The 56,101-nt window shown below is 72.5% G+C and carries 53 protein-coding genes and 1 pseudogene (1 of these 54 running past the window's edge); 27 read left to right on the top strand and 27 right to left on the bottom strand.

Going from position 1 to position 56,101, the window contains the following annotated elements; genetic code table 11:
* The 6 genes from OHB00_RS47440 to OHB00_RS47415 all read right to left on the bottom strand — a co-directional run.
* Positions 1-156 carry the 5' end (the start) of a tetratricopeptide repeat protein gene (locus OHB00_RS47440; protein WP_406444766.1) on the bottom strand. Its footprint begins 2,079 nt before the window's first position, so 156 of the gene's 2,235 nt are visible here — the first part of the coding sequence; the start codon lies at positions 154-156; the stop codon falls past the left edge of the window.
* A 105-nt stretch (positions 157-261) separates the two neighbouring features.
* On the bottom strand, positions 262-1,107 hold the full coding sequence (locus tag OHB00_RS47435) for an oxygenase MpaB family protein (protein ID WP_406444765.1): 846 nt from the start codon (positions 1,105-1,107) through the stop codon (positions 262-264).
* Positions 1,108-1,116: 9 nt separating this feature from the next.
* A complete protein-coding gene (locus OHB00_RS47430; protein ID WP_406444763.1) occupies positions 1,117-2,295 on the bottom strand; it encodes an acyl-CoA dehydrogenase family protein in 1,179 nt (392 codons plus the stop codon).
* Positions 2,296-2,390: 95 nt separating this feature from the next.
* The gene (locus OHB00_RS47425; RefSeq protein WP_406444761.1) at positions 2,391-2,915 is read right to left on the bottom strand and encodes a cupin domain-containing protein; all 525 of its coding nucleotides are present in this window, start codon (positions 2,913-2,915) and stop codon (positions 2,391-2,393) included.
* A 158-nt stretch (positions 2,916-3,073) separates the two neighbouring features.
* Entirely contained in the window at positions 3,074-3,448 is a 375-nt protein-coding gene (locus OHB00_RS47420; RefSeq protein ID WP_406444759.1) for a ferredoxin, read from the bottom strand.
* Between the two features lie 60 nt (positions 3,449-3,508).
* The gene (locus OHB00_RS47415; RefSeq protein ID WP_406444757.1) at positions 3,509-3,952 is read right to left on the bottom strand and encodes a universal stress protein; all 444 of its coding nucleotides are present in this window, start codon (positions 3,950-3,952) and stop codon (positions 3,509-3,511) included.
* A gap of 315 nt (positions 3,953-4,267) precedes the next feature.
* Between OHB00_RS47415 and OHB00_RS47410 the strand changes: the two genes are divergently transcribed.
* Both OHB00_RS47410 and OHB00_RS47405 read left to right on the top strand, forming a co-directional pair.
* Positions 4,268-4,864 (top strand): CBS domain-containing protein, encoded by a 597-nt coding sequence (locus tag OHB00_RS47410; RefSeq protein WP_406444755.1) that lies wholly within the window; start codon positions 4,268-4,270, stop codon positions 4,862-4,864.
* Between the two features lie 90 nt (positions 4,865-4,954).
* Complete coding sequence (locus OHB00_RS47405) at positions 4,955-5,320, top strand: DUF6479 family protein (protein WP_406444753.1); 366 nt, start codon at positions 4,955-4,957, stop codon at positions 5,318-5,320.
* A 13-nt stretch (positions 5,321-5,333) separates the two neighbouring features.
* Here OHB00_RS47405 and OHB00_RS47400 read toward each other — a convergent pair whose 3' ends face one another.
* Both OHB00_RS47400 and OHB00_RS47395 read right to left on the bottom strand, forming a co-directional pair.
* Complete coding sequence (locus OHB00_RS47400) at positions 5,334-5,789, bottom strand: RpiB/LacA/LacB family sugar-phosphate isomerase (RefSeq protein WP_406444751.1); 456 nt, start codon at positions 5,787-5,789, stop codon at positions 5,334-5,336.
* A complete protein-coding gene (locus OHB00_RS47395; protein ID WP_406446307.1) occupies positions 5,786-6,235 on the bottom strand; it encodes an NAD-binding protein in 450 nt (149 codons plus the stop codon). Before OHB00_RS47395 ends, OHB00_RS47400 begins: the two co-directional genes overlap by 4 nt.
* Here OHB00_RS47395 and OHB00_RS47390 point away from each other — a divergent pair.
* Positions 6,156-6,341: pseudogene (locus tag OHB00_RS47390) on the top strand (alpha/beta hydrolase); the annotation flags it as partial. The gene OHB00_RS47395 and the pseudogene OHB00_RS47390 overlap by 80 nt on opposite strands.
* A gap of 588 nt (positions 6,342-6,929) precedes the next feature.
* Entirely contained in the window at positions 6,930-7,751 is an 822-nt protein-coding gene (locus OHB00_RS47385) for a class I SAM-dependent methyltransferase (protein ID WP_406444750.1), read from the top strand.
* Between the two features lie 15 nt (positions 7,752-7,766).
* Here OHB00_RS47385 and OHB00_RS47380 read toward each other — a convergent pair whose 3' ends face one another.
* Positions 7,767-9,140, bottom strand: coding sequence for a Fic family protein (locus OHB00_RS47380; RefSeq protein ID WP_406444748.1), 1,374 nt, complete (start codon positions 9,138-9,140; stop codon positions 7,767-7,769).
* Positions 9,141-9,458: 318 nt separating this feature from the next.
* Between OHB00_RS47380 and OHB00_RS47375 the strand changes: the two genes are divergently transcribed.
* On the top strand, positions 9,459-9,833 hold the full coding sequence (locus OHB00_RS47375) for a PaaI family thioesterase (protein WP_406446306.1): 375 nt from the start codon (positions 9,459-9,461) through the stop codon (positions 9,831-9,833).
* A 157-nt stretch (positions 9,834-9,990) separates the two neighbouring features.
* On the opposite strand, the gene OHB00_RS47370 is transcribed toward OHB00_RS47375, so the two are convergent.
* The 3 genes from OHB00_RS47370 to OHB00_RS47360 all read right to left on the bottom strand — a co-directional run bounded on the left by OHB00_RS47370 (position 9,991) and on the right by OHB00_RS47360 (position 14,234).
* A complete protein-coding gene (locus tag OHB00_RS47370; protein ID WP_406444747.1) occupies positions 9,991-10,674 on the bottom strand; it encodes a response regulator in 684 nt (227 codons plus the stop codon).
* A complete protein-coding gene (locus OHB00_RS47365; protein WP_406444745.1) occupies positions 10,671-11,873 on the bottom strand; it encodes a sensor histidine kinase in 1,203 nt (400 codons plus the stop codon). The genes OHB00_RS47370 and OHB00_RS47365 overlap by 4 nt, the downstream gene beginning before the upstream one ends.
* A 114-nt stretch (positions 11,874-11,987) precedes the next feature.
* Positions 11,988-14,234, bottom strand: coding sequence for an MMPL family transporter (locus OHB00_RS47360; RefSeq protein WP_406444743.1), 2,247 nt, complete (start codon positions 14,232-14,234; stop codon positions 11,988-11,990).
* A gap of 961 nt (positions 14,235-15,195) precedes the next feature.
* On the opposite strand from OHB00_RS47360, the gene OHB00_RS47355 reads away from it, so the two are divergent.
* The 7 genes from OHB00_RS47355 to OHB00_RS47325 all read left to right on the top strand — a co-directional run bounded on the left by OHB00_RS47355 (position 15,196) and on the right by OHB00_RS47325 (position 24,728).
* Positions 15,196-16,278: a LacI family DNA-binding transcriptional regulator gene (locus OHB00_RS47355; protein WP_406444742.1), complete on the top strand. Its 1,083-nt coding sequence runs from the start codon at positions 15,196-15,198 to the stop codon at positions 16,276-16,278.
* 314 nt (positions 16,279-16,592) lie between these two features.
* Positions 16,593-17,948, top strand: coding sequence for an ABC transporter substrate-binding protein (locus tag OHB00_RS47350; protein WP_406444740.1), 1,356 nt, complete (start codon positions 16,593-16,595; stop codon positions 17,946-17,948).
* 1 nt (position 17,949) lies between these two features.
* Positions 17,950-18,828, top strand: coding sequence for a carbohydrate ABC transporter permease (locus tag OHB00_RS47345; RefSeq protein WP_406444739.1), 879 nt, complete (start codon positions 17,950-17,952; stop codon positions 18,826-18,828).
* The gene (locus OHB00_RS47340; protein WP_406444737.1) at positions 18,825-19,754 is read left to right on the top strand and encodes a carbohydrate ABC transporter permease; all 930 of its coding nucleotides are present in this window, start codon (positions 18,825-18,827) and stop codon (positions 19,752-19,754) included. The genes OHB00_RS47345 and OHB00_RS47340 overlap by 4 nt, the downstream gene beginning before the upstream one ends.
* Positions 19,755-19,784: 30 nt before the next feature.
* Positions 19,785-21,923, top strand: a complete 2,139-nt coding sequence (locus OHB00_RS47335) for a beta-galactosidase (RefSeq protein ID WP_406444735.1) — start codon at positions 19,785-19,787, stop codon at positions 21,921-21,923.
* 16 nt (positions 21,924-21,939) lie between these two features.
* Positions 21,940-23,745, top strand: coding sequence for an RICIN domain-containing protein (locus OHB00_RS47330; RefSeq protein WP_406444734.1), 1,806 nt, complete (start codon positions 21,940-21,942; stop codon positions 23,743-23,745).
* Positions 23,746-23,927: 182 nt separating this feature from the next.
* Positions 23,928-24,728: a hypothetical protein gene (locus OHB00_RS47325; protein WP_406444733.1), complete on the top strand. Its 801-nt coding sequence runs from the start codon at positions 23,928-23,930 to the stop codon at positions 24,726-24,728.
* Between the two features lie 43 nt (positions 24,729-24,771).
* On the opposite strand, the gene OHB00_RS47320 is transcribed toward OHB00_RS47325, so the two are convergent.
* Positions 24,772-25,854, bottom strand: a complete 1,083-nt coding sequence (locus OHB00_RS47320) for an enoyl-CoA hydratase/isomerase family protein (RefSeq protein WP_406444731.1) — start codon at positions 25,852-25,854, stop codon at positions 24,772-24,774.
* Between the two features lie 22 nt (positions 25,855-25,876).
* Between OHB00_RS47320 and OHB00_RS47315 the strand changes: the two genes are divergently transcribed.
* Together OHB00_RS47315 and OHB00_RS47310 are read left to right on the top strand one after the other, a co-directional pair.
* Positions 25,877-27,220 (top strand): CoA transferase, encoded by a 1,344-nt coding sequence (locus OHB00_RS47315; protein WP_406444729.1) that lies wholly within the window; start codon positions 25,877-25,879, stop codon positions 27,218-27,220.
* A complete protein-coding gene (locus tag OHB00_RS47310; protein ID WP_406444728.1) occupies positions 27,217-28,617 on the top strand; it encodes an amidohydrolase family protein in 1,401 nt (466 codons plus the stop codon). Before OHB00_RS47315 ends, OHB00_RS47310 begins: the two co-directional genes overlap by 4 nt.
* Here OHB00_RS47310 and OHB00_RS47305 read toward each other — a convergent pair.
* The 8 genes from OHB00_RS47305 to OHB00_RS47270 form a co-directional block, all read right to left on the bottom strand.
* Positions 28,602-29,459: an NAD(P)-dependent oxidoreductase gene (locus OHB00_RS47305; protein WP_406444726.1), complete on the bottom strand. Its 858-nt coding sequence runs from the start codon at positions 29,457-29,459 to the stop codon at positions 28,602-28,604. The genes OHB00_RS47310 and OHB00_RS47305 overlap by 16 nt on opposite strands.
* Positions 29,459-29,998, bottom strand: coding sequence for a DoxX family protein (locus OHB00_RS47300; protein WP_406444724.1), 540 nt, complete (start codon positions 29,996-29,998; stop codon positions 29,459-29,461). Before OHB00_RS47300 ends, OHB00_RS47305 begins: the two co-directional genes overlap by 1 nt.
* The gene (locus tag OHB00_RS47295; protein ID WP_406444722.1) at positions 29,995-30,912 is read right to left on the bottom strand and encodes an alpha/beta fold hydrolase; all 918 of its coding nucleotides are present in this window, start codon (positions 30,910-30,912) and stop codon (positions 29,995-29,997) included. The genes OHB00_RS47300 and OHB00_RS47295 overlap by 4 nt, the downstream gene beginning before the upstream one ends.
* The gene (locus OHB00_RS47290; RefSeq protein WP_406444720.1) at positions 30,909-32,597 is read right to left on the bottom strand and encodes a thiolase C-terminal domain-containing protein; all 1,689 of its coding nucleotides are present in this window, start codon (positions 32,595-32,597) and stop codon (positions 30,909-30,911) included. Before OHB00_RS47290 ends, OHB00_RS47295 begins: the two co-directional genes overlap by 4 nt.
* Positions 32,598-32,611: 14 nt before the next feature.
* On the bottom strand, positions 32,612-33,976 hold the full coding sequence (locus OHB00_RS47285; protein WP_406444718.1) for a cytochrome P450: 1,365 nt from the start codon (positions 33,974-33,976) through the stop codon (positions 32,612-32,614).
* Positions 33,977-34,010: 34 nt separating this feature from the next.
* On the bottom strand, positions 34,011-34,202 hold the full coding sequence (locus tag OHB00_RS47280) for a ferredoxin (RefSeq protein ID WP_406444716.1): 192 nt from the start codon (positions 34,200-34,202) through the stop codon (positions 34,011-34,013).
* A gap of 68 nt (positions 34,203-34,270) precedes the next feature.
* Positions 34,271-35,131, bottom strand: coding sequence for a mycofactocin-coupled SDR family oxidoreductase (locus tag OHB00_RS47275; protein ID WP_406444714.1), 861 nt, complete (start codon positions 35,129-35,131; stop codon positions 34,271-34,273).
* A 101-nt stretch (positions 35,132-35,232) separates the two neighbouring features.
* Positions 35,233-36,048, bottom strand: coding sequence for an NAD(P)-dependent oxidoreductase (locus OHB00_RS47270; RefSeq protein ID WP_406444712.1), 816 nt, complete (start codon positions 36,046-36,048; stop codon positions 35,233-35,235).
* A gap of 187 nt (positions 36,049-36,235) precedes the next feature.
* On the opposite strand from OHB00_RS47270, the gene OHB00_RS47265 reads away from it, so the two are divergent.
* The 4 genes from OHB00_RS47265 (at position 36,236) to OHB00_RS47250 (ending at position 40,632) form a co-directional block, all read left to right on the top strand.
* Positions 36,236-37,711: an aldehyde dehydrogenase family protein gene (locus OHB00_RS47265; RefSeq protein WP_406444710.1), complete on the top strand. Its 1,476-nt coding sequence runs from the start codon at positions 36,236-36,238 to the stop codon at positions 37,709-37,711.
* Complete coding sequence (locus OHB00_RS47260; RefSeq protein ID WP_406444708.1) at positions 37,708-38,922, top strand: CaiB/BaiF CoA transferase family protein; 1,215 nt, start codon at positions 37,708-37,710, stop codon at positions 38,920-38,922. Before OHB00_RS47265 ends, OHB00_RS47260 begins: the two co-directional genes overlap by 4 nt.
* Positions 38,923-39,040: 118 nt before the next feature.
* Positions 39,041-39,877, top strand: coding sequence for a TauD/TfdA dioxygenase family protein (locus OHB00_RS47255; protein ID WP_406444706.1), 837 nt, complete (start codon positions 39,041-39,043; stop codon positions 39,875-39,877).
* Complete coding sequence (locus tag OHB00_RS47250; RefSeq protein ID WP_406444704.1) at positions 39,874-40,632, top strand: SDR family NAD(P)-dependent oxidoreductase; 759 nt, start codon at positions 39,874-39,876, stop codon at positions 40,630-40,632. The genes OHB00_RS47255 and OHB00_RS47250 overlap by 4 nt, the downstream gene beginning before the upstream one ends.
* A gap of 174 nt (positions 40,633-40,806) precedes the next feature.
* Here OHB00_RS47250 and OHB00_RS47245 read toward each other — a convergent pair whose 3' ends face one another.
* On the bottom strand, positions 40,807-41,526 hold the full coding sequence (locus OHB00_RS47245; protein WP_406444702.1) for an enoyl-CoA hydratase/isomerase family protein: 720 nt from the start codon (positions 41,524-41,526) through the stop codon (positions 40,807-40,809).
* A 115-nt stretch (positions 41,527-41,641) separates the two neighbouring features.
* Here OHB00_RS47245 and OHB00_RS47240 point away from each other — a divergent pair, with 115 nt between their 5' ends.
* Genes OHB00_RS47240 through OHB00_RS47225 form a run of 4 tightly spaced genes read left to right on the top strand, consistent with a single transcriptional unit; the run spans position 41,642 to position 46,185 of the window.
* Complete coding sequence (locus OHB00_RS47240; protein WP_406444701.1) at positions 41,642-43,204, top strand: AMP-binding protein; 1,563 nt, start codon at positions 41,642-41,644, stop codon at positions 43,202-43,204.
* A gap of 38 nt (positions 43,205-43,242) precedes the next feature.
* A complete protein-coding gene (locus tag OHB00_RS47235) occupies positions 43,243-44,421 on the top strand; it encodes an amidohydrolase family protein (protein ID WP_406444700.1) in 1,179 nt (392 codons plus the stop codon).
* Position 44,422: 1 nt separating this feature from the next.
* The gene (locus OHB00_RS47230) at positions 44,423-45,868 is read left to right on the top strand and encodes a FadD3 family acyl-CoA ligase (protein WP_406444698.1); all 1,446 of its coding nucleotides are present in this window, start codon (positions 44,423-44,425) and stop codon (positions 45,866-45,868) included.
* Between the two features lie 50 nt (positions 45,869-45,918).
* Positions 45,919-46,185 carry a hypothetical protein gene (locus tag OHB00_RS47225; RefSeq protein WP_406444696.1) on the top strand — a complete coding sequence of 89 codons (267 nt, stop codon included), beginning with the start codon at positions 45,919-45,921 and terminating at the stop codon, positions 46,183-46,185.
* A gap of 260 nt (positions 46,186-46,445) precedes the next feature.
* Here the strand turns inward: OHB00_RS47225 and OHB00_RS47220 are convergent, their stop codons facing one another.
* A complete protein-coding gene (locus tag OHB00_RS47220; protein WP_406444695.1) occupies positions 46,446-47,612 on the bottom strand; it encodes an acyl-CoA dehydrogenase family protein in 1,167 nt (388 codons plus the stop codon).
* Between the two features lie 119 nt (positions 47,613-47,731).
* Here OHB00_RS47220 and OHB00_RS47215 point away from each other — a divergent pair, with 119 nt between their 5' ends.
* On the top strand, positions 47,732-49,222 hold the full coding sequence (locus tag OHB00_RS47215; RefSeq protein WP_406444693.1) for a class I adenylate-forming enzyme family protein: 1,491 nt from the start codon (positions 47,732-47,734) through the stop codon (positions 49,220-49,222).
* 5 nt (positions 49,223-49,227) lie between these two features.
* A complete protein-coding gene (locus OHB00_RS47210) occupies positions 49,228-49,992 on the top strand; it encodes an SDR family NAD(P)-dependent oxidoreductase (protein ID WP_406444691.1) in 765 nt (254 codons plus the stop codon).
* Positions 49,993-50,066: 74 nt separating this feature from the next.
* Here the strand turns inward: OHB00_RS47210 and OHB00_RS47205 are convergent, their stop codons facing one another.
* The 4 genes from OHB00_RS47205 to OHB00_RS47190 form a co-directional block, all read right to left on the bottom strand.
* Complete coding sequence (locus tag OHB00_RS47205) at positions 50,067-51,329, bottom strand: amidohydrolase family protein (protein ID WP_406444689.1); 1,263 nt, start codon at positions 51,327-51,329, stop codon at positions 50,067-50,069.
* A 37-nt stretch (positions 51,330-51,366) separates the two neighbouring features.
* Positions 51,367-51,696 carry a hypothetical protein gene (locus tag OHB00_RS47200; RefSeq protein WP_406444687.1) on the bottom strand — a complete coding sequence of 110 codons (330 nt, stop codon included), beginning with the start codon at positions 51,694-51,696 and terminating at the stop codon, positions 51,367-51,369.
* Positions 51,697-51,713: 17 nt separating this feature from the next.
* Positions 51,714-53,000 carry an aromatic ring-hydroxylating dioxygenase subunit alpha gene (locus OHB00_RS47195; protein WP_406444685.1) on the bottom strand — a complete coding sequence of 429 codons (1,287 nt, stop codon included), beginning with the start codon at positions 52,998-53,000 and terminating at the stop codon, positions 51,714-51,716.
* Between the two features lie 196 nt (positions 53,001-53,196).
* Positions 53,197-54,123: an NAD(P)-dependent oxidoreductase gene (locus tag OHB00_RS47190; RefSeq protein ID WP_406444684.1), complete on the bottom strand. Its 927-nt coding sequence runs from the start codon at positions 54,121-54,123 to the stop codon at positions 53,197-53,199.
* A gap of 125 nt (positions 54,124-54,248) precedes the next feature.
* On the opposite strand from OHB00_RS47190, the gene OHB00_RS47185 reads away from it, so the two are divergent.
* From OHB00_RS47185 to OHB00_RS47175, 3 genes are read left to right on the top strand one after another with little or no spacing between them, the layout of a single operon-like run.
* Positions 54,249-55,529 carry a cytochrome P450 gene (locus OHB00_RS47185; RefSeq protein WP_406444682.1) on the top strand — a complete coding sequence of 427 codons (1,281 nt, stop codon included), beginning with the start codon at positions 54,249-54,251 and terminating at the stop codon, positions 55,527-55,529.
* A complete protein-coding gene (locus OHB00_RS47180) occupies positions 55,526-55,714 on the top strand; it encodes a ferredoxin (RefSeq protein WP_406444680.1) in 189 nt (62 codons plus the stop codon). The genes OHB00_RS47185 and OHB00_RS47180 overlap by 4 nt, the downstream gene beginning before the upstream one ends.
* A gap of 14 nt (positions 55,715-55,728) precedes the next feature.
* Positions 55,729-56,043, top strand: a complete 315-nt coding sequence (locus tag OHB00_RS47175) for a DUF1330 domain-containing protein (RefSeq protein WP_406444678.1) — start codon at positions 55,729-55,731, stop codon at positions 56,041-56,043.
* Positions 56,044-56,101 lie beyond the last annotated feature (58 nt).

Here is a 56,101-nt window from a genome sequence, read left to right as displayed (position 1 = left end):
CGCCTGGTCGTGGTGCGGGCCGAGCGGTTTGAGGCACTTCACGGCGACCTGCCGGCCGAGGGACTCGTCACGGGCCCGCCACACCTCGCCCATCCCGCCCCGCCCGATCAGGTCGAGCAGCCGGTACCGCCCCTGGACCAGCCTGTTGTCAGCCATCGCGCGCCGTCGCCCCCCGTCGCCTCCAGCCCCGCCCACCCCGGGAGGCGCCCGTCCAGGCCTGGTCGCGCCGTGACGCACCCCCAACTCGTCCAGTATGGCGACCTATCGCCCGACTTTGTACGGTGCCGGGCGCGTGTCCGGGCCGAGCCTCGCCATGGCGCGCAGGATGTGTTTGGGCGGGAGTTGCCAGCGCAGACGTGCGGGAACACAGCGCAGCAGGGTGCCGGTGGCGCGCAGCCGACGGGTGACGACGGCGGGTTCGGGCGCGGGTCTGCCGTACAACTCATGGGCGTACGGCGGCAGGGAGGCGTACGCCAGACGCGCCACGCGCCGCCACAGCACCTCGCGCGCCGGTATCAGGAGGGGGTGCGTCGGCGGGCGGAGCAGGAAGTCGTCCACCACGTGTGCGTCGGCCCCGGCGACGAGCCGCGGCCGTGTCTTCTCGAAGTAGGCGGCCATCTCCCCGCGGTCGCCCGGTACGACGGCGGGGTCGAGGCCCACCAGCCGGGCGCTGACCCGGTGTTCGGCGAGGTAGCGGTCGGCCTGGGCGTCGGTGAGCGGGAAGCCGGAGCGGCGGACGACATGCAGATACGAGTCGATCTCGGCGCAGTGCACCCACAACAGCAGCTCGGGCTCGTCCACGCCGTAGCGTTCGCCGGTGTCCGGGTCCGTCGCGCCGAGCATGCTGTGGATCTTCCGGATCCGGGCTCCGGCCCGCTCGGCGGCCTCACTGGTGCCGTAGGTCGTCGTGCCGACGAAGTCGGCGGTGCGCATCAGCCGGCCCCAGGCGTCGCGCCGGAAGTCGGAGTTCGCCATCACGCCGCGCACCGCGCGCGGGTGCAGCGCCTGCAGGTAGAGGGCGCGGATGCCGGCGACCCACATCATCGGGTCGCCGTGCATCTGCCAGGTCACGGAGTCGGGGGTGAAGAGCCCGGCGTCACCGTCCATACCGGCAGGCTAACGCCGTACCCGTGGCATCCCCAGTCCGATCCAGGAGATGATCTCCCGCTGGATCTCGTTGTTGCCGCCGCCGAAGGTGAAGATGACCGCCGAACGGTAGCCGCGTTCCAGGTCGCCGTGGAGGACCGCGCCCGCCGAGCCCTCCTTCAGAGGCCCTGCCGCGCCGGCGACCTCCATCAGCCAGGCGTAGGCGTCGCGGCGCGCCTCGGAGCCGTAGACCTTGACGGCGGAGGCGTCCTGGGGGGTGAGGGTGCCCTCCTGGACGGCGCTCACCATCTGCCAGTTGAGGAGCTTCATGGCGTCGAGGCGGGTGTGGGTCCGGGCCAGGTGGCGGCGCACCCAGGGCAGGTCGATGACGCGGCGGCCGTCGGCGAGCTTGGTCTCCATGGCCCAGCGCTGCACGTCATGCAGGGCGCGGATGGCCATGGTGCCGTGGGCGGCGAGGGTGACGCGCTCGTGGTTGAGCTGGTTGGTGATGAGCCGCCAGCCGTGGTTCTCCTCGCCCACCCGGCGGGAGACGGGGACGCGGATGTCCTCGTAGTAGCTGGCCGTGGTGTCGTGCGAGGCGAGGGTGTTGATGACGGTGCAGGAGTAGCCGGGGTCGCCGGTCGGCACCAGGAGCATGGTGATGCCCTTGTGGGGTGGGGCCTCGGGGTCGGTGCGGGTGGCGAGCCAGACCCAGTCGGCGGTGTCGCCGTTCGTGGTCCAGATCTTCTGCCCGTTGACGACGTACTCGTCGCCGTCGCGCACGGCCCGGGTCTTCAGGGCGGCCAGGTCGGTGCCCGCGCCGGGCTCGCTGTAGCCGATGGCGAAGTCGATCTCGCCGGAGAGGATCCGGGGCAGGAAGTACGACTTCTGCTCGTCGGTGCCGTACCGCATGATCGTCGGGCCGACGGTGTTCAGCGCCATCAGCGGAAGCGGTACGCCGGCCTGGGCGGCCTCGTCGAAGAAGATGAACTGTTCCATCGCGGTCAGGCCGCGGCCGCCGTACTCCTTCGGCCATCCGACGCCGAGCCAGCCGTCGGTGCCCAGCCGGCGGACGGTCTCCCGGTAGAAGCGTTTCTGCGCGGCCGGGTCGGCGTAACGGGCGTAGGCGTTGTCCGGCACCAGGCCGGCGAAGTAGGCGCGCAGTTCGGTGCGCAGCCGCTGCTGCTCGGGCGTGTGGTCGAGGTGCACGGCGCCTCCAGGCTCCCCAAGGGCGGTCCTGACGGCGCACACCGTAGAACGTGTTACAGAAATTGGGAATGGCGGCGGCTCACCGCTCCCGGGTGTCAGGACTGCCCGGGCCCCAGCGGACTGCCGTGCAGGGAACCGAGCACCTCGGGGCCCAGCACCTTCAGCAGCGGCTCGGTGAAGACGCCGTCCACGAGGACGAACGCCATCCGGGCGGCCGAGTCCGTGCGGTTCTCCCAGCGGTGGTCGGTGCCGCGCTGGATCACCACGTCCCCGGCGCGCAGCACCCGCTCGGAGTCGTCGAGGACGAGGACGACCTCGCCGTCCAGGACGATCCCGTAGTCCACGGTCTGGGTCCGGTGCGTCGGGGAGACACAGCCGGGCGGAAACTCGTTGACGCGGATCTTGGTGCCGCCGGGGGCCGGCGGGACGGTCAGGTCGCGCTCCGTGGGCTCGGCCTCGTCCGCCGCGACGGGTGCCGGCACGGAGTCGGTGTTCCACATCTCGTAGAAGGCGGCTCCGTCCGGGGCGGTGCGGATGACGGGCGGCGCACCGTCGGAGAGGAACACGGAGGTACCCGTCTCGTCGTGACCGGTGACGATCCGGCGGGGCGGCTGGCTCATGGGGGCGCTCCTCTTCTGTGCCGCGGGGCGTGGGTCGCGGACACGGGGGCCGGCGCGGCACAGTGGTCACGCTAGGCAGCCCGGCGCCACGGCGGAAACGCGCATCGGCGATGCCAGCCATCGGGTCGGCGGTTCCTCGACGGTGGCCGCCCTCGGTGTCAGTCGAGCGCCGCCATGAAGTCCGTGCAGGCCACGGCGCACGCCCGGCAGGCGGCCGCGCTCGGCTCGGCGCCCGGGCGGGTGTCGAAGGCGTGCGCGCAGTCGAGGCAGACCGCACGGCACCACTCCAGCTGGACGCGCAGGGCGGCCGGGTCCCGGTCGGTCTCCTCGGTCAGGGCCCGGCAGGTGGCGTCGCACACTTCGGCGCACATGATGCCGGTGCGGCGCAGCCGTTCCACCTCGGCGCCTCCGGCCGGATCCAGCGCTCCGGCACGCAGCGCGCTCATCCGGGCGCATTCCGTGCACGCCTGCGCGCACGCGAACCGGTCCTCCAGGAACCGGTACCGGTCCTGCAGAGAAGACGTCCAAGTCATGCGGGCCGGGTAACCAGCACCCGGCGCGGGCAAACAAACGCGGTCCGGCACGGACGCGGGTCAGTCCTGTTCGGCGCGGATGATCACCACCGGGCAGGTGGCGTGCTGGGCCACCTGCTGGCTGACGGATCCGAGCAGGGCGCGGGCGAACCCGCCCCGGCCGCGGCTTCCGACGACCAGGGCCTCGGCGCCCTCTGCGGCCCGCAGCAGGACGTCGGTGGCGTTGCCGTGCACCAGGTGGGAACGGACCGAGCCCGCCGTGTCCGCGCCGAGCACGTCGGCCAGCTCCTGCCGCATCCGGTCCCGGGCCTCCTCCGCGTCGAGATCCATGTCCACGGCGGGGCCCGACCATCCGTACAGCCCCGGCAGCTCCCACACGGCGACCGCCTCGACGACACCGCCGACGAGGCCGGCGTACCGCAGGGCCCAGCGCAGCGCCGCATACGAGGCCTGCGACCCGTCGACGCCGACCACGACCCGGCGCTCGGTGACATCCCTGTCCATGCGTTCCACCTCTCCTCGGGCGTTCGGCCGGCCTCCGTCTCCACGCTGCGCGACGGGCGGCCGCACCGCCAGAGAAGGGCGGCCGGCGGCATGACACGGCCGGCCGGCCGCCGCAGGTGCGGTGCACGGCGAATTCCGGTCCGGTCGGCCCTGGTGGCGAGGGCGTTCCCGTGGTGTGCTGGAGGTGACGGGAAGGACCCGCAGTGACGCGGGGAAGCGGCCGGCGGCGGTCGCGCACCGCGCAATCAGGATCCGCGAGAAGTGGATGGCGTCCTTCCCGCCCTCTCGTGATCGGCGGGATCCGAGGAGGCAGCGATGCACGACAGCCCGCACACCGTCGGCGACGTGATGACCCGTACCCCCGTCGCCGTCGGCCCCGACGCCCCGTTCAAGGACGTCGTCACGCTGATGGACCGGTGGAAGGTCAGCGCCCTTCCCGTGCTGGAGGGCGCGGGCAGGGTGATCGGCGTCGTGTCCGAGGCCGATCTGGCCCGGGCCGGCGGGATGACCGCCGGAGAGCTGATGAACGCGCCCGCGGTGACCGTGCACCCCGACGCCACCGTGGCGGAGGCGGCGCGCGTCATGGCCCGGCGCGGCGTCAAGCGGCTGCCCGTCGTCGACGACCTGGGCGTGCTCAAGGGCATCGTGAGCCGGGCGGATCTGCTGAAGGTGTTCCTGCGTGCGGACGAGGAACTGACCGAGGAGGTCCGCCGGGAGGTCGTCGACCGCCTGTTCCCGCTCTCCGCGGACCACATCCGGGTCGACGTCACCGAAGGGATCGTCACCCTGACCGGCTGGATCGACAGCCCGGCTCCGGCGCCGGTCGCCGAACGGCTGGCCCGCGCCGTGGAGGGCGTGGTCGACGTGCGCTGCCACCTCTGTCCGGTCGCCGCGCGGGAGGATCCGCGCTGAGCCGTTGCCGTCCCGGCGGTCGCCCACTGTGCGCGCTCAGCCACCGAGCACGTCCGGTTCGTACCGTTCTGAGTGGGGTATCCCTTTGCTATGAGTACGGAACCGATGCAGCTGGCCGCTCCCAGCGGCCTGATGAGTCTTGCGCTCTTCGTGGTGGCCGTGGCAGTGCTGGCGATGCTCGCCGGAGGCTTCTGGCTGGGCAACCGGGTCAAGTACCGCGAGTCGCTGCGACCGCGTCCCGAGGAGCAGCCGAAGCTGCCACCGGAGGGCGCGGTGCACGAGGTTCGGGAGAACCGCGAGTCGGAGGAGATCCCGCTGATGCCCAAGGGCGGCCGTCCGCTCACCCCGTACGAACTCAGCAACCAGCAGACCAGGCCGAGCGCGTCGAAGGACCGGCCGCGCTGGAGCAAGGGCTCCAGCGGCTCGTTCGGCGGCGGCGGACTCGGCGCCCACTGACCACGGACAGTCCCTAGACCGTCCACCGGCCCGCGTCGAGGTGCCCGACGTGGGCCACGTTCCCGAGATCCTCGGCGTCCTGGCTCGGCGTGGCCGTGAACCAGGCGTCGAGGATCTCCTTGAGCACCGGCTGCGAGGTGAGGCGCAGGCTGAGGGCGAGGACGTTCGCGTCGTTCCAGCGGCGGGCGCCGTCGGCGGTGTAGGCGTCGGCGCACAGGGCGGCACGGATGCCGGGCACCTTGTTGGCGGCGATCGAGGCGCCGGTGCCGGTCCAGCAGCACACCACGGCCTGGTCCGCGGCGCCGGCGGCGACGTCACGGGCGGCCGCCTCCGAGCAGACGGCCCACTGCGGGTCGGCCCCGGGTTCCAGCGCGCCGTAGGTGCGCACCTCGTGGCCGCGACGGCGCAGCTCCTCGACGAGGAGCCGGGCGACGGGCTCGTCCATGTCGGAAGAGACGGAGATCCTCATGGTGCTGTCCCTTCTCCCTCGTTCACAGCGCCAAACCCGCCGCCTCGACCGGTGGTGCCGGTTGTCCTGTCCGTGCGGGCCTCGATCGCGGTGAGGACCGAGGACATGTCCAGGCGGCCGTTGCCCAGCCGGACGCTCTCTGCGTAGAGCTCGCTGCTGAGGTCGAGCAGGGGTGTGGCGATCCCGGCCGCGCGGGCCGCGTCGGCGATGAGGCGGGTGCTGGCGTAGCCGTCGGAGGTGGCGGCCTGCACGGTGAAGTCGTGGGCCGCGAGCATCGGGACCTTGACCCGGGTGATGCCGCTGCCCAGCTGCCCGGAATCGACGACGGTGCGGAAGGTCCGCAGATCCAGGCCCTGCCGCTGGGCGTTGCGCGACGAGGGCGAGGCGTACGCCAACAAGCTCCGCAAGGCCGGTGTGCCCGTCACCGCGGTCCGCTTCCAGGGCATCATCCACGACTTCGTGATGCTCAACGCCCTGCGCGAGACCCACGCCGCCGAAGCCGCGATCACCCTGGCCGTACACACCCTGCACACCGCCCTGCACACCGCCTGACGGCCGGTGCGGGCGCGTCGGGCGCGGTTCTGCCCACCCCGAGGTGCTTCTCCAGCAGGGCGAGCACGTCCTCGGACTACTGCCTTGACCGAGTCGGGCCGCCCGGGGAGCAACCCCACCTCCACGTGCACGAAGGCCGCCGCATCGCCGTGCCGGTCCGCCACCCCGGCCTCGGCGGCCTGCCGGAACAGCGTCTTGCAGGTGTCCGCGAACCGCGGGCAGTAGCCGACGGTGACATGCCGCACGGCGGTCCTGATCCTCTTGACCGGTCGGCTGACTCGACCGTGTTCCGCTGTGACGGTCACCCCCGGCACGACTCGTGTGCTCGTGTGCGGCGAAGCCAGTCGCATCGGCCATCGACCTGCCGAAGGTCCCGTGGAAGGGGCTCGGTCCTTCGGCCGATCGGCCGCTCGCGCGGCGCGCCTCGGCGGTGCGGGCGGGCGCCGGTGGAGGATCGGTGGGGCGGCCCCGGGACGGGCCGCCCGGTACCCCCACCCCATGCGAAGGCCCGGCGATGAAACTCCTCGACGCCCCGCTGTTCCGGCTGTCCGAGTCCGACGGCGCTCCCGGCGTCACCCGGGCGGCGGTGTGACCGCCGCGCCGGGCGGCGGCCGCTACGGCGAGGCCGTCTTCCGTCCCGACCAGGCCGGTGAGGGCCGGCGTATCGACGTCGGCGCCCTCGTCTACGACGACATCACCATGGCGCGGCTGCGGGCGCTCGGCGCCGGGCCGGGATGGCGTTGCCTCGACGTGGGGGCCGGCACGGGCACGGTCTCCCGCCGGCTGCTGGACGAGGCCGGGGTGGAGAGCGTGCTCGCCGTGGACCGCGACGTACGGTTCCTCCCCGAGCGGCCCGGGCTCGACGTGCTGGAGGCCGACATCACCGCCGGCCTCACCGCCCCGGACGTCGTCTCCGGCCGGTTCCGGCTCGTCCACGCGCGCTTCGTGCTGATGCACCTGCCCGAGCACGAGCGCCTGATCACGACGCTGGCCGAGCTCGTCGCGCCCGGCGGTGTGCTGGTGCTCGGCGACGCGGTCGACCTGACGAGCGACCGGACGCCCGACACGCCGTACACCACGGTCATGCGGGCCATGTGGCAGGGGCTGCGGGCCGCCATCGGCACGGACGTCTCCTGGGTGCCGTCGTATCCGCAGTTGCTGCGCGGTGCGGGGCTCGGGTCCGTGGCCGCCGAGATCCATGTGCCGCCGCTGCTGCCGGGCAGTCCCGTCAGCCGCTTCTGGGCGGACACCTGGGAGCGGAGCCGGGCGGCGATGCTCGCCACCGGCCTGGTCGACGACGCGGCCGTGGACGCGGCGATCCGGTACCTGGACTCCGAGGAGTGTGCCGCGCTGTCGGCCGGCATGCTCACCGCCTGGGGCTGGAAGGCCGACGACGTCGCCTCCCCCTGATCGGAGGGGACCCGGTCAGAGGGCCGGGGCGGCGGCTCGGCGCCGGGTCTCCGCGAGGTGGAGGTCGACGTAGTTGGTCAGCGCCAGGGCGTCCCGAGCACTGTCGGCCTGGAAGGTGACGCGGCGGAGCAGGCTGACACCGTCGAGCGTGACGCCTTCCCGGGCGAGGACGAAGACCAGGGCGAGGAAGGCGGAACGGGCGTTCCCGTCGTCGAAGGGGTGGAAGAAGCACACGTCGAGGTAGGCGCGGGCGGCACGGGCGGTCAGCGGGAGCGGTGCGCCGGCGTCCGCGGCGCTCCCGGCCAGGCAGGTGTCGAGGCGGGCCCGGGTGTCCGGGGCGATGCCGTAGCGCTCTCGGCCGCGCTTGGCGAAGGCGGGCAGGGTGCGGAACGCGGGCGGCCGTGCGGTGCCCAGGACGTGCTGCTGCCAGCCCTGGAGCAGTTCGAAGTCGAGCGGCGCGCCGCGCGCCGCGTCGGCCCGGAGCCGTTCGAGCGCGGCGAGCAGTCCCTCGGCGCGGGCGGGGTCCAGGGCGCGGTCGAAGGCGCGGATGTCCTCGGCCGCGCCGTCGCTGGCCGGTGTCACCGGTCCTTCCCCGCCCCGGTTCGAGGCCTCCTGCCAGGCCACGGTCTCCCGTACGGCGAGCCACCGTGCCAGGTGGTCGACGGCCGGCCCCGCGGGCGGCCGCGGTCCGCGGGACGGCGGCAGCGACCGCGCGAGGCGCTCCGCGATGTCGTCGACCAGCACGTTGTCCGGGGTGATCCAGCTGCGGAACCGCCCGCCGACCGCCTCGTCGACGAGGTCGCGCGCGTTGTCCGGTGCGAATCCCCACCGGTCGAGGAACCAGCCGAGCACCTGCTCGCAGTGCCCGTGCCAACCGCTGCCGCAGCCGGTACGGTCGACGACCTGCAGGATCAGGTGCCGGGCGGCGCGTTCCCACAGGATCCGCCGGTCCTCGATGTCCGCCGGATCCAGCGGGTACGCCTCGAACCGCTCGGCGAGGCTCTCCAGCCACGCCCGCCACTCGCACAGCGCCGCGACGACCCGGTCGAGCGTCTCCTCGGGGGTCGTGATCGAGTCCCGCGGGCAGCACCAGCTGCCGACGGGCCCGCCGTCGAGGTCCCCTTCGTCGTGCGCCCAGCGCCAACCCACGGCCCAGCGGCCGTAACGCTCCATCAGGGCGTACGACACGGCAGTCGCCCAGAGATCGCCCTCGCCATGGCTCCAGGCACTCATCGCCGGATCGGCGCGCGACACGTCAGGGGGGCTCGGAACACACCGGGCCGGACCGAGCGAGCGCACCACCCGCGCAGCCGCCGCGTGGTCGAACGGATGACGGGCGGGGTCCGCCTCGTCCCAGGACAGGTCGAACGGCCACAGCACAGACTTCACCGCGCAAGCCTCCACGGCCGTCCTGCGCCGGGCAACCGTATTGAGGTCCGGCGGGCGCGCCGGGCGCCCTCCTTTCCACGGTCCGGTACGGACTTTCCGGTCCACGGCGTCCGCGGAGAAACTCCTTGCCGGTTCGCCGGAGATTCCGGGGTGGATCTGCAAACACCTACCGGCTGATCCGGCCTAACCTTCCTCACACGGCGCAGCATGCGCGGACCCCGGAGGGAGAGCACGTACGTGAACGACCGGACGGAGCAGGAAGAGGCAAGCCCCGTGGTCCGCAAGCGTGTTCAGGACAGCTTCGACGGGCAGGGACTGATGGCCCACCTCGGCGCGCGGATCACGAAGATCGCACCGGGCCGTGTGCACATCGTGCTTCCGGCCCGTCCCGAGGTGACCCAGCAGCACGGCTACATCCACGCCGGCGCCACCAGTGCGGTCGCGGACAGTGCCGGCGGCTACGCGGCGCTCACGCTGTTTCCCGAGGACTGCGACGTCCTCACCGTCGAGTACAAGATCAACCTCCTCGCGCCCGCCGTCGGCGACCACATCGAGGCGATCGGCACGGTGCTGAGGTCCGGCCGGACCCTGACCGTGTGCCGGCTGGAGGTGTACGGCGTCCGTGACGCCGGTGAGCGCACCCTGGTGGCCAACGGCCAGCAGACACTGATCCGCCTGGGCGGCACCGGCTGAGTCCCGCCCGCACGGCCGTCGGGGATCCGGCGCGCCGCCTTCCTCGCCGGCGGGCTGCTGACCGCCGGGGCGGGCGTGGTGCTGCTCGTCGGACGGCGGTGGCTCCGGAAGGAGCCCGTCTCGTAGGGCCCGCGGAACAGGCGGGGCGGCCTCGTGCTCAGATCTGCCGTGGCTCCGGGCGTACGAGGCCGGTCTGGTAGGCGATGACGACGAGTTGGGCGCGGTCGCGGGCGCCCAGCTTCGTCAGGGCGCGCTGGATGTGGCTGCGGACGGTCAGGACGCTCAGGACGAGTTCGCCGGCGATCTCGTCATTGGACCTGCCGCGGGCGGCGAGCGTGGTGACCTCCCGTTCCCGAGGGATCAGGTCTTTCAGTCGCTCCGGGGGCGCCAGGAGGGTGCCGGGAGCGGCCGGGCCGGCCAGGAAGCGGGAGATGAGGGCGCGGGTGGCCCCCGGGGACAACAGCGCCTCGCCGGCGGCGACGGTGCGGATGCCGTCGAGGAGGGTGTCGGTGGTGACGTACTTGCCGAGGAAGCCGCTGGCGCCGACGCGCAGCGCCCGGGCGACGTACTCGTCGGTCTCGTACATGGTGAGGACGAGGACGCGGGTGCCGGCGAGTTCGGGGTCGGCGCAGATGGCGGCGGTGGCGGCGAGGCCGTCCGTGCCGGGCATGCGGATGTCCATCAGGACGATGTCGGGGCGGTGGGTGCGGGCGAGGTCCACCGCCTCCTGTCCGTCGGCGGCCTCGGCGACCACCTCCAGGTCGGGACAGGAGTCGATGAGCAGCCGGAACGTGCCGCGCAGCAGGGCCTGGTCGTCGGCGAGCAGGACACGGACACTCACGCGGCAGCCTCTGGTTCTTCCGGTGCGAGGGAGTGGAGCGGGAGGGCGGTGGTGACTTCGAAGCCGCCGTCGGGGCGGGGCCCGGCCCGCAGGTCGCCGCCGACGGAGTGGGCGCGTTCCCGCATGCCCATCAGGCCGTAGCCGCCGTCGGCGGCCGCCGCGGTGGTGGTGCCGTCGTTGGTGACCGAGATGAGCAGCCGGGTCCGGGCATAGGTGAGCCGGACGTCGGCGCCATGGCCGGCGCCGTGCTTGGTGACGTTGGTGAGGGCTTCCTGGATGATCCGGTACGCCGTCAGGTCCACGCCCGGTGACAGCGGCCGGGGCCGGCCCTCGGTCGTGACGGCGACGTCCAGTCCGGCGCTCGCGTACGTCGAGACCAGGTCGGGCAGCCGGTCCAGGCCGGGGGCGGGCTCCAGGGAGTCGGCGTCCTGGTCACCGGACTGGCGCAGCACCCCGACGGTGGCCCGGAGTTCGATCAGGGCGGAGGACGTGGTGGCCGTCAGTTCGTCGAGCAGCTTCAGCGCCTGGTCGGGCCGGGTGGGCACGAGGTGGCGGGCGGTGCCGGCCTGGGCGTTGGCGACGGCCATGTGGTGGGCGACGACGTCGTGCAGCTCGCGGGCGATCCGCATGCGTTCCTCGGCGACCCGCAACCGGGCCTCCTCCTCCCGGGTGCGCTCGGCGTACGCGGCCCGGGCCTGCACGGACTCCAGGTAGGCCGCGCGCAGCCGGGCACCGCTGCCGCCGACCAGGGGCAGCAGCAGCCACAGGACGGGGCCGACGGTGCGCAGCAGCAGCATGTCGGTCGTGGGCTTGTCGAGCATGGCGGCGATCACCACCACCGCCATGGCCGCCAGCCCGAACACCCGCGTGGTCCGCCGGTCGGTCTGGGCGGCGACCCAGTAGAGGGCGAGCATGAGGGGGGCCAGCATGAGGGGCGTGGGAATGTAGCCGTGGGCGAGGGTGGCCACCGTCCCGGCCATGGCCACGCCGGCGACAAGGCGCGCGTGGTCGCGCGCCCGCAGCAGGGCGAGGCAGGTGACCGCGGCGATGGCCATGGCGGGCCACTGCTCCCGCGGTTGGCTGAGGCCGGGGAAGCGGAGCAGGGCGCCCAGGGCCACGCAGCCGAGCAGCGCCAGGACCGTCGCGACGTCCACGAAACGGCGGTAGCGTCCCGTTCCCCTGTCCAAACTGGTGGTCATGTGTCTCTCCGGGTGAGGGGCTGGGCCCATGGTGACCGACGTCCGCGACGCGACGCCCGGTCGGGCCGCCCGTGACCTGTGTCACGGGCGGCCCGCCCGGACCGGGGAGGGCGGTCAGACACGTGCCTCGACGGGCTCGTCCGGGGTCGGGTCGGATTCCGTGGCCGGCGCGGCGGCGCGGCGGCGGGTGAGGGCCTCGCCCTCGATGTCCACCCGGGGCAGCAGCCGGTCCAGCCGCTTCGGCAGCCGCCAGGCCCGGTCCCCCAGCAGGGCGAGGACCGCGGGCACGATCGCCATCCGGACGACGAAGGCGTCGAGGAGTACGGCGGTGGCCATGCCGAACCCGATCATCTTGATCATGGACTCGCTCTCGCCGATGAACCCGGCGAAGACGGCGATCATGATGAGGGCGGCGGCCACCACGACCCGCGCGCTGTGCCGGAACCCGGAGACCACCGCCTCCTTCGCCGGCTCGCCGTGGACGTAGGACTCCCGCATCCGGGAGACGAGGAAGACCTCGTAGTCCATGGCCAGGCCGAAGATGATGCCCACCAGGAAGATCGGCATCAGGCTCATGATCGGCCCGGTCTGCTCCACCCCGAACAGTCCGGCCCCGTGCCCCTGCTGGAAGACCAGGACGACCGCGCCGAGGGCCGCGAGCACCGAGAGCAGGAAGCCGAGCGCCGCCTTGAGGGGGACGAGCAGGGACCGGAAGACCACCAGAAGCAGCACGACGGCGAGACCGACGACGGTGACGAGGTAGGGCACCAGCGCCGACTGGACCTTGCCCGAGATGTCGATGTTCAGCGCGGTGGTACCGGTGACCTCGAAGGACGCGCCGGACGCCGACTCGATGGCCGGGCGTTCGCCGCGGATCGTCCTGACGAGCGTCTTGGTGTTCTCGTCGACGGGGCTGGTGGCCGGGGTGGCGGTGAACACCGCCGTGTCCGCCGCCTTGTTGAAGCGCGGCTGCGAGACCGATACCACCCCCTTCGTGCCGGCGATCCGCTCGCGGACCGTGTCCACGCCGGCCTTGGCGTCGCCGGTGCCCTTGGCGTCCACGACGATGGTCAGCGGGCCGTTGAAGCCGGGGCCGAAGCCCTCGGCGAGGGCGTCGTAGGCGCGCCGCTCGGTGGTGGACGTGGACTTGGCCTCGTCTCCGGGCATGCCGAGCTGCAGCTGGGTCATCGGGACGGCGAGGGCGCCGAGGCCCACGACGCCCAGCAGCAGCACGGGTACCGGGCGGCGCAGCACGAAGCGGGCCCAGCGGGTGCCCCGGTTGTCGCCCTGGGGCGCGGCCTTCCTGGCGCGGAACAGCCGGCGGCGGCCGCCTTCCGGCCTGCGCGCGGCGCCCGCCAGGACGGCGTTCGGCCAGAATCCGAGCAGGGCCGGGACGACGGTCAGTGCGATGACCACGGCGACGACCACCGCCCCCGCCGCGGTCAGGCCCATCTTGGTCAGCATGGGGATGCCGACGACGGAGAGGCCGGCCAGGGCGATGACCACGGTCAGGCCGGCGAAGACCACCGCCGAGCCCGCCGTGCCGACCGCGAGGCCGGCCGCCTCCTCGGGAGCCCGGCCCTCGGCGCGCTCCTCGCGGTAGCGGGAGACGACGAACAGGGCGTAGTCGATGCCGACGGCGAGGCCCAGCATCATCGCCAGGGTGCCGGTGCTGGTGGACAGCCCCAGGGCGTCGGCCAGCAGGGTGATCGTGAACGTGCTGATGCCGACGCCGAGGACCGCGGTCAGCAGCGGCAGTCCGGCGGCCGCGAGCGAACCGAAGGTGACCAGCAGGACGACGGCCGCGACGGCGATGCCGATGATCTCGGCGACGCCGCCGGGTCCGCCGCCGCTGTCCAGGGCGGAGCCGCCGGTCTCGACGGTGAGCCCCGCGTCGCGTGCCTGATCGGCGGCGTTCTCCAGGGCCGTACGGCTGGTGTCGGTGACGGCGGAGGACTTCACCCTGTAGGTGACGGTCGCGTAGGCCGTGGTGCCGTCCTTGCTGACCGCGTGCGCGGTGAAGGGGTCCGCGACGCCGGCCACCTGGGTGCCGTCGCCCAGCGCGTCCACCGCCTCCTCGATCGCCTTCCTGTGGGCGGTGGCGGTGACCTTCTGCCCGTGCGGGGCGACGAAGACGACCCGCGCGGTGGCGCCGTCGGCGGCGGCGCCGGGGAAGCGCTCCTGCATCAGGTCGAACGCCTTCTGGGACTCGATGCCCGGTGTCGAGAACTCCTCGTCGGCGGCGCCGGGCGCCCGCATCGCGCCCAGTCCTACGGCGGCCAGGACGGCCACCCACAGCAGGGCGACGTACCCACGCCGCCGGAAGGCCAGTCGGCCCAGTCGATAGAGAAAAGTAGCCACGTCAGGGAACTCCGCATCCGATCTCGCTTGGTCACCCAGACTGTCCCGGCGAGGGCCTCCCCGTCGTCGTACGGTTACTGGCACTGCCGGCTACCGAATCCGGAGGACGGGCTACTGAAACCGCAGTAGGCGTCCGGGCCGCCGGCTCATGCCCCGGTACGACACCCGGGCGGGACCCGCTGCGACTCCGGGCCCCTCAGCGTGCCGCCCCGACGGTGCGCAGCACGGCCTCGGCCATGCCGCGCTCGCCGCGTTCGTCGGGGTGCACCCGGGGCGGCCGGTGCCGCCGGGACCAGCGGTTCGGGCAGCCCGTGTCGGCCGGGGATCCGTGGGCCGGCCGTGCAGGAGTCGCCGAGCGCCACGTACGGCCCCTTGGGCGGCGGGGGGCGGCGCGGCACCACCACCGTCCGCGCCTCTTCCGGCGGTCACGGCGGCGGCGAGTGCGACGCACGACGCGACCGCCGCGAGCCCGAACCCGGTACGAGTCCTGATCCCAAGGTCCTGTCTGCTGCTGGGGAGGCGACCGGCGCGGGGGGCCTCCCGGGGCGGCGCGGCGCCGGTCTCCGGCACCGCTTCAGGCTCTCCGGGCGCCGCCCGTCCCGTCGTCGTGCGGCTGTGGGCAATCGCCGGCCTCACCACGCCGTACGCACGGCCGTGCCGGCGTACGGCGGTTGCGGCAGCGGCTACCGCGGTTTCAGCAGACCGCACCCGCAGCGGCGCCACGACGCCCGGACGGCATGCGCTGCGCCGGGAACCCTGTCGTGCTCAGGCGCGGACCGGGGACGCGTTTGGGATCGTCACCGTTGTCTGCCGCAGATGTGTCCGGACTCTTGACGTCCGACGCATGACTGCGTAGACATGACTACGCAGACATGACAGCGCAGTCAGAGCCGACAGCCCGGGCCGTGCATGCCATGATGGGCCTCGATCACCTCGATCGAGCGGTCACCGGGAGACGCCAATGACACCAGAGACGGGACGCGGCAAAAGCACCGCGGCTCCGCGGAGTGTGGACGTGGCCCGGCTGGCCGGCGTCTCGCAGAAGACCGTCTCCAGGGTCTTCAACGACGAGCCCTACGTCTCCGAGGAGGTGCGCCGGCGCGTCCTCGACGCCGCCGAACACCTCGGCTACCGGCGCAACAACGCCGCCCGGGCGCTGGCCTCCGGACGTACCCGCTCGATCGGAGTGGTGACGCTGGGCACCGCCCTGTACGGGCCCGCCTCGCTGCTCATGGGCGTCGAGCGGGTCGTCCGGGACACCGGCTACGCGCTGCGTGTGGTCAACACGGTGGAGGGCGACCCGGCGGGCGTCTCCGGTGCCGTCGACTCGCTCCTCGACCAGGGCGTGGACGGCATCGTCATCTCCGAACCCATCGACGAGCAGGCGGACGGCACAACGGGCACCCTCGGCTCCCTGCGGGTCGGCGTTCCGGTGCTCGTGGTGGGCGCCCCGCCGCCGGTCACCGCACCCGTCGTGCTGACCGCGGGGGACGGTGCCGACCTGATGGCCCGGACCGCCACCGAACACCTGCTGGGCCTCGGCCATGTGACGGTCCATCACCTGGCCGGTCCGCAGCGCTGGTACGCCGCCCGGGACCGTCTGGAGGGTTGGCGGGCCGCTCTCACCGGGCAGCGCAGAGAGGTGCCGCCGGTGGCCGAAGGCGACTGGTCGGCCGCGTCGGGATACGCGGCGGGCCGGACACTCGCCGCCGACGACCGGGTCACGGCCGTCTTCTCCGCCAACGACGACATGGCGATCGGTCTCATCCGCGCGCTGGCCGAAGCCGGCCGGCGCGTGCCGGAGGACGTCAGCGTGGTCGGCTTCGACGACATCCCGGTCGCCGCCTACGTGACTCCCCCGCTCACCACGGTGCGTCAGCCCTTCGACGCCGTGGCGCAGGAAGGGCTCAAGCGCCTGGTCCACGCCATCGAGAACCCGACGGCGGACCCCCTGCCGCCCAGTGCCCCACCGGTCGACCTCATCGTCCGGGCCTCGACCGCGCCCCCGGCACCCGCGAACGGAGGTCAGCCCGCACGTAACTGACACGACGTCACCGTCGGCCGGGACGGCCGACGTTCACCTCCGCGATTCCCGGGACGAGCCGCCGTACCGCTGTCGTTCACGTCGTACCGACGCGGCACCGATCGCTCCCCTCCCCCGCGGGCGCCCTCATGACTCCGGCGCCCGGAGCCGCCCCTGACCCCTGGGGCCCCTGGTCAGGCCTGTGCGCCTGTATCCGTTCCTCTTCTCTCCCCCCACGCTCAGCCCCCGCACGCCCTCGCCAGGCGTGCCGCCACCTTCGCCTCCGGCGGGAGTTCACCATGCCCAGATTCACCCCCGTTTCCAGCGCGTCCCCCATGAGCCGCCGACTGTTCCTCACCACCACCGGTGCCCTGTCGCTCGGCGCCGCCCTCACCGCCTGCGGCGGCGGTGACTCCGGCGGTTCCTCCGCCGCCGCCAAGCCCGTCAGCCAGGCCGACATCGACAAGGCCATGAAGACGCCGACCGAGCTGACGTTCTGGACCTGGGTCCCGAACATCGCCAAGGAGGTCGCGCTCTTCGAGAAGAAGTACCCGGCCGTCAAGGTCAAGGTCGTCAACGCCGGTCAGGGAACACCCCAGTACACCAAGTTGCGCACCGCCCTGAAGGCCGGCAGCGGCGCACCGGACATGGTCCAGATCGAGTACCAGGCCATCCCGACGTTCACCATCACCGACAGCCTGCTGGATCTGCGGCCGTACGGCGCCTCGGCGCTCAAGTCGCACTTCGTGGACTGGACCTGGGGTCAGGTCAGCGGCAGCAACGGGGAGATCTGGGCGATCCCGCAGGACACCGGCCCGATGGGCATGCTCTACCGGCACGACATCTTCGAGCAGCACGGCATCGAAGTCCCGGGCACCTGGGACGAGTTCGCCGCCGCCGCACGCAAGCTGCACAAGGCGGACCCCGACGTCTACCTGACCAACCTCGCCGCCAACCAGGTCGCCGCCTGGCACGGTCTGCTCTGGCAGGCGGGCGCCAAGCCCTATGTCACCTCCGGCAAGAGCGACATCACCATCAGCGTCGACGACGCCGTCTCGCGGAAGCTGGGCGCGTACTGGGGCGGGCTGGCGAAGGAGGGGGTCATCGGCGTCGAGCCCGACTTCACCGACTCCTGGTACGCGGCCCTCAACAAGGGCAAGTACGCCACCTGGATCACCGCCGCCTGGGGCCCGGTGTTCCTGTCCGGCTCGGCCAAGGCCACGGCCGGCAAGTGGCGGGCGGCCCCGCTGCCGCAGTGGGACGCGGCCAAGCCCAGCTCGGGCAACTGGGGCGGCTCCACCACCGCCGTCGTCCGCGCCACGAAGAACCCGATCGCCGCAGCCGTGTTCGCGCAGTTCCTCAACAGCGACCCGGCCAGCGCACGGATGTTCGCAACCGAGCAGTTCTTCTTCCCCGCGACCAAGGCCCTCCTCACGGACGCGTCGTTCACCGGGGACGCCCCGTCCTTCTACGGCGGCCAGAAGGTCAACCAGGTCTTCGCCGACATCAGCGCCACGGTCAACTCCTCCTTCCAGTGGCCGCCGTTCCTCGACCAGGCGGCCACCGACTGGACCGAGACCGTCGGCAAGTCCCTCGCGGACCACACCGACACCGTGCGCGCGCTCGGCGGCTGGCAGTCGCGGCTGACGACGTACGCCAAGAGCCAGGGCTTCACCGTCAAGGGGAGTTGAGATGACCGGCACCCGCCGCCACCGGGCGGCAGGACCGCTGTTCGTCGCCCCGTTCCTGACGCTGTTCCTGCTGCTCTTCCTCACGCCGCTCGGTTACGCCGCCTACCTCAGCCTGTTCCAGAGCCGCCTGATCGGCGGGACCGTGTTCGTCGGCCTCGACAACTACACGCAGGCCCTGGGCGATCCCCAACTCCTGCACGGCCTCGGCCGGGTGGCGCTGTTCTTCGTGATCCAGGTGCCGGTGATGCTGCTCCTCGCGCTGCTGTTCGCCCTCGCGCTGGACAGTGGTCTGCTGCGGCTGGCGCGGGTGATCCGGCTGGGCATCTTCGTGCCGTACGCGGTGCCCAGCGTGGTCGCCGCGCTGATGTGGGGCTATCTGTACGGGCCGGACTTCGGCCCGTTCGCCCAGCTGAGCCGGAAGCTGGACCTGCCCGCCCCGCACTTCCTCAGCGACGGCTGGATGCTCGGCAGCCTGGCGAACATCGTGACCTGGGAGTTCGTCGGCTACAACATGATCATCCTGTACGCGGCCCTGCGCACGATCCCGCACGAACTGTACGAGGCCGCCGCGGTTGACGGGGCCGGTGCCTGGCGCATCGCGTGGTCGATCAAGCTGCCGGCACTGCGGCCGGCGCTCCTGCTCACCCTCCTGTTCTCCGTGATCGGCAGCTTCCAGCTGTTCAACGAACCCAACCTGCTGATGAAGATCGCCCCGGACGTCATCACCAGCTCCTACACCGCCAACCTGTACGCCTACTCCCTCGCCTTCACCGGCCAGCAGGTCAACTACGCGGCCACGGTGTCCTTCCTCCTCGGCCTCGTCATCGTGGTCGCCTCCTACGCCGTTCTGCTCACCGCGAACCGCAGGAGGACCGCATGACGACCACCACCCCACCGGCCACAGCCGTTCCGGCCGCCCCCGAGCCGGCCCGCCCCACCCGCACCCGAAGGCGCCGGGCCCGCCGCAGCACCCCGCTGACGATCGCCATGCTGGCCGCGCTCGCCTACTTCCTGCTTCCTCTGTGCTGGCTGCTCATCGCGTCGACGAAGAGCACCCAGGACCTGTTCAACAGCTTCGGCCTGTGGTTCTCGCACGCTCCGCAGCTCCTGACCAACGTCCGGGCGACGTTCACCCAGGACGACGGCGTCTTCGTGCACTGGCTGCTCAACACGGTGCTGTACGCCGGGGTCAGCGCGGTCGGCGCCGCGCTGCTGGCGGCCGCCGGTGGTTACGGGTTCGCCAAGTTCCGGTTCCGCGGCGACCGGCTGGCCTTCAACCTGGTCCTCGGCGCGGTCATGGTCCCGACCACCGCGCTGGCGATCCCGACCTATCTGCTCTTCGCCAAGGCCGGTCTGGTCAACACCCCCTGGGCGGTCATCCTGCCCTCCCTGGTCAACCCGTTCGGCCTCTATCTGATGCGCATCTACGCCGCCGACGCCGTACCGGACAGCATCCTGGAGGCCGCGCGGATCGACGGTGCCGGGGAGGCCCGGATCTTCTTCCGGATCGCCCTGCGGCTGCTCGGCCCCGGCCTGGTCACCGTCCTGCTGTTCACGCTGGTGGCGACCTGGAACAACTACTTCCTGCCGCTGATCATGCTCAACGACCCGAACCTGTACCCGATCACGGTCGGACTCGCCCGATGGGCCGACCAGGCCCAGAACGGCGGGGCCGGTGCCAGCAGCGACATGCTCGCCCTGGTCGTGACCGGCTCGCTGCTGTCGATCGTCCCGCTCGTCGTGGCCTTCCTGCTGCTCCAGCGGTACTGGCAGAGCGGCCTGGTGGCCGGCGGCGTCAAGCAGTGACTCCCCCACTTTCCTTCGGAGGTCTCCTTCATGGCGGCTCTGCCTGCCCGTGTCCTGTTCGGTGCCGCGTACTACCACGAGTACCAGCCCTACGAGCGTCCCGCCGAACGCCTCAAGACCGACCTCGACCTGATGGCCGACGCCCATGTCACCGTCATCCGGGTCGGCGAGTCGGTCTGGTCGACCTGGGAGCCGGAGAACGGCCGCTTCGATCTGGACTGGCTGCAGCCGGTCCTCGACGGCGCCCACGAGCGTGGCATCTCCGTCGTCCTGGGGACGCCGACGTACGCCGTCCCGCCATGGCTGGCCCGGCAGTATCCGGAGATCACCGGCGAGCGGCGTACCGGTGAGCGGATCGGCTGGGGTGCCCGGCAGGAGGTGGACTTCACCCACCCGGCCTTCCGGTTCCACGCCGAACGGGTCGTCCGCCGTATCACCGCCCGCTACGCCGGGCATCCGGCGGTCATCGGCTTCCAGGTCGACAACGAGCCGGGCAACGAACTCCTGCACAACCGGGGCGTGTTCGAGCGCTTCGTCGACCATCTGCGGCAGAAGTACGGGGACGTCGAGACCCTCAACCGGGAGTGGGGCCTGGTCTACTGGTCGCACCGGCTGTCCACCTGGGCCGACCTGTGGACCCCGGACGGCAACGCCCAGCCGCAGTACGACGTCGCGTGGCGGGAGTTCCAGGCCCGTCAGGTCACCGAGTTCATCGGCTGGCAGGCGGACATCGTCCGTGAGTACGCCGGCCCCGGGCAGTTCGTCACCACCTGCATCTCCTACACCCGTCCCGCGGTCGAGGACGACGAGCTGACCGACCGCCTCGACATCGCCTCCGGCAATCCGTACTACGACATGCAGGACGGACTCCTGCTGCCCGACCCCACCCCCGACGGCCACGAGCAGCAGTGGAAGACCACCGGTGTGTGGTCGCTCTACCAGACCGCCGACTGGATGTTCTCCTCCCGGCAGGCACCGTTCCTGGTCACCGAGACCAACGCCGGCTCGATCGGCTTCCCGTGGGACAACCGGCCCGCCTACGACGGCCAGTGGCGGCAGGCCGCCTGGGCGCTCGTGGGGCGCGGGGCCCGCATGATCGAGTACTGGCACTGGCACACGCTGCACTTCGGCGCGGAGACCTACTGGGGCGGCATCCTGCCCCACACCGGCCGGCCGGGTCGCACTTATGCCGAACTCGCCCGTCTGGGCAAGGAGTTCGAGACCGCGGGCGCCCTCGTCGCCGGTCTGGAGCCGGACGCGGACATCACGCTGGTGTACTCGACGCCCAGCAAGTGGCTGATGCAGAAGTACCCGCCGCTCGCCAAGCCCGACGGCGAACCCGACCCGGCCGCCTACCACCGCCTCTTCGACCCCTTCTACCGGGGCGCCTTCGACGCCGGCCGCCAGGTGCGCATCGTGCACGCCCGGCAGCTGCACGATCCGGCCGGGGAACGGGACGGCCTGTCCCCCGAGGAGGCGGTCCGCAGGCATCCGGTCCTGGTCGTGCCGGGGCTGTACCTCGCCGCCGACGCGACCCTCGACTGGCTCGCGGCCTACGCCCGGGCCGGCGGCCATCTGGTCCTCGGCCCGCGCACCGGCTACGCCGACCAGGAGGCCCGGGCCCGCACCGAACCGGCCCCGGGCCGCCTCACGGACGCGGCGGGTGTGTCGTACGACGAGTTCAGCAATCTGCTGGGAGAGGTGCCCGTGCGGTCGGCGCCCGGCGGTCCGCTCCCGTTGCCGGAGGGTGCCACGGCGACCCGCTGGGCGGACGGCCTGACCGTCACCGACGCCGAGGTCCTCGTCGAGTACGACCACCCGCACTTCGGCCGCTGGCCCGCGGTCACCACCCGCCGCCACGGCGCGGGCCGGATCACCTGCGTCGGCACGGTGCCCGGCCGGGACCTCGCCCGGACGCTGGCCGCATGGCTCGCCCCGGCCCCCGGCCACGCGTGGCGGGACCTGCCCACGCCGGTCACCGCGACGACCGGCACCTCGGCCGACGGGCGCCGCGTCCACATCGTCCACAACTGGAGCTGGGAGCCCACGAGCGTCCTCGCCCCGGTGCACCTCACCGACGTCCTCGACGGTACGACCCTCGCCGCGGGCGCGGCACTGGCCCTCGGCCCGTGGGACGTACGCGTTCTCGTCTCCGCCGACATCGACTGACCGACCGGGAGAGGCCATGCAGAGAAGAAGAGCCGCAAGAGCACTGGGGACGTTCGCCGCGGCGTCCGCGCTGCTGGTGGTCCCGGTGACCGGCGCGCGGGCGTACGACCCGACGGGCGGGATCCTGTACCAGCTCGGCAGCGAGCCCTGCCTGAAGGGGCGCGGCAACTGCGCGATCTACCCCAAGTCGGCGCAGCTGCCGAGCGGGCGCCTGGTCGCGTCGTTCGAGAGGTCCACGGTCGTGCCCGCGTCGGGCAGCGCCGACGGGCAGACCCTCCCGGTGTACAAGAGCGACGACCACGGCACGACCTGGCAGCCGCTGTCGGAGGTCAAGGCCCCCGCCTACCTGTCCGGCGACCCGCGGTACGCCACGTACACGAGCAACTGGACGAACCCGTACCTGTACACGCTCCCGCAGGACGTCGGGAACCTGAGACAGGGCACCCTGCTGCTGGCGAGCGTGGTGTCGGGCGACGACTACTACTACAAGGAGCACAAGGCCGCCGACCCGAACTGGACACCGTCCAGCGACGGGGATCGCAAGGACCTGGCGATCGCCCTGTACGCCAGCACCGACGACGGCGCCACCTGGAAGGTCGTCAACGTCGTCGCGACCGGGGGCTGGCAGGGCGGCAGCGCGGGCGCGATCGGGCAGAACGTCGCCGCCGCGAACACGCACCGGCAGGTGGATCCGCTCTGGGAGCCGTACCTGATGGTCTACAAGGGGCAGCTCGTCTGCTATTACTCCGACGAGAACGACTACACCGGCCTCGACCCGGCCACCGGCGTTCCCACCGTGGATCCCGCCGACGACACCGCCACGGACTCGCACGGCCAGATCCTCGTGCACCGGACCTGGGACGGCCGCGCCACCGGGTGGAGCGGCCCCGTCGTCGACATCGCCGGGCTGACCGAGGACATGGGAGGCGGCAAGTCGGAGATCGGCGGCGGCCGGCCCGGCATGGCGAACGTCGTCCGCACGACCGACGGAAAGTGGATGATCACGTACGAGTACTGGGGCGGCGGGGCCAACACCCGGTACCGGATCGCCGACAACCCGCTCAAGTTCTTCACCGGTTCGCCGACCGGCGACAGCGTGGCCGCGCTGCCGGTGGACCCCGGCTCGCGTCCGCTCGCGACCGGCGGCAGCCCGGTCCTCGTCAGGCTGCCCGGCGGGCGCCTGGTGTACAACGCGGCGGGCAGCGGGAACGTCTGGGTCAACGCGAGCGGGCGCAGCGACGGCGTGTGGAAGGAGTACCAGACGACGTCGCAGGCCGGTTACAGCCGCGACCTCCAGTACGTCGACGGCACCGGCCGGATCGCCGTCCTCAACAACCAGGGCACCTCGACGCTCGCCTTCGCCGAGGTCGACCTCGGGCACTCGGACGGCCCCTACTACCAGCTGGTGAACCGCAGGACCGACCAGGTGATCGGCACCGGCGGCAAGAGCAACGACGCGAACATCGGCAACGGTGACGTGCCCGACGTCCGTCTGGAGGAGCCGGGTTCGGCCGCCGACCCGGACACCCAGTACTGGCACGTGGTGACCGAGCCGAACGGCGGCGTGACCCTCCTCAACAAGTCCGGTGGCCGCGCGGCGGCGGTCTGGACCGGGAACGCGACGGCCGGGCAGCGGATCGGCCAGTGGGTCGACAACAGCACGACCGGCAGCTGGACCCTGGTCAGGACCGCCGACGGCTTCTACCAACTGCGGTCGGTCAGGAACCCGAGCCTCTACCTGACCGGCGCCTCCGCCGGAGCGCCGCTGACCTTGCAGACGGCGACGGCGGACGGTTCGCAGGACTGGGAGCTCGTCGAGTAACCGCACCGTGCCGCACTGTGCCGTACCGGCGGACGCGGACCGCATCTGTGCAGAAGCGACACACAGGCTGCACACTGCCTGGCCAAAGGCTCGCTACCGTTCTGGCCGTTCGAGACCACGTGCGAACGAGATCAGGCGACGGCGCACGACGCCGCCGGCGCAGTCGAGTCAGGAAGACGCGGATGGACTACTGCTCCTCGTGCCGGCGGCACCTCAACGGTGCCTTGGCGTGCCCCGGCTGCGGCGCCTACGCGCCGGACATCGCCCCGCGCCCCGCCGCGACTCCGGTGACGACCGGCGCGGCGGCCTGGCGGGACTCGGCCGACACCGCGTGGTTCGACATGGACGCCGACGCACAAACCGAAGAGGCCGCCGAGGGCCCGTACGACGGGCCGGACGCCGTCCCGCCCGCGCCGCAGGGCCGGGCGGCCCGGCGCCGTCAACGGGCCCGCTGGAAGAAGAACCAGCGGCGGGCCGTGGTGGCCACCGCGGTCGCCCTGGTCGGCGGCGGGCTGACCGTCGCCTCGCTGGACCGGCAGGGCACGGACCGGGCCCAGGCGGCCACGGCCCCGGACAACAGGCCCATGGGCCTCGCCGACGAGCAGGCCACGGACACCGTCCCGGCGGCGTCGGCACCGACCGGCCGGCACCGGGCCCCCGACCCCGCGCCGTCCGCCCGCTCGGCGACCGCGAACGCGCCGCGGGAGCAGACCGGCGGCGTGCCCCGTGCCACGCCGGCGCCCGGTCAGGGCACGGTCGGCTCAGCGCGGCCCGTGTCCGGCTCCGCCGCCCGGCCGCAGTCCGCCGCCACGGCGTCCGGCACCACCGGCACGGCCGCGGCGACGGCGGCCACACCGGCGCCCACCGCCACCGCCACCGCCGGCGCGGGCACGGCGACCTCGCCGGCGAGCCCCGCCCCGACCGCGTCCGCGACCGCGACCTCGCCCGCGCAGCTCTGCCTGCTGGTCATCTGCCTCGGCTGACAGCGGATCCGCGGTGCCGCGGCACCGGCCCCGATCCCCCGCCTCATTCCTCGATCCGGTCCACCAGCCCCCAGGCCAGGGCACGTTCGGCCGACACGGCCCGGCCGTCGAGTACCAGGTACAGGGTGCGCCAGCGGCCGATCCGGCGCGGGATGCCGACCGTGCCTCCGGCGCCGGGGATCAGGCCCATGGCCAGTTCGGGCAGCCGGACGGTGGTGCCGGGTGCGGCCACGACCCGGGCGGCGAAGGACGGGAGTTCGATGCCCGCGCCGACACAGGTCCCGTGGATCCGCGCGGTGAGCCGGTCGCCGAGTGCGTGCAGGCGGGCGGCCGCGCCGGCACGGGTGCGGATCAGGTGCGCGGCTGCCAGGTCCGCGGCGGTGCCGAACTCGTCCAGGTCGCCGCCCGAGCTGAAACAGGGGCCGTTGCCGTCCAGGACCACCTCGCGCACGGTGTCGTCCCAGACGGCGATGTCCAGGGCCGCGACCAGGGCGTCCCGGAGTTCCGCACCGTGCGCGTTGCGCCGCTCGGGCCGGTCGAGTGTGATCCGCAGGGAGTCGCCCTCGCGACGCGCCGTCACGGGGTCATGCGTCGCGGGCGGCGGCGCGGACCGTGGCCCACGCGCCACGAGCCATCCGGCGAAGCCGGCACCGCCGAGCAACGTCGAGTACGCCAGCGACTCCAGGTCGAGGGCCTGCTGGACCGGCAACTGCCCGGTCATGCCGAGGACTTGGCGCAAAATCAAGGCGGCCTGGGGTTGTTGCGTCGCCCGCGCGCGCAGGAACTCCGCCTCGGCGGCCGGGTCCGTGACCGCGACCGTGGCCGGGTGCCCGGTGGTGTCCGCGTCGAGACGGTCGCGGGGAGCGCGTACCAGGGTCAGGTCCAGGGCGCTCAACAGGGCGTCGGGACAGGCGGGTTCCGGTCGGCCGGTGCGTCCGACGAGCAGCCGGTCGCACTCCCGGGCCCGGTGGACGGCCCGCTCCAGGTCGGCGGCGGTGGGCGTGTTCGCCGGGTCCAGGTCGACGACCGTCAGCGGCAGGGACGGCTCGGCGTGCGCGTCCAGGAGGTCGGCGTCCGCCGCCCCGGCCGCGAGTTCGATGAGGGAGATCGCTGTGGTCGCAGGCACCTCTCTGATCTACCATCCCCGCATGGCCTACCGGGCATCTGGCAGTACGACAGGGTCCTCGGCGGCGAACCGCCGGGTGCCCGGCGGTTCGCCGCCGCCGTCCCCGGCCCGGCCCGCGCGTCCCTGGCCCGACACCGACACCGACACCGACCCCGCCCGCATCGCGCAGGACTGGGCCCGCAGCGGTGTCCCCCTCCTGACCGGCCACCCCGACGGGCCTCCGCTGCTGCCTCCCGGTGCGGCGGCCACCTTCGCCTCCCGGCTGGCCGACCACGTCGCCGCCGCCGGTGGGGCGCGGCTCGACGGGGCCCGGCTGCCGGCCGAACGGGCCGCGCTGGGCGGCCGTGGCCGGCGCGGACGGCTGTCCGTGGGCGGCAGTTGCCGGCTGCTGCCCACCCGGGACGGCTGGGCCGCCGTGTCCGACGCCCGTCCGGACGACCCCCTGCTGTGGAGCGCGCTGATCGGACGGGACCTCGATGCCGGGGCGCTGCCGGGCCGGCTGCGCGGCTGGCTGGCCGCACACGACGGCGCCGACCTGGACGAACGGGTCGAACTCCTCGGTCTCGCGGGCGGTGCGGTCCGGCCCCGGCCCGACCGCACCTGCCCGCTGCCCGGCACACCTCGCCCCGGGACGGGGCTGCTGGTGGTCGACTTCAGCGCGCTGTGGGCGGGCCCGCTGTGCGCACACCTGCTCGGTACGGCGGGAGCCAGGGTGGTCAAGGTGGAGACCCCGACCCGCCCGGACGGAGCCCGCTTCGGCGACCCCGCCTTCTACGACCTGCTGCACGCGGGGCATGCCTCGGTCGTCCTCGACCCGGCGGACGCGCACGGCCGTGCCGCTCTCCACGAGCTGGTCGGCCGGGCGGACGTGGTCGTCGAGGCCTCCCGGCCCCGCGCTCTGGCGGGGTTCGGGCTCGACGCCGAGGCGGCGGCGGCCCGTGGGTGCACCTGGATCTCGATCACGGCGTACGGGCGGGCCTCGGGCCGTGTCGGCTTCGGCGACGACGTGGCCGCCGCCCGCGGGCTCCTCGGCACGGACGCGGACGGGCTGCCCGTGTTCGCCGGTGACGCCGTGGCCGACCCGCTCACCGGTCTGCTCGCCGCCGCGCTCGCCCTGTCCGAACAGCCGGGAGGCGGCGGCGCGGTGCTGGACGTGTCGATGGCGGACGTGGTGACCGCCTGCCTCTCCGTGCCGACGGCCGGCGATGCCCGAGTGGTCGGGCACGGCGGTGGCTGGCTGGTGGACACCGGGGGCGTGGCGTATCCGCTGTCCGCCCCGCGTCCGCGCCGTCCGGCCGCCACCGCCCCGGCGAGTGGCGCCGACACCGCCGACGTGCTGCGCGAGCTGGGGATCCGGGTGCCGTGAGCGGGCTGCTGATCCGGGACGCGGAGGTCGCCGGCCGGCGGTGCTCCGTGCGGGTCAGGGGCGGTGTGGTCGCGGAACTCGGCACGGGGCTGGTGCGGGCACCCGGTGAGGAGGAGATCGACGCGGCGGGCGGTGCCCTGCTGCCCGGCCTGACCGACCATCACCTGCACCTCTTCGCGCTGGCGGCGACGGTCTCCTCCGTACGGTGCGGCCCGCCTGACGTGCGCGACCGCCCGGCGCTGCGGGCGGCACTGCACCGGGCCGCCCCGGACCGGCACGGCTGGGTCCGCGGCGTCGGCTACGACGAACGGGTCACCGGCCCACTGGACGCCACCGGGCTCGACGCACTGCGGGCGGACGTCCCTGTGCGGGTGCAGCACCGAAGCGGTGCGCTGTGGATGCTCAACTCCCTTGCCGGCGAACGGGCCGGCCTGGCGCACGGAAACCACCCCGGCATCGAACGCGACGACGCCGGACGGCCGACGGGGCGGTTGTGGCGGGCCGACGGCTGGCTGCGCGACCGGCTGCCCGGGGCCCCCGCGCCGTCCCTGGCGGCGGTGGGCCGCCGTCTCGCCCGTTACGGCATCACGGCCGTCACCGACGCCACCCCGAGCCTGACCCCCGCCGCCGTCGGCAGGCTCACGGAGGAGGCACGCAGCGGTCGTCTGCCCCAACGGCTGCTGCTGCTCGGGGCGCCACTCGGAACACCGTCGACGGCCCGGCCGGCGCCCGGTCCCTGGAAGATCGTCCTCGCGGACTCCGAGCTGCCGGACTTCACCGAGCTGACCGAGGAGATCGGTGCCGCACACCGGCGGGGCCGTCCCGTCGCCGTGCACACGGTCACGGCCGTCTCTCTCGCCCTGCTGCTCGCGGCGCTGGAACGGACCGGGATGCTGGCGGGTGACCGGGTCGAGCACGCGGCGGTGGTCCCCGCGGAGGCCGTGCCCGTCGTACGCCGACTGGGCCTGCGGGTGGTCACCCAGCCCGGCTTCCTCGCCGACCGCGGTGACGGCTTCCTCGACGGCAGCCCGCCGCACGAGCACGCCGACCTGTACCGCTGTGCCTCGTTCCTGCGCGCCGGCGTCCCGCTGGCGCTGTCGAGCGACGCCCCGTACGGGCCGCTCGACCCCTGGGCCGTGATCAGCGCGGCCATCACGCGCCGGGTCCCCGGCGGGCGGACCGCGAATCCCGCCGAACGCGTCACCGCAACCCAGGCGTTGGCGGCGTACCTCTCACCGCCCCGCTCCCCCGGCTCGGGGCCTCCGCGGCTGGTGCCGGGCGTGCCCGCCGACCTCGTCCTGCTCGCCGTGCCGCCGGCCGAGGCCCTGTCGGATCCGTCGGCCGACCTGGTGCGCCTGACTCTCATCGGGGGGCGGATCCGCTACCTCCGGTCCTGAGCCGGCCGTCGTCCGTCGTCCGTTGTCCCTTGTCCGTTCATTCGGGCGAGGGCAGCTCCGGCGGCGGTCAGGACGATGTCCGGTGCGGCACCGGCGGCCTCGGTGACGTCGGTGAGCAGGCGGACGTCCTTGCGGAGCAGTGGCCCGGCGTGGCCGGCGAACCGGTCCAGGGTGCCTCCGGCCGCCGCGACCCGGTCGAGCGCGAAGCCGGCCGCGCTGCCGTGGGCGAGGACCCGGGCGAGGGCGGCCGGATCGATCGCCAGGTCCCGGCCGAGGGCGAGGGTGTCGGCGGCGGTGGCCAGGTTGGCGGTGAACAGCACGTTGTTGAGGAGTTTCGCCAGCTGGCCGGTGCCCAGCGGGCCCATGTGGACGACCGGGTCGGCGTAGGTCGCGAACACCGGACGGCAGTAGGCGACCGTGCCGGGCTCGCCCCCGGCCATCACCACCAGTCGTCCCTCGGCCGCCGCCGGGCCCCCGCCGCTCACCGGGGCGTCGATCAGCGTGACGCCGTGACTGCGGGCACGGTCGGCGAGACGGCGGCAGGTGTCGGGGTGGACGGTGCTGTGCACGGCGACCACTCCGCCCCTGCGCAGTCCGGCGAGGACGCCGTGCCCGCCGGTGAGGACCTCCTCGACGTCCGCGTCGTCGACGACACAGACGCACACCAGGTCGCTGGCGGCGGCCAGGTCCGCCGGGGAGGCGGCGCGCCTGGCCGGGGTGTCCGCGAAGGGGACGAGGGTGGCGGGGCGGCGGGCCCAGAGGGTCGTCTCGTGTCCCGCGTCGACGATCCGGCGGGCCATCGGGGCGCCCTGGCTGCCCAGTCCGATGAATCCGACGCGCATCAGCCGGCCTCCTGCTCAAGGGGTTCGGGGGCGGGCGCCGGTTCCGGTGCGAGCCGGGGGCGCCAGAAGGTGGCGAGGAGACCGGCGGTGGCGAGCACGGCCACCCCGAGGGCGATGCCGGCACCCGTCCAGCCGTCCCGGTCGAGGCCGGCCGCGTCGTCCAGGGAGGCGCTGCCCGGTCCCAGCGCGGCCAGCGCCAGGGCGACGACGGCGAGTGTGACGACGTACTCGTAGCCCTCTTTGAAGACGAAGAAACCGTTGGGCCGGTGCGCGAGCAGGCCCGCCACCAGCATCACCGAGATGACGGCCGCGCAGGCCAGCGGGGTGAGCAGGCCGGCCAGCAGGAGCAGCCCGGCGCCCGTCTCGGTGGCCACGCTCAGCCAGGCGTGGAGGGTGCCGTGGGTGAGGCCCAGGCCGGTGAACCAGCGGGCGGTGCCCGCGATGCGGCCGCCGCCTCGCCAGTGGTTGAGGCCGTGCGCGATCATGACGACGCCCAGGACCAGGCGCAGCAGCAGTGCGACGGCATCGGTGTGGTTCATCCCGCTCTCCCTTGTCGTGGGGGTGCGGCGAGGCCCGCCTCCCGGGTCACCGCACACTCCTCCGCGAACGACAGCACCCTCAGGTGGTAGGCCCGGGCCGAGTACCCGAGGCTGAGATTGTGCCCGGCGTCGCGCTGTTCGTGGACCCGGACGCGAGGCGACGCCGTGAAGAGGGAGGCGATGTCGGCGAGGGCGGCAGGGCCGGAGCTCCACACCTCCTCGTGGTCGCCCAGGGTGAAGTGCACGGGGACGCGTACGCGGGCCGCCAGCTCCGGGAACTCGTACCGCCAGCCGCGGGCCGCGGACTCGTAGGCGGGCGAGGCGGCGGCGATGCTCGCGCCGCCGTGGACCTCCGGCGGATAGAGGTGGTCCGCGCCCCAGAGGGCTTCGCGGAGCCGGTCACGGGCCCGGCCGGGGCGGCGCAGCTCCTCGTCGCCGTTCTCCAGGAAGCTCACCGAGCGTGGGTGGTGATGCCGTCCGGTGCCGGCGATCTCCAGGCCGAGCAGGCTGTGTCCGCGCTCGTCGGCGGCCATCCGCACCGCGAGTTCACCGCCGGCGGAGTGGGCCGCAAGGAACACGCCGCCGCCCGCAGGGCGGGAGGCGAGCAGCCGGTCCAGGGCCGCGTAGGCGAGGTCGACCCGCCGTGCCGGGTCGGTGAGCCGGGGCGCGTGGGGCAGGGAGGCGCCGTAGCCGGGCCGGTCGAGCGCGATGACCGTGAAGCCGAGGGCGGCTCCGGTGCGCAGCAGCGAGAGCCGCGGGTGCCCGGGGCAGTCGAAGTAGGCCGAGTCGGTTCCGCCGCCGTGCAGGGCGAGGACGACGGCACGCGGCCGTCGTACCCAACTCGCCCGGTACGACAGGGAGATGCCGTCGACGCCCACCACGCCGGGCACCACGGCCGGAGGGCTGTCTGTCACGTGTCCGTCCTGAGGAGAATGGCCCCGCCGGGCGCCAGCCCGCCGGTACTGACCACCGCGACCCGGGCGCCGGGCACCTGGCGGGCGCCGCCGTCACCGCGCAGCTGGACGACCGCCTCGTGGACCAGACCCATGCCGTGGGTACGGCCGTGGGAGAGCTGGCCGCCATGGGTGTTCAGGGGCAGTACGCCGTCACGGGCGATGTTCTTCCCGCCGTCCAGGAAGTCCTTGGCCTCACCGATACCGCAGAACCCCAGCGCCTCGATCCAGGACAGGCAGTTGAAGGAGAAGCCGTCGTAGAGCTCGGCCACGTCGACGTCGGCGGGGCGCAGGGAGGTGCGGGTCCACAGGTGGGCGGACGGGCCGAGGGTCTGGGGTTCGTGGGTGAGCGTGCTCTGGTCCCACTCGATGCGTTCGGTGATCTGGGTGCCGACGGCCTCGACGAGGACCGGTGGCTTCGCCAGGTCGCGTGCGGTGTCGAGGGCCGAGACGACGACGGCGACCGAACCGTCGCAGGGGACGTCGCAGTCGTAGAGGCCGAAGGGGGTGGTGATGGGGCGGGCCTGGAGGTAGTCGTCCATCGTCATCGGGGTGCGGTAGATCGCGGTGGGGTTCAGGGCCGCGTTGGCGCGCTGGTTGAGGGCGATCCAGCCCAGGGTCTCGCGGGTGGTGCCGTAACGGTGCATGTGCCGCTGGGCGTTCTGGGCGAGGGTGTGGGCGGCGGAGGTGGCGCCGAAGGGCTTGAGCCAGCCGGCGTCCGCGCCGCCGGCCAGAGGGATCCTGCCCTCCTTGACGAGTTCGGCGTAGCTGGACTCCCACACGGTGCGGAAGCAGAGCACATGGCGGGCGAGGCCGCCGGCCACCGCGAGCATCGCCGAGATGAGGGAGCCGCCGGGGCCGAAGGTCTCGCTGCCGCCGTTGTACCAGGTGGGGCGGATACCGAGGGCGGACTCCAGGGCGGTGACGCCGCCCTCGGCGAAGCCGCCGTAGGCGCCGGCGCCCGGGTAGCTGGCCAGACCGTCGATGTCGTCCAGGGTGAGTCCGGCGTCGGCGACCGCGGCCTCGCAGGCCTGGACGGTGAGGGAGATCGGGGGGATCCTCAGCCGGCGGCCGAGCGGTGAGGCGCCGATGCCGGTGAGGGCGACTTTGTCCTCGAACTTCTCCGTGGTCCGCATCGGTCGTATGTGACGTGCCACTGAGCCCGGCTCGATGTCGTCGGCGGGCAGCGGCGCGGGTTCCCCCTGCTCCGCGGCCGGCCGGAACAGCGGCAGCCACACGTCCTCCCCGGCCCGCTCGAAGACGGCCTCCATGCGCATGCCGAGGGCGAGTTCGCCGGGGTCGCACGCGACGGCGTTGGTGGTGAGCCGGATCCGGGGGTCCTCTTCGAGCGCGACCTGGGCGACGACGTACGGCGCCGGCAGGCCGGGGAGGCTGAAGCGGTGGCTGACGGTGAAGCCGATGAGGGTCGCGTGTCCGGAGACGGCCCGTACGCCCATCTCCCGTCCGCGGCAGTACCGGCAGACGGGCTGCGGCGGATGGATCAGGGCGGTGCAGGACGTGCACTCCTGGATCCGCAGCCGGTCGTCCGCCCCTGACGTCCAGAAGAACTCGTTCTGGTCGGTGATCAGGGGCAGCGGACGCCCTGAGGGCGCGGCTGCCGGACCGGATGCCGGGGATGCGGCCACTCGTCGACTTCCTCTCAGTGTTGGGTCTTCGCCCGGCCGGGGCGCACGGTCACCGGCTCGGCGAGCCGCTGCTCGTCGCAGGCCTTCTGGAGCGTCGCCAGCGTCTCGTCGAGCGAGGGCCCGAGGCGCTTGCCCGGGGTGAAGGTCGCCGGGAGGTGCCGCATGCCCTGGATGATGCCGATGGTCTCGTAGTGGACGGTGCCCCCGGGCTCGCAGCGGTAGTCCGGCATCCGGTCCATCACGGCCGTCACCATCCGCTTGAACACCGTACGGGCGACGTTCGAGCCGATGCAGCGGTGGATGCCCAGGCCGAAGCTGCTGTGCCGGTTGCCCTTGCGGTCCAGGTGGACGCGGTCGGGGTCGGGAAAGACGGCGGGGTCCCGGTTGGCCATCGCCCAGGACAGCCACAGGCGTTCACCCTCCTCGAACCGCTGGCCGGCGATCTCGCAGTCGGCGGAGATCGTGCGGCCGTCGCCCGGAGCCGGGGTGAAGAAGCGCAGGAACTCCTCGGTCGCCGAGTCCAGCAGAGTGTCCCGTTCGCGGCTGAGCCGCTCCCGCTCACCGGGATGCTGCGACAGCCACTCCAGGGCGTGCGCGGTCAGTGCCGTGGTGGTGTCGAAGCCGCCGCCGATGAGCAGAGCCAGGACGCCGACGAGTTCGTCGTCGGGCGGGCTCTTTCCGTCGATCTCGGCGCGCACGAGGGCGTCGATGAGACCGGGCCTGGGCCGCTCCCGGATCTCCAGGAGGGACATGTACAGGCCGCGGCCCATGGCCCGGCTCAGCTCCTCGACCCGTGACAGGTCGGGCGAGTTGGGCGGGGTGTAGACGGAGGCGTGGGCGGGCTCGTTGTAGACGGTCCAGTCCTTGAGCGGGATGCCCAGCATGGCGAGGGTGAGGACGGCCGGGACGATGTTGGCGAGGTCGTCGACGAAGTCGATGCGGCCTTCCTCGATCTTCTCGTCCAGGCAGGCGCGTACGACCTCGTCGACGAAGGGGATCCAGCGGGCGACGGCCGCCGGGGAGAGGTAGGGGTTGAGTGCCTGGCGGTAGTGGCGCTGGCCGGGGGGGTCCATCTCCAGGAACCCGCCCTGCTGTTCGCGGGAGCGGGGCGGCGAGGGGATGGTGATGCCCTTGTAGCCGCGCCGTTCGCCCTTGACGTCGTGGTCGTTGGAGAGGAACTCGGCGGAGCGGGCCAGTTCGAAGACCTCTCGGTTGCCGCTGGCGACCCAGTGGCCGCCGTGCGTGTCGGTCCAGGCGATGGGGCACTTGGCCTGCAGTTCGTGGGTGATCTCCTCGAACTGGCCGCGGTATTCAGGTGTGTGCCGGTCGAAGTGCACCCGGTGCTTCTTGCGCTCGTCGTCGGCGCCGGCCTCGCTCATGGCGCTGCCCTCCTTTCGGGGAAGTTCGGATGGCTCAGAAGAGCTGGATGGCCCGTTCCGGGCAGGAGTGCGCGGCCTCCCTGACCTGCTCCTCCTGGTCGGCGGCGACTTCTTCGCTGACGGCCGAGGAGTGGCCGTCGATGTCGTCGAGCTGGAATGCCTTCGGAGCGATCATCGCGCAGAGCGTGTGGCCCTGGCAGCGCTCCGGATCGACCCGTACCTTCACGGTGTCTCTCCCTGTTGACCTGGGGGTTTCGACGGTGACTCCGGTCCTCGGCCTGGGGTTTGCCGGGTTCAGCGGCGCCAGTCGTACCACTTGATGTAGCCGCCCGCGTCCACGCGCAGCTGGGTTCCCGTGATGTACCGGGCCTCGTCGGAGGCGAGGAACAGCAGGGCGTTGCTGATGTCGCGCGGCTCCACGAAGGGGATCGGCATGGCCTGCTGCACGGCGAAGGACGGCTCGGCGTCCGCGCGGGTGGGATGTTCGAGGTCGGGCCGGAAGGACTCGTACATCGACTCGTTCTGCAGCATGTGGGTGTCGACGTTGGTCGGGTGCAGGACGTTGGCGCGCTGGTTCAACGGGGCCAGGTTGCGGGCGAGTTCGTGGACGTACTCGGACAGGGCCCGCTTGGCGAAGGCGTACCCCGCGCCGCCCGGGTTGGAGCCCGGGTTCTGGACGATGCCGTGGTCCATGAGGGCGGCGGTCGAGCCGGTGGCGATGACGGAGGCGCCTTCCCCCAGGTGCGGCAGACAGACCTGGATGGTGTTGATGGTGCCGATCAGGTCGACGTCCACGGCGTCGCACCAGGCCTGCATCTTGGGTTCGCCGCGCAGCGGGGCGATGCCGGCCTGCGCCACCACGATGTCCAGTCTGCCGAACTGTTCGAGGCCCGCGTCCAGGGCGGCGCGCAGCTGGGCGGTGTCGCGTACGTCGGCCTGGCGGGCGAGGATGCGCCGGCCCTGCTCCTCGACCAGGCGGACGGTCTCCTTGAGGTCCTCGGGGGTGGCCATCGGGTAGCGCACCGTCTCGTAGTCGCGGCAGATGTCCACCGCGATGATGTCGGCGCCCTCCTCGGCCAGCCGTACCGCGTGGCTGCGCCCCTGGCCTCGCGCCGCGCCGGTGATGAACGCGACCTTGCCCTCGACTCGTCCCATGGGCGGTGTCCCTTCTTTCGTGGTGAACTTCGTTCCCGGGTCGCGGGGGGCCGGTGGTCGCGGTCGTGTCATCGCCTCGGCTGCGGTGGGCGGCCGCCTCCTCAGCCGCCGTTCCCCGGTACGGTCGCGTCGGACAGGGCGTCGAGGGCCGGAGCGAGGGCACCGAGGTCGGCGCCGAGCTCGTCGGCGACCGCGTGTACGACGTCCATGTCCTTGCCGAGGAACTCCCTTGTGGAGCGGGCGAATCCGGTGACCGAGCCGTGGCGTACGACGCCGGCGAGCGCGCGGCTCGATGCGCTGCCGTGGGTGAGGGCGTCCAGCAGGAGCCGTTCGTCGAGGCCCAGCTGCCGGCCGAGGCGGGCGGCGTGGGCGAGCAGTCCGATCTGGCTCGCGAAGACGGTGTTGTTGACGAGCTTGACCCGCTGGCCGGAGCCGAGCGGGCCGACGTGCAGCACGGGGTCGCCGTAACTGCGCAGTACGGGACGGATGCGGGCGACGGTGTCGTCGGCTCCTCCGACGTAGAGGGTGATCCGGCCGGCCGCCACGTCGGGCGGCCCGCCGCTGACCGGTGCGTCGACGACGCCGATCCCGCGTGCCGCGGCCCGGTCCGCCACCGCCTGGACGGTGCCGGGGCTTCCGGTGGTGTGGACGACGAGGGTGCTGCCGCTCGGCATCGTGGTCAGCAGCCCGCTGTCGAGGCAGACTTCGCGCACCTGTCCGTCGGTGTGGACGCATACCAGTACGACGTCCGCCCCCTCGCCGACCTGGGCGACGTCGGGGACGACCTGCGCGGGCTCCCGGGTGAGGGCGCGGCGGGTCTCGGGCGTCCTGCCGGTCGCCCGTACCCGGTGGCCCGCCTCGGCGAGCCGTCGCACCATCGGCAGGCCCATCCGACCGGCGCCCACGACTCCGATCACAAGAATCTCCCTTCCGGATGCGAGAACCATACTTTCAGAGTGCTGGGGCCGGAACCCCCTTCTGACGACTTTGTGTCACTGCGCGACAGAACCAAGACCACGCGCCCGACGTCGTGACGCGCGATCCCCGGACCGGTATGGTTCTCAAAATCGAGAATTTGGTTTCCAACGTCTGGAAGGGAACGGGATGCCACTCCCGAACAGCGCCCCGACCGGCGTCGGCGCCGCACGCCGGCTGCTCGTCGACGGCCGGCTCGTCGACGCCGAGCGGACGTTCGCCACGGTCGACCCCGCCACCGGCGAGGTGCTCGGTCACGCTCCGGACGCCACCGCCGCACAGGCCGAGGCCGCCGTGACCGCAGCCCGGCGCGCCTTCGACACGACCGACTGGCCCACGGACCGGGAATTCCGCGTCCACTGTCTCGACCAGCTCCACCGCGCACTCGTCGAACACCTTGAAGAACTGCGGGAGTTGACGGTCGCCGAGGTCGGCGCGCCCCGCATGCTCACACACGGCCAGCAGCTCGACGAGCCGGTGGAGCTGGTCCGCTACTACGCCGACCTGCTGCGCACGCATCCGCTGACCGAGGACCTCGGCGAGGCCGAGTACCTGGGGCAGCGCCACCACCGCTGGGTGGAGAAGGAGGCCGGCGGCGTCCTGGCCGCGATCGTGCCGTACAACTACCCGGTCCAGCTCGCCCTGGCCAAGCTGGCCCCGGCGCTCGCCGCGGGCTGCACGGTCGTCCTCAAGGGCGCCCCCGACACCCCGCTGATCACCCTGGCCCTGGGCGAACTCGTCGCGGAGCACACCGACATACCCGCGGGCGTGGTCAACGTACTGACCTCCTCGGACGCGTCGGCCGGCGAACTGCTCACCACGCACCCGGGCGTCGACATGGTCAGCTTCACCGGGTCCACCGCCACCGGCCGCCGCATCATGGCCGCCGCGAGCGGCACGGTGAAGAAGGTGTTCCTCGAACTCGGCGGCAAGTCCGCCCTGGTCGTCCTGGACGACGCCGACTTCGCCGCCGCCGCGCGGTACGCGGCGTACCTGGTCTGCCTGCACGCGGGCCAGAGCTGCGCGATCACCTCCCGGATGCTGGTGCCGCGCCGGCACCACGACGCGATCGTCGAACAGGCCGCGGCGAGCCTGGCCCGGGTGCGGTACGGCGATCCCGCCCATCCCAGGACGTACATGGGCCCGCTGATCAGCGAGCGGCAGCGGGACAAGGTCGACGGCATGGTCCGGCGGGCGGTGGCGGCGGGTGCCACGCTGGTGACCGGGGGCGAGCGCGTGGACCCCGGGTTCTTCTACACGCCGACGCTGCTCGCCGGGGTGGACCCGGGCAGCGAGATCGCCCAGGAGGAGGTCTTCGGACCGGTCCTCGCGGTCATCCCGTACGACGACGACGCGGACGCCGTGCGCATCGCCAACGACTCGGTCTACGGCCTGTCCGGCGCGGTGCACGGCGCCGACCGGGAGCGGGCCCTCGCGGTGGCGCGACGGATCCGCACCGGCACGTTCAGCGTCAACGGCGGCAACTACTTCTTCGCCGACACCCCCTTCGGGGGCTACAAGCAGTCGGGCATCGGCAGGGAAAAGGGCGTCGACGGCCTGGAGGAGTTCATGGAGCGCAAGACCTTCGGGGAAGTGGTCGGATGAGCGGCGACGGCCCGCTGGCCGGAATACGGGTCCTGGAAGTGGCGATGTACGGGTTCGTCCCGTCCGCCGGTGCGGTGCTCGCCGACTGGGGCGCTGACGTCGTCAAGGTCGAACACGCCGTCAACGGCGATCCGCAGCGCGGACTGCGGCAGACCGGCACCTTCAAGGTGGCGGGCGACCCCAACCCCAACGTGGAGCACGCCAACCGGGGCAAGCGCAGCATCGGCCTGGACATGGCGCGGCCCGAGGGCAGGGAGGTGCTGTACGAACTGGTCGGACGCGCGGACGTGTTCCTGACCAGCTTCCTGCCCTCGGCGCGGCGGAAGTTCGGCATCGACGTGGCCGACATCCGCGCGGTGAACCCGAGGATCGTCTACGCCCGCGGCAGCGCGCTCGGCCCCAGGGGCGGCGAGGCGGACCGGGGCGGGTACGACATGACGGCGTTCTGGGCCAGGGCCGGTACGGCGGCCAGCCTGACGCCGGCCGGCACGGAAGGGATGATCCCGCCGCCGGTGCCCGCCTACGGTGACACCATCTCGGGCACCAACCTGGCCGGGGGCATCGCGGCGGCGCTGCTCAAGCGCGAGCGCACCGGCGAGCCGTCCGTCGTGGACGTCTCCCTGCTCGGCAGCGGGGTGTGGGCGATGGGACACGGCATCGCGCTCTCCCTCCACCTCGGCAAGAGCTGGGTCGCGTCGCCGCCCGGGACCCACAACTCCCCCGCCAACCCGCTGACCGGGCTGTACCGGACGGCCGACGACCGCTATCTGTCGCTCGTGATGCTGCAGCCCGGCAAGTTCTGGGCGGACGTGTGCCGGCACATCGGCCGCCCGGAGCTGGCGGACGATCCGCGTTTCGCGACCGGCGAGCAGCTCGCCGCCAACACGGAGGAGGCCGTCAGGATCCTGCGCGAGGTGATCGCCACGGGCACCCTCGCCGAGTGGTCCGAGCGCTTCGCGACGCTGGCCGGGCCGTGGGCGCCCGTGCAGGACTCCCTGCAGGCCGGTCACGACGCGCAGGTCCGGGCGAACGAGTACGTCGTCCGGGCCGGCGAGCTCGAACTGGTCGCGAACCCGGTGCAGTTCGACGTCACGGCCCCGCGGCTGGGTCCCGCGCCGCAGTTCGCGGCACAGACCGAGGAGGTCCTGCTGGAGCTGGGGCTGGACTGGGAGCGGATCCTGGCGCTGAAGGCGGCGGGGGCGGTGACGTAGGCGCCACCGCCCGGGGAGACGGCGCGGCAGGTGTCCCGGCCGAGCCGCCTGCCGCCGGTACCAGATCCCCACTCACCAAGAAGGATCTTGCAGGAACCGAGAGAAGGGCCGCACCCGAATGCCCGTCACCGTCACCGAACTCACTCCCACCACCGGCGTGGAGATCACCGGGCTCTCCGGGAGCCGGCTGGTCGACCGCGGTGTCGCGGAGGAATGCCTGGCCGCGCTGGAGCGGCGCGGAGTGGTGGTCTACCGCGAGGCCGACGTCGACGACGCCGATCTGGTCGCGTTCAGCAGGCTGCTCGGCGAGGTCGTACCGCTGCCGATGGGCGGTCACCCGACCCACGGCGAGATCCAGCGGATCACCCGCGACCCGTCGAAGAGCCCGCTGGCCGCCTACCGCGAGTCCACCTTCTTCTGGCACATCGACGGCACGACGGAACAGGTGCCCAACAAGGCGACCCTCCTGACGGCACGCCAGGTGTCGGACGACGGCGACGGCGACACCGAGTTCGCCAACACCTTCGCCGCGTACGAGGCGTTGCCCCGGGCCGAGCGCGAGGAGCTGAACGGCCTGCGCGTCGTGCACAGCTTCGCCGCCTCGCAACTGCTGGTGACACCGGACCCGTCGCCGAGGGAGCGGGCGGCCTGGAACCGCAACCCGGCCCGCGAGCACCCCCTGGTGTGGACGCGCGGCAGCGGGCGCAGGTCACTGCTCATCGGCGCGACGGCGGGCGAGGTGACCGGCCGGCCGGCGGCCGAGGGCCGCGAGCTGCTCGACCGGCTCCTGGACTGGGCGACCCGGCCGGAGTTCACCCTGCGCCACCGCTGGCGCCAGGGCGATCTGGTGATCTGGGACAACACCGGGATGCTGCACCGCGCCCTGCCCTACGGCCCCGGGTCCTCCCGGCTGATGCACCGCACCTCGCTGCTCGGCGAGGAGGCGGTCGCATGAGCCGGCGGCGTACGGCCCTGGTCACGGGCGGCGGTTCGGGCATCGGGCGCGCCATCGCGCAGCGGCTGGCCGAGGACGGCTTCGCCACCGCCGTCCTCGATCTGAACGGGGAGGCGGCCGAGGCGGTCGCCGAGGAGTCCCGGCGCAAGGGGCACGAGGCGGTCGCCCTCGGGGGCGTCGACGTGTCCGACCGGGGGCAGGTGAACGCGGCCGTGCGGCGGGTGCGCGAGACGCTGGGCGGGCCGGTGCTGGTACTGGTCAACAACGCCGGGATCAGCGAGGTCGGCCGGTTCCTGAAGATCACCGACGAGACCTGGAACCGGATCATGGCCGTGAACCTCAACGGGCCGTTCTACCTCTGCCAGGCGGTGGTGCCCGACATGCGGGAGGCGGCCTGGGGCCGGATCGTCAACATCTCCTCGTCGAGCACGCACTCGGGGCAGCCGTACATGACGCACTACGTCGCGTCGAAGTCCGGGCTCGTCGGGCTCACCAAGTCCCTGGCTCTGGAGCTCGGTCCGGACGGGATCACGGTGAACACCATTCCGCCCGGTTTCATCGACACACCGATGCTGCGCGACTCCGAGGAACGCGGTCTGCTCGGCGGTTCGGTGGACCACCACGCGGAGCTCACCCCGGTACGGCGGCCGGGGCGCCCGGAGGACATCGCGGCCGCGTGCTCGTTCCTGGTGTCGGAGGAGGCCGGGTACATCACCGGACAGGTGATCGGGGTCAACGGGGGCCGGAACACCTGAGTCCCGCGGGGGAGTCACGTGGGGGACGCGCGGTGCGCGCGTCCCCCACGGTCCGGTGCGCGCCCCCAGCCCCCTTCCGCGCATGTGACGCATCCGGCGCGTCCGGACCGTCGCGCGCGCCCGTCGCCGAGTCGATGATGGCGCCGTGGCGAGACGGACCGGAGGCCCGGAAGGTCACTTCCCGCGGCGCAGCGCCCGGTCGGCGGCGTCCCAGTGCGCGTCCGCGGCCCAGAGCCCGGCGAAGGCGTGCACCGCCTCGTCCGCCGAAGTGCCGCCGCCCACCACCCTTTTGATCTCCGCCGCGGGGCCGGTGGCGAGGGAACGCGCCAGCGAACGCCATTCCGTCTCGAAGGAGGCGCGCGGCACCACCCGGTCGACCAGGCCGGCCCGCTCCGCCTCGGCGGCACCGAGCACGGCCCCCGTGCCCGCGAGCAGCAGTGCTCTGCCGCGACCGACCAGGGCGGCGAGGCGTTCGGCGCCGCCCCAGGCGGGCATGATCGCCAGGGTCACCTGGTTGAAGCCGATCCTGATGTCGTCGGCCGCGACACGGATGTCGGCGGCGACGGCGACCTCGGCCCCGCCGCCCAGGGCATGGCCGTTGAGCGCGGCGACGACGGGGGCGGGAAAGCCGGCGATCCGGTCGCACAGGCCCCGCATCCGCCAGGCCATGGCCGCCGCCTCGTCCTCGGTGCGGATCGCCGCGAGTTCCTTGAGGTCTCCGCCGGAGACGAAGGCCCGGTCCCCGGCGCCTCTGATCACCAGTGCCCGCGCGCCCGCCGCCGCGTCGAGCGCCTTCTCCAACTCGTCCATCGTGGCGAGCGAGATGGCGTTGCGGGCGTGCGGGCGGTCGATCGTGAGGACGGCCAGGCCGTCGTCCAGCTCAAGGTCGATCACGCGATTCCCCTCTGGAGATATTGGCATTCTCGTTTCGCGAGAATAGCGTATACGCCGCTGATCAGCACGGTCCGATGCCTCGAAGAGCCGCCCGCCGCAGTGGAGGTAGCCGCAGATGCGAAAGATCCCCGTCGAGTTGGTGGAGCACTATGAAGCCGAGGGCTGGTGGACCCGGGAGACGATCGGTGACCTGCTGACACGCGGTCTGGCGGCGGCGCCGGACACCGAGTTCGGGGTGCACTCGGCCGTCCGGCCCTGGGCGGGCACCTTCCGGGAGGTCGAGGCGGTCGCGCGCCGGCTCGCGGCCGGGCTGCGGGAGCGGGGTGTGGGGCCCGGTGACGCGGTGGTCTTCCAGCTGCCCAACTGGATGGAGGCCGCCGCGGTGTTCTGGGCCTCGGCGTTCCTGGGGGCGACGGTCGTCCCGGTCGTCCATTTCTACGGACGCAAGGAGGTCGGCTACATCCTCGACGCCGTCCGGCCGCGCGTCTTCGTCACCGCCGAGCGCTTCGGCCACCTGGAGTTCCTGCCGGACCTGTGCGCGGACGTACCGGTGGTGGGCGTGGTGGGCGAGGCGGGCCGGCGCCGGGCCCACGCCGAGCGCTTCGACGACCTGCTCGGCGGCACCCCGCTCACCGGGACACTCCCGGCCGACCCGGCCGGCACCGCTCTGATCGCCTTCACCTCCGGCACGACCCGCGACCCGAAGGGCGTCGTGCACACTCACCAGACCCTCGGCCACGAGACCCGGCAGCTCGCCGCGAGCTACCCGCCCGACCGCGGCAGGCAGCTCACCGCCGCGCCCGTGGGCCACTTCATCGGCATGGTCAACGCGTTCCTGATCCCCGTCCTGGACGGCACCCCCGTCCACCTCACCGACGCCTGGGACCCGGCCGGGGCCCTGCGGCTGATGAGCGGCCACGGGCTCCACATCGGGGGCGGGGCGCCGTACTACGTCACCAGCCTCCTCGACCACCCCGACTTCGCCGAGGGCCATCTGCGGTACCTGCGCTACGCGGGGCTCGGCGGCTCGTCCGTGCCGGCGGCCGTCACCACGCGGCTGGCCGGTCTGGGGATCCGGGTCTTCCGGGCGTACGGCAGCACCGAGCACCCCTCGATCACCTCGTCCCGGTACGACGCCCCCGAACCCAAGCGGCTGTTCACCGACGGCACCGCGCTCCCGGGCGTCGAGATCCGGCTGGCCGAGGACGGCGAGATCCTCAGCCGGGGTCCGGACCTGTGCCTCGGCTACACCGACCCGGCCCTGACGGCGCGGGCGTTCGACGAGCAGGGCTGGTACCGCACCGGCGACCTCGGCGAGGTGGACGAGGACGGCTACCTCACGATCACCGGCCGCAAGGCCGACATGATCATCCGGGGTGGCGAGAACATCAGCGCACCGGAGGTCGAGGAGGTGCTTCTCACGATGCCGGGCGTCGCGGAGGCCGCGGTGGTCGCCGCCCCCGACGCCCGCCTCGGCGAACACGCGGCCGGGTTCCTGCGCATGCTGCCCGGCCACCCGATGCCCCGACTGGCCGAGATGCGCGCCCACTTCGAGCGGGCCGGCCTGGCCAGGCAGAAGTGGCCCGAGGAGCTGCACGAGGTGACGGACTTCCCACGGACCGCGAGCGGCAAGGTGCAGAAGTTCCGGCTCCGTCAGGACATTGCCGTACGCGGCTGAGGAGAATAGGATTCTCTCAAATCGCAAAGGAGGGTCTCATGTCTTCGCGTGCGCTGCCGTATCCGCTCTTCGACGCGGACAACCACCTGTACGAGACCGAGGAGGCGCTGACCAAGTTCCTCCCGAAGCAGTACGCGGGTGCGATCGAGTACGTGCAGGTCCGCGGCCGTACCAAGATCGCGATCCTCGGCCAGATCAGCGACTACATCCCCAACCCCACCTTCGAGGTGGTCGCCCGGCCCGGCGCCATGGAGGAGTACTTCCGCGTCGGCAACCCGGACGGCAAGTCCCGCCGGGAGATCTTCGGGGAGCCCATGCGCTCCGTCCCCGCCTTCCGTGAGCCGGGTCCACGGCTGGAGCTGCTCGACGAACTCGGCGTGCAGCGGACGCTGATGTTCCCGACGCTCGCGAGCCTCATCGAGGAGCGGATGCGGCACCACCCGGAGCTCATCCACGCCGTCATCCACTCGCTCAACGAGTGGCTTCACGAAACCTGGTCGTTCAACTACAAGGACCGGATCCTCACCACCCCCGTGATCACCCTGCCGATCGTCGAGAAGGCGATCGCGGAGCTCAACTGGGCCGTGGAGCGCGGCGCGCGGGCGATTCTCGTCCGGCCGGCCCCGGTACCCGGGTACGGCGGCTCGCGGTCCTTCGCGATGGAGGAGTTCGACCCGTTCTGGAAGCGGGTCGTGGAGACGGGTGTGCTGGTGGCGATGCACTCGTCCGACAGCGGGTACTCGCGGTACGCCAACGACTGGGAGGGCAACAGCGCCGAGATGCTGCCGTTCAAGTCGAACGCCTTCCGCCAGGTGAACGAATGGCGGCCGATCCAGGACGCGGTGGCCTCCTGGGTGTGCCACGGCGCCCTGTTCCGCTTCCCGGAACTGAAGATCGCGCTGATCGAGAACGGCTCTTCCTGGGTGGCCCCGCTGCTCGACCAGCTCGCCGACGTGTACAAGAAGATGCCGGAGCAGTTCCTCGGCGACCCGGTGCAGGCGGTCAAGGACAGCATTCACGTCAGCCCGTTCTACGAGGAGAACCTGAACGATCTCGTCGACCTCATCGGCGTGGACCGGGTGCTCTTCGGCTCGGACTACCCGCACCCCGAGGGCCTGGCGCAGCCGACCTCGTACGTCGACGCCGTCCAGGGACTGAGCCAGGCCGACCAGGCGAAGATCATGGGCGGCAACCTGTCCCGGCTGATCCCCGCGTGACATGACGGCTCGTACCACGTGGGAGACCATCCCCCGGATGGTGCTGAGCGCTGCCGACCGCTTCGGTGACGCCGAAGCGGTCGTCGACGGCCCCCTGCGGCTCACCTTCGCCCAGCTCGCCGAGCGGGTCCGGGTGGCGGCGGGCGCCTTCGCGTCGCTGGGGGTCGGCAAGGGCGACCGAGTGGCGATCTGGGCGCCCAACTCCGCCGAGTGGATCGTGGCCGCGTTCGGGCTGCTGACCGCCGGCGGGGTGCTCGTCCCGGTCAACACCCGGTTCAAGGCGGACGAGGCGCACGACATCGTCGTACGCAGCGGCGCCAAGGCCGTACTGGTGCAACAGGGTTTCCTCGGCCTGGAGTTCACCGGCCCGCCCGGCGTCGCGGTGATCGACCTCAAGTCCGGCTTCCTGGACAGCGGTTCGCCGTTCGAGCGGGAGGTGAGCGGCGACGACGTCGCCGACATCGTCTTCACTTCGGGCACGACCGGCCGGCCCAAGGGCGTCATGATGACGCACGCCCAGACGCTCCGCCTGTACGCCGAGTGGTGCGACCTGGCCGATCTGCGGGAGGGCGACCGCTACCTGATCGTCAACCCGTTCTTCCACATCTTCGGCTACAAGGCGGGCTGCATCGCCTCCCTGATCCGCGGGGCCACGATCCTGCCGGTGCCGGTCTTCGAGGTGGACCGGGTGCTCGACCTGGTCGAGCGCGAGCGGGTGACCATGCTTCCGGGGCCGCCGACCCTGTACCACTCCCTTCTGGAAGCCCGGCGGAAGGGCGGCCGGGACCTGTCCTCGCTGCGGTGCGCGGTCACCGGCGCGGCCGACATCCCGGTGGAGCTGATCCGCCGGATGCGCGACGAACTGCCCTTCCGGTCGATCATGACCGGCTACGGCCTCTCCGAGGCCGGCACGGTGACGGCCTCCCGTCCCGGCGACTCCTTCGAGGACATCGCCACCACCGTGGGCACCCCCTGCGACGGCGTGGAGATCCGGATCGCCGGCGACGGGGAGGTGCTGGTGCGCGGCTACAGCGTGATGCGCGGCTACCTCGACGACCCGCGGGCGACCGCCGAGGCCGTCGACGGGGACGGCTGGCTGCACACCGGCGACCTCGGCACCCTGGACGCGCGCGGGCACCTGCGGATCGTGGGCCGCAAGAAGGACATGTTCCTCGTCGGCGGCTTCAACGCCTACCCGGCCGAGATCGAGGGTTTCCTGCTCGGGCACCCCGCGGTGGCGCAGGTCGCGGTGATCGGCGTGCCGGACCCGCGGATGGGGCAGGTGGGCAAGGCGTTCGTGGTGCGGAACGGGCCGGTGACCGAGGCGGAGCTGATCGCCTGGAGCCGTGAGCGCATGGCCGGGTTCAAGGTTCCGCGGTCCGTGGAGTTCCGGGAGGAGTTGCCGATGAACGCCACGGGCAAAGTGATGAAGGACCAACTGCGATGACCGCGGACGGGAACCGGGCCCCGGTTCCTCCTGAAGAACGGAGATCTCACGTGACGACCCACCCCGTTGCCGCACCGACGGCGGAGATGTCACTGTCCCGGATCGAGCGGCTCGACGACGAGATCATCGCGCTCCTCGCCCGCCGTCGCGCGATGGCCCAGGAGCTCCCGGCGCCCGCCCGCGCCCGCGCCGCCGACCCGGCCTTCGCGGAGACCGTCCGGGGCATCACGGACCGCTACCGCCAGGAACTCGGCGGCGCCGGCGAACTCGTCGCCCGCGCGGTCATGGTGCTGTGCGATCCAAGCCGCGAGGACTGAAGAAAGGTTCCTGGGAACCGCGACCGGCGGGACAGAGCACAGGTCGCGGCGGCACGCACAGCGTTGGCAGGGGCGAAGACCGGATCACCGGCTCCCGCCGGGCCGGCCTGATCGCACTGCTGTGCGGGGTGGGCGGGACGCATGGACCTGCCGGGGGCCGGCCGTCCGTACCGGGGTGCGGGTCGTGGCACCTCGCACAGCACCCGCCGCGCTGCGCCGGCACGTGCCGCTTCGGCCAGGAGCTCCGTCCGGGGCGCTTCTCAGTACGACCTGGGCAGTCCCAGGACGTGCTGGGACACATAGTTCAGCACCATCTCCTGGCTGATCGGGGCGAGCCGCAGCAGCCGTGACTCGCGGAAGTACCGTTCGACGTGGTACTCGCGGGCGTACCCCATGCCGCCCAGTGTCTGCACGGCGCGGTCGGCGGCCTGGAAGCCGGCGTCGGCGCACAGGTACTTGGCCATGTTGGCCTCGCGGCCGCACTCCAGACCCCGGTCGTACCGCCAGGCGGCGTTGCGGGCCATCAGGCGGGCGGCGTCCAGGCGGGTGAGGGCTTCGGCGAGCGGGAAGGCGATGCCCTGGTTCTGGCCGATGGGGCGGCCGAAGACGACCCGGTCGCGGGCGTAGCGGGTGGCCGCGTCCAGGGCGGCCCGGCCCAGGCCCAGGGCCTCGTGGGCGAGCAGGATGCGCTCCGGGTTGAGGCCGTCCAGGAGGTAGCGGAAGCCCTCGCCCTCCTCGCCGATGCGGGCGCTCACCGGGACGCGCAGTCCGTCGATGAAGATCTCGTTGGAGGCGACGGCGTTGCGGCCCATCTTGGGGATCGGGCGGATGTCCATCGCCGTGCGGTCGACGTCGACCAGGAACACCGAGATGCCCTTGGTGGGCTTGTCGACCTGGTCGCGCGGGGTGGTGCGGGCGAGCAGGACCATCTTCTGGGAGTCGCCCGCCTTGGTGATCCAGATCTTGCGGCCGTCGATCACGTAGTGGCCGCCGTCGCGGCGGGCGAAGGTGGAGATGCTGGCGGTGTCGGTGCCGGCGTCGGGTTCGGTGACGCCGAAGCAGACGTGCAGGTCGCCGGCGGCGGCCTGCGGCAGCACCTCGCGGCGCAACTGCTCGCTGCCGTGCCGGGCCAGGACGTTCAGGCCGAAGATGGTCAGGTGCATGGTGCTGCAGCCGTTCATGCCGGCACCGGAGGCGGCCACCTCCTCCAGCAGGAGGGAGGCCTCCAGGACGCCGAGTCCGCCGCCGCCGTACTCCTCGGGGACCGCGATCCCCAGCCAGCCGGCCTTGGCGAAGGCGTCGTAGAAGCTCCAGGGGAACTCGGCCCGCTCGTCCTGCGCGGCCCAGTACTCGGGCCCGAAGGAGGTGGCCAGCTCGCGGACGCCCGCGCGGATGTCCTCCTGCTGCTCGGTCAGCTCGAAATCCACACGGCCCCCCTGGGACACGGCCTTGGACGGAACACAACCGGGACCCCACCTCTGGAGAATGAGGTTTCCCTATACGTAGAATATCGTTCGCAGCCGGGGAGCGGAAGAAAGGGCGTGCCTTGAACATCGCGATGCTGCTCGACATGGCCGTGGCGGGCGATCCGGACCGGGTGGCGATCGGGCCGCGCGGATCCGGGACGACCACGGCGCAGCTCCGTCGTACCGCCGCCGGGGTCGCGACCGTCGTCCACCGGTCCGGGGCGCGGGAGCTGGTGTTCGCCGGGGTCAACGGTCCGGCGTTTCCCGCGCTGTTGTTCGGCGCGGCGCTGGCCGGGGTACCGCTGGTTCCCGTCAACTACCGTCTGTCGGCCGAGGCGTTGGCCCGCCTGCTGGAGCACACCGACCGGCCACTGGTGGTCGCGGACGCGGCCGTGGCCGGTGTGTTCACCGCGGCCGGGCTGCGGGTGCGCACCCCCGAGGACCTGCTGGCCGAGGGGCTCGCCGCCGAGCCGGCCGAGGGTCTGGAGGGTGCCGCCGACGACCCGGCCGTACTGCTGTTCACCAGCGGGACGACGGCCGCGCCCAAGGCCGCCGTCCTGCGTCACCGGCACCTGACCGGTTACGTCCTGGGGACCGTGGAGTTCGCCGGCGCCGCTCCGGGCGACACCGTCCTGGCCGCGGTCCCGCCCTACCACGTCGCGGGCGTCGGCTCCGTGCTCAGCAACCTCTACGCCGGCCGCCGGATGGTGCACCTCGGCGCCTTCGAACCGGGCGCCTGGCTGGAGCTGGTCCGCTCCGAGGGCGTCACCTCCGCCATGGTCGTACCGACCATGCTGGCCCGCGTCGTGGAGCACCTGGAGGGCCGCCCGGCCGAGGTGCCGACGCTGCGCGCGCTGGCGTACGGCGGTGCGCGCATGCCCCACCCCGTGCTGGAGGCGGCCCTGCGGGCCTTCCCGGACACCGGGTTCACCAACGCGTACGGCCTCACCGAGACCAGCTCGACCATCGCGCTGCTGGGTCCCGACGACCACCGCGCCGCGCTGGCCTCCGACGATCCCGCCGTCCGTGACCGGCTGCGCTCGGCCGGGCGCATGGTGCCGGGCGTCGAGGCGCAGATCCGGGACGAGAGCGGGGCCGTGGCGGCGGCCGGGGCACCGGGGCAGCTGTGGGTGCGCGGTCCCCAGGTGTCCGGTGAGTACAAGGGGGCCGCCGCGCTGCTGGACGCGGACGGCTGGTTCCCCACCCGCGACCTGGCCCGCTTCGACGCCGACGGCTACCTGTTCGTCGAGGGCCGCGCCGACGACACCATCATCCGCGGTGGCGAGAACATCGCTCCCGCGGAGGTGGAGGACGTTCTCCTGCGGCATGCGGCCGTGCGTGAGGCGGCCGTGGTGGGCGTGCCGGACGAGGAGTGGGGCGAGCGGATCGCCGCGTTCGTCGTCGTCCACGACGGGGCGGCCGTCGACGCCGAGACGCTGCGCGACTGGGTGCGGGGGCATCTGCGCGGTTCCAGGACACCGGACGTGGTCGTGTTCCGCGCGGAACTGCCGTACACGCCCACCGGAAAGCTGCTGCGGCGCGAGCTGCTGACGACGATACGGAAAGGCTGACGCAGGTGACGACCTTCGCTGAGCTTCATGATCTGACGGGCAAGGTGGCCGTGGTCACCGGTGGTTCGCGCGGTATCGGGCGGGCCATCGTGCAGACGCTGGCGGAGGCCGGCGCCGATGTCGTCGTCGCCTCCCGCAAGGGCGAGGCGTGCCGGGCGGTGGCCGAACAGGTGCGGGCGTCGACCGGGCGGCGGGCCGTCGGGATCGCCTGCCACGTCGGCCGCTGGGGCGACTGCGAGCGGCTCGTCGCCGAGACGGTGGAGCGGCTGGGCGGGCTGGACGTGCTCGTCAACAACGCCGGGATGTCCCCCGTGTACGAGAGTCTCGACGCGGTCAGCGAGGAGCTCTACGACAAGACCCTCGCGGTGAATCTGAAGGGGCCGTTCCGGCTGGCGGTCCTCGCGGCGAAGCACATGGCCGACCACGGCGGCGGCTCGGTCATCAACATCGGTACGGCGGGGTCGCTGATGGCGAGCGTCCACGAACTGCCGTACGCCTGCGCCAAGGCGGGACTCAACGCCCTCACGGTCGGGCTCGCGGAGGCGTACGCGCCGAAGGTGCGGGTGAACGCCATCCTCCCCGGGCCGGTGCTCACCGACGCCCACCAGGCCTGGGCGGCCGCGGACTTCGACCCGTCCTTCGTGCCGCTGGGCCGGCTCGGGCAGCCGGACGACGTGGCACCGCTGGCGCTGCACTTCGCCAGTGCCGCGTCCAGCTTCACGACCGGCGCGATCGTCCGGGTCGACGGGGGCATCACGCGGAAGGTGTGAGTGCCGCACGGCATACGGGAGGGCGGTGGCTCCGGCCGGAGCCACCGCCCTCCCCTTCCCCTCCCCCGGTCCGCTCAGGGCCGGGCGGTCTCCTCGTGCCGGTAGACCTGACCGCCCTTCATCACGAACCGCACGTCCTCGGTCACTCCGATGTCCGTCAGCGGGTCGCCGGGGACGGCGATGACGTCGGCCAGGAGGCCGGGTTCGAGGCGGCCCCGGTCCTCGGTGTCGATCAGCGCGGCGGCGGTGGTCGTCGCCGCCCGGAGCGCCGAGAGCGGGGTCATGCCCCGGTCGACGAGGGCGAGGAGCTCACGGGCGTTGCGGCCGTGCGGGATGGCCGGGGCGTCCGTGCCGCAGGCCACGCGGACACCGCGCTCGATCGCGCGTCTGGTCGTCGCCTTGGCGCGCGGGAACACGTCGGCGGCCTTGGCCTGCAGTTCGGGCGCGGCCTTGGAGACGTCCATGCCGTCGGCGATGTAGGTGGTGGCGACCAGGAAGGTGCCCCGCTCCACCATCATGTCGAGGGTCTCGTCGCCGGCCAGGAAGCCGTGCTCGATGCAGTCGATGCCCGCGTCCAGCGCGGCCCGGACGGCCCGGTCGCCCATGCAGTGCGCGGCGACCTTGAGGCCGGCCCGGTGGGCCTCGTCGGCGATGGCGTGCAACTCCTCGTCGGAGTACTGCTGGGCGCCGGCCGGGCCGGTGTGCGACATGACACCGTTGGAGGCGCACACCTTGATGACCCGGGCGCCGTGCTTGATCTGGTACCGGACCGCCTTGCGCACCTCGGCCACCCCGTTGGCGATCCCCTCCTCGACCGTCAGCGGCATGATGTGCGGCGCGAGCGCCTGGAACATGGTCGGGTCGAGGTGCCCGCCGGTCGGCGTGATGGCGTGGCCGGCCGGGACGACCCGCGGCCCCTCGACCCAGCCGAGGTCGATCGCCTTCTTCAGCGCCACGTCCAGCAGCAGGCCGCCGGTCTGCACGAACAGACCGAGGTTGCGTACGGTCGTGAAGCCGGCCCGCAGCGTACGGCGGGCGTTGGCGACGGCCCGCAGGGTGCGCACGGCGGGGTCGTCCTGCACCGGGTTGAGGGGACTGCGGTGGTCGGGCCCGCCCAGCAGCAGGTTGACCTCCATGTCCATCAGGCCGGGCAGGAGGGTGACGTCGCCGAGGTCGAGCTCGACGGTGTCGGGCGCAACGGTGGCCGGGGCGACGGCCGTGATGTGCTCGCCCTCGATCAGCAGGTCTCCCGGCTCGACCAGTTCGCCCTTGTCGATGTCCAGCATGCGGGCGGCCCGCAGCCGCACCGGCGGCTGCGGGGTGCGCGGACGCGGCATCAGGCACCTCCCGGGACGCGGCTCACTCGCATGACGCTCACACCGCCGGTTCCACGACGGAGTCGATGCTCGCCGCGCCCGTGTCCGGCACCTTGGGCTGGCGCCAGGCCTCCACCGAGAACGCGACGGTCACCAGCGCGCAGAACAGCCACAGCAGGTGCTTGTCCTCCTCGGAGATGTCCGCCATGGTGACCCGCCGCAGGTAGTCCGTGCCGGAGGCGAGAAGCGGGAACGCGGAGTTGTAGAAGGCGTCGAGCTCGTCCATGGTGCTGGCGATGCGCTTGGCGTACCGGGCCTTCTCGGTGGGGACCGCCCAGTCGGCGAAGGGTTCCAGCGCGGCGAACTCGGCGGGGAAAACGGTGGCCATGGTTCGGTCTCCTCGGGTCAGCTCGCGGCGGGGGCGCCGGAGGTGCGCTGCTGGTACTCACGGACGTACTGCCGGGCGGAACCGTGCAGATGGCGCAGGAGAACCTCCTGGTCGTTGAGCGGGAACTCCTCTACCATGCGTGACTCCAGCATGGTCTGCGTGGCCTCCAGGGTGTTGCCGTCCTGCAGGCCGTACTCCTTGAAGGAGACGACGGCCAGCTCCTGCTGGAGCCTCTGGAAGGCGTTCTCGGGCGGCACGAAGTAACAAGTCGCCTCGAAGATGTGGGTGTTGTACGCGGTCGGCCAGTAGTGGTACGTCAGGACCCAGTTCGGCCGCCAGATCAGCAGCATGAAGTTGGGGAAGAACACGAAGGAGTCCATGCCCCAGCGCGGGTCCCGGGTGGGGTTGACGGCGGGCGGCAGTTCCTCGGTGGTGAGACCGATGTCGGGTGCCTCCCACGGCCCGAACAGGCCGCTGCGCAGGGCGCCTTCGATGGGCTTGACCATCTTGCGGTCGTGCGGCGGGGCGATGCCGCCCCAGGAGGAGACCATGCTGTGCGGTCCGTCGACGTCGTAGTGCAGCGCCTCGTAGCCGTACTTCTGGATCTTGCGGGCCTCGTCGGAGACGTACTGGCCGGCGTGCAGGATCGGCGCGTGGTAGAACTCGGCGAACGCGTCGATGAACAGCTTCCAGTTGGCGCCGATCTCGGCGCGGTACGTGTGTGCCTGGGTCATCTTGTGGAACGGGTAGCCCTCGATGCCCTTGGCGAACTCGCCCAGGTACTCCCGTAGCGGAGTCCTGTTCTCGGGGTCGAGGTTGACGAAGACGAACCCCTCCCAGATGTCGGTCTGCACGTCCTTGAGGCCGTACCGGGACTTGTCCAGGTCGAAGAACTCCTGCTCCTGCTGGACGAAGGCCAGCTTGCCCTCAAGGTCGTAACGCCAGGCGTGGTACTTGCAGGTGAACTGGCGGCAGACCCCGCTGGTCTCCTCGCGCGGAAAGTCGTTCCACACGAGCTTGTTGCCGCGATGCCGGCAGATGTTGTGGAAGGCCCGCACCTCGTCGTCCATGCCGCGCACCACGACGACCGAGGTGCCCGCCGCGTCCAGCTCCTTGGTGAAGTAGCTGCCGCGCTTGGGGAGTTTCTCGACTCGGCCGACGTTCAGCCAGGTGCGCTTGAAGATGGCGTCCCGCTCCAGCTCGTAGTGGGCCGGCGTGATCGAGTCCTCGTACGACACCGGCTCCGTGCCGATCTTCAGGTGTGCGGTCCAGCTGCCCGCCTCGGGCTTCTTGAAGTGCGCCATGGGGTCTGGTCCTCCAGTCGCTTGGTCGGAGGAGACCTACGATAATCTCAGTCTCTCCTAATGAGAATGCTATTCTCGCCCGAGATCGGCCGTCAAGTCAGCCGCCTGCCAGGAAGGGCGCGGGAGGCCGCGGCGGGGTCGGCGGCCAATCGCCCGCAATCGGCCGCCGACCCCGCGGGGCTCGTCCGCGGGTGCGTCAGGATCCGTCCACGAAGGGGAAGATCCGGGTGAAGTCGGCCCCGGGTTCGGCCTGGGCGAACCGCTCCCACACGCTCCCGGTCGCCTCGCCGATCGCGGCCGCACCGCCCTGCTCCCCCACCGCGCGCAGGTACAGCTGTACATCCTTGTCCATCAGGGAGTTGGTGAAGCCGGCGGCATAGTGGCCGGTGAGGACCTGGGCCGGGAACTTGTCCCGGCTCGCCGCGCTCTGGCCGCTGGACTCGTTCACGACGTCGAGCATGGTGGCCATGTCGAGTCCGGCCGCGACCCCGAAGGCGACGGCCTCGCTGGTGGCGGCGAGCGCGGTCGCGGCCAGGAAGTTGTTGGCGAGCTTGAGGGCCTGGGCCGGGCCGGGCCGGTCGCCGACCCGGCGGCGCCGGTCACTGAGCCCGGCCAGCACGCCCTCGGCGCGCGAACAGGCCTCGTCCTCCCCGGCGTACATGATGGTGAGAGTGCGGGCGCGGGCTCCGGCGACGCCGCCGGAGACGGGGGCGTCGACGTAGCCGATGCCACCCCCGGCCAGCAGCGCGGCGACGGCCCGGGCGGCGGCCGGACCGACGGTGGAGGTGTCGACGACGCACCGGACGCGCCGTTCGGGCGCCGCCAGGATCTCCCGGGCCACCTGCTCGCAGGCCCGGCCGTCGGGAAGGCTGAACACCAGCACGCCGGTACGGCCGGCCACTTCGGCGACCGCGGGAACGTGTACAGCCCCGTGGGGCGAGCGCCGCGGACCGAGCGCGTCGTGCGTCACGACCGCATGCCCGGCCGCCACGAGGTTCCCGGCGAGAACGCTGCCCATGTTGCCGAGCCCGACGAACCCGACACTCTCGCCGCTCACCGCCCCGGCGCCGAGAACCTTCCGGCGGTTGCCGCGCGCGGCGTGCAGCTCGTCTGTCTCTTCCATGAATCTCCCCGGGGCAGAATGCGAGAACGTCACTCTCCTAAACATTATTCAGCATTCCACCAAGTAGAGAATTGTGCTACCGTCCCCGATCGTCAGGGTGCCGGTGAGAGGGGGCCGAACAGGCCGTGAAAGACTTCGAGGCGATCGATTTCTTCCGGGACGAGAAGGTCGTCGCGGACCCCTACCCCTATTTCGACGCCCTGCGCGGACAGTGCCCGGTCCGTCGCGAGAACCACCACGACGTGATGATGGTGACCGGGTACGACGAGGCGTTGCAGGTCTACAACGACACCGACGCCTTCTCAGCCTGCATCTCGGTCACCGGCCCGTTTCCCGGGTTCCCGGTCCCGCTGGAGGGCGACGACGTCAGCGAGCTGATCGAGCGCCACCGGCACGAGCTGCCGATGAGCGACCAGCTGCCCACCATGGACCCGCCGGTGCACACCGACCACCGCGCCCTGCTGATGCGGCTGATCACGCCGAAGCGCCTCAAGGAGAACGAGGCGTCCATGTGGCACCTCGCCGACGGGCTGCTGGAGACGTTCCTCGCGCCCGGCGAGGGGGAGTTCATCAGCGGGTTCGCCGGACCGTTCACGCTGCTCGTCATAGCCGACCTGCTCGGAGTGCCCGGGGACGACCAGCAGGAGTTCATGGACCGGCTCCAGCGCCGCCCGCAGGACGGCGGCGGCATCGGCAGCACGGGCGAGGACACCCTGCACCACTCGCCGCTGGAGTTCCTCTACGGCCGCTTCACGACGTACGTCGAGGAGCGGCGGCGGGAGCCGCGCGCGGACGTGCTGACGGGCCTGGCGACGGCGACCTTCCCCGACGGTTCGACGCCAGGGGTCATCGACGTGGTCCGGGTCGCGGCCAACCTGTTCGCCGCCGGCCAGGAGACCACCGTCCGGCTGCTCAGCTCCGCGCTCAAGATCCTCGCCGAACGCCCCGAGCTCCAGCGGCTGTTGCGCACCGAGCGCGACCGCATCCCGAACTTCGTGGAGGAGACGCTGCGGGCCGAGAGCCCGGTGAAGGGCGACTTCCGGCTGTCGAAGGTGCCGACCACGGTGGGCGGCGTCGACATCCCGGCCGGGACCACTCTCATGGTGCTCAACAGCGCTGCGAACCGCGACCCGCGCCAGTTCGAGGACCCGGAGAGCTTCGACGTCGGCCGTCCGAACGTCCGCCGTCACCTCGCGTTCGGCCGCGGCGCCCACACCTGCCCCGGCGCGCCGCTCGCCCGCGCCGAGGCCCGGGTGACCCTCGAACGGCTGCTGGACCTCACGTCCGACATCAGGATCGCCGAGCGGGTGCACGGCCCGGCGAACGCCCGCCGCTACCAGTACGTACCCACCTTCATCCTCCGCGGCCTCACCCACCTCGACCTGGAGTGGAGCACGGCCCGATGAAGGTCACCGTCGACGACGACCGCTGCCGCGGACACGGGGTGTGCTGCTCGGTCTGCCCCGAGGTCTTCGACCTGAGCGACGACGGCTACGCCGTGGTGGACACACCCGAGGTGCCCGCCGAGCACGAAGAGGCGGTCCGCTCGGCCGCCGCCCTGTGCCCCGAGCACGCCATCACCGTGACCTGACGCCGAGGAGCGCCATGCCGAAGGGCTACGTCATCTTCACCGAGGCCGTCGACGACCCCACCGGCATGGCCGCCTACGGCAGGGCAGCCGGGCTCTCCATCGCCGAGAGCGGCGCCGCCGTGCTGGCCGCGGATCCCCGCCCGCAGGTTCTGGAGGGCACCTGGCACGGCGACCAGACCGTCGTGCTCGAATTCGAGTCCGTGGAGGCGGCCCGGGCATGGTACGAGTCGGCCGCCTACGCGAAGGCGAAGCCGCTCCGGCAGGCGGCGGCCCGTACCAACGCCGTGATCGTGGCGGGGTTCGCACCGCGGCCGGCCACCGCCGAGTGAACACCACCGAGAGCTGAGGCGATGGCGGCGGCCGGCCGCTGCCTTCCGCCCGGCCCAC

The organism is Streptomyces sp. NBC_00631, from assembly GCF_045206895.1.
Classification (GTDB): Bacteria; Actinomycetota; Actinomycetes; order Streptomycetales; family Streptomycetaceae; genus Streptomyces.
The sequence above is the reverse complement of the archived record's forward strand: the minus strand, read 5'-3'. Positions and strand labels throughout refer to the sequence as shown.

Excerpts from the sequence above, each read along its gene's own strand:
- OHB00_RS47435 (WP_406444765.1), bottom strand. The coding sequence starts at position 1,107 with ATGGACGGTGACGCCGGGCTCTTCACCCCCGACTCCGTGACCTGGCAG.
- OHB00_RS47425 (WP_406444761.1), bottom strand. The coding sequence starts at position 2,915 with ATGAGCCAGCCGCCCCGCCGGATCGTCACCGGTCACGACGAGACGGGT.
- OHB00_RS47420 (WP_406444759.1), bottom strand. The coding sequence starts at position 3,448 with ATGACTTGGACGTCTTCTCTGCAGGACCGGTACCGGTTCCTGGAGGAC.
- OHB00_RS47415 (WP_406444757.1), bottom strand. The coding sequence starts at position 3,952 with ATGGACAGGGATGTCACCGAGCGCCGGGTCGTGGTCGGCGTCGACGGG.
- OHB00_RS47410 (WP_406444755.1), top strand. The coding sequence starts at position 4,268 with ATGCACGACAGCCCGCACACCGTCGGCGACGTGATGACCCGTACCCCC.
- OHB00_RS47405 (WP_406444753.1), top strand. The coding sequence starts at position 4,955 with ATGAGTACGGAACCGATGCAGCTGGCCGCTCCCAGCGGCCTGATGAGT.
- OHB00_RS47400 (WP_406444751.1), bottom strand. The coding sequence starts at position 5,789 with ATGAGGATCTCCGTCTCTTCCGACATGGACGAGCCCGTCGCCCGGCTC.
- OHB00_RS47395 (WP_406446307.1), bottom strand. The coding sequence starts at position 6,235 with ATGCCCTGGAAGCGGACCGCGGTGACGGGCACACCGGCCTTGCGGAGC.
- OHB00_RS47375 (WP_406446306.1), top strand. The coding sequence starts at position 9,459 with ATGGCCCACCTCGGCGCGCGGATCACGAAGATCGCACCGGGCCGTGTG.
- OHB00_RS47365 (WP_406444745.1), bottom strand. The coding sequence starts at position 11,873 with ATGACCACCAGTTTGGACAGGGGAACGGGACGCTACCGCCGTTTCGTG.
- OHB00_RS47355 (WP_406444742.1), top strand. The coding sequence starts at position 15,196 with ATGACACCAGAGACGGGACGCGGCAAAAGCACCGCGGCTCCGCGGAGT.
- OHB00_RS47350 (WP_406444740.1), top strand. The coding sequence starts at position 16,593 with ATGAGCCGCCGACTGTTCCTCACCACCACCGGTGCCCTGTCGCTCGGC.
- OHB00_RS47345 (WP_406444739.1), top strand. The coding sequence starts at position 17,950 with ATGACCGGCACCCGCCGCCACCGGGCGGCAGGACCGCTGTTCGTCGCC.
- OHB00_RS47340 (WP_406444737.1), top strand. The coding sequence starts at position 18,825 with ATGACGACCACCACCCCACCGGCCACAGCCGTTCCGGCCGCCCCCGAG.
- OHB00_RS47335 (WP_406444735.1), top strand. The coding sequence starts at position 19,785 with ATGGCGGCTCTGCCTGCCCGTGTCCTGTTCGGTGCCGCGTACTACCAC.
- OHB00_RS47330 (WP_406444734.1), top strand. The coding sequence starts at position 21,940 with ATGCAGAGAAGAAGAGCCGCAAGAGCACTGGGGACGTTCGCCGCGGCG.
- OHB00_RS47325 (WP_406444733.1), top strand. The coding sequence starts at position 23,928 with ATGGACTACTGCTCCTCGTGCCGGCGGCACCTCAACGGTGCCTTGGCG.
- OHB00_RS47315 (WP_406444729.1), top strand. The coding sequence starts at position 25,877 with ATGGCCTACCGGGCATCTGGCAGTACGACAGGGTCCTCGGCGGCGAAC.
- OHB00_RS47305 (WP_406444726.1), bottom strand. The coding sequence starts at position 29,459 with ATGCGCGTCGGATTCATCGGACTGGGCAGCCAGGGCGCCCCGATGGCC.
- OHB00_RS47300 (WP_406444724.1), bottom strand. The coding sequence starts at position 29,998 with ATGAACCACACCGATGCCGTCGCACTGCTGCTGCGCCTGGTCCTGGGC.
- OHB00_RS47285 (WP_406444718.1), bottom strand. The coding sequence starts at position 33,976 with ATGAGCGAGGCCGGCGCCGACGACGAGCGCAAGAAGCACCGGGTGCAC.
- OHB00_RS47275 (WP_406444714.1), bottom strand. The coding sequence starts at position 35,131 with ATGGGACGAGTCGAGGGCAAGGTCGCGTTCATCACCGGCGCGGCGCGA.
- OHB00_RS47265 (WP_406444710.1), top strand. The coding sequence starts at position 36,236 with ATGCCACTCCCGAACAGCGCCCCGACCGGCGTCGGCGCCGCACGCCGG.
- OHB00_RS47260 (WP_406444708.1), top strand. The coding sequence starts at position 37,708 with ATGAGCGGCGACGGCCCGCTGGCCGGAATACGGGTCCTGGAAGTGGCG.
- OHB00_RS47255 (WP_406444706.1), top strand. The coding sequence starts at position 39,041 with ATGCCCGTCACCGTCACCGAACTCACTCCCACCACCGGCGTGGAGATC.
- OHB00_RS47250 (WP_406444704.1), top strand. The coding sequence starts at position 39,874 with ATGAGCCGGCGGCGTACGGCCCTGGTCACGGGCGGCGGTTCGGGCATC.
- OHB00_RS47240 (WP_406444701.1), top strand. The coding sequence starts at position 41,642 with ATGCGAAAGATCCCCGTCGAGTTGGTGGAGCACTATGAAGCCGAGGGC.
- OHB00_RS47235 (WP_406444700.1), top strand. The coding sequence starts at position 43,243 with ATGTCTTCGCGTGCGCTGCCGTATCCGCTCTTCGACGCGGACAACCAC.
- OHB00_RS47230 (WP_406444698.1), top strand. The coding sequence starts at position 44,423 with ATGACGGCTCGTACCACGTGGGAGACCATCCCCCGGATGGTGCTGAGC.
- OHB00_RS47205 (WP_406444689.1), bottom strand. The coding sequence starts at position 51,329 with ATGCCGCGTCCGCGCACCCCGCAGCCGCCGGTGCGGCTGCGGGCCGCC.
- OHB00_RS47200 (WP_406444687.1), bottom strand. The coding sequence starts at position 51,696 with ATGGCCACCGTTTTCCCCGCCGAGTTCGCCGCGCTGGAACCCTTCGCC.
- OHB00_RS47195 (WP_406444685.1), bottom strand. The coding sequence starts at position 53,000 with ATGGCGCACTTCAAGAAGCCCGAGGCGGGCAGCTGGACCGCACACCTG.
- OHB00_RS47190 (WP_406444684.1), bottom strand. The coding sequence starts at position 54,123 with ATGGAAGAGACAGACGAGCTGCACGCCGCGCGCGGCAACCGCCGGAAG.
- OHB00_RS47180 (WP_406444680.1), top strand. The coding sequence starts at position 55,526 with ATGAAGGTCACCGTCGACGACGACCGCTGCCGCGGACACGGGGTGTGC.
- OHB00_RS47175 (WP_406444678.1), top strand. The coding sequence starts at position 55,729 with ATGCCGAAGGGCTACGTCATCTTCACCGAGGCCGTCGACGACCCCACC.